At 60.4% G+C, this 54,476-nt stretch carries 57 protein-coding genes, 1 tRNA gene, 1 pseudogene and 1 riboswitch (2 of these 60 running past the window's edge); of the genes and pseudogenes, 26 read left to right on the top strand and 33 right to left on the bottom strand.

The window, feature by feature from the left end; all coding sequences use genetic code 11:
* The 3 genes from AC1DUP_RS28135 to AC1DUP_RS28125 all read right to left on the bottom strand — a co-directional run.
* Positions 1 to 679: the 5' portion of a peptidoglycan DD-metalloendopeptidase family protein gene (locus AC1DUP_RS28135; protein WP_477835985.1), read on the bottom strand. The gene continues 644 nt to the left of window position 1, outside the view; 679 of the gene's 1,323 nt are visible here — the first part of the coding sequence; the start codon lies at positions 677 to 679; its stop codon lies off the left edge, out of view.
* 106 nt (positions 680 to 785) lie between these two features.
* A complete protein-coding gene (locus AC1DUP_RS28130; RefSeq protein ID WP_113310657.1) occupies positions 786 to 1,604 on the bottom strand; it encodes a ferritin-like domain-containing protein in 819 nt (272 codons plus the stop codon).
* Positions 1,601 to 2,074 carry a peroxiredoxin gene (locus tag AC1DUP_RS28125; RefSeq protein ID WP_477835983.1) on the bottom strand — a complete coding sequence of 158 codons (474 nt, stop codon included), beginning with the start codon at positions 2,072 to 2,074 and terminating at the stop codon, positions 1,601 to 1,603. The genes AC1DUP_RS28130 and AC1DUP_RS28125 overlap by 4 nt, the downstream gene beginning before the upstream one ends.
* Positions 2,075 to 2,193: 119 nt before the next feature.
* On the opposite strand from AC1DUP_RS28125, the gene AC1DUP_RS28120 reads away from it, so the two are divergent.
* Positions 2,194 to 5,586: a hypothetical protein gene (locus AC1DUP_RS28120; protein WP_477835981.1), complete on the top strand. Its 3,393-nt coding sequence runs from the start codon at positions 2,194 to 2,196 to the stop codon at positions 5,584 to 5,586.
* A 216-nt stretch (positions 5,587 to 5,802) separates the two neighbouring features.
* On the opposite strand, the gene tyrS is transcribed toward AC1DUP_RS28120, so the two are convergent.
* Positions 5,803 to 7,059 (bottom strand): tyrosine--tRNA ligase, encoded by a 1,257-nt coding sequence (gene tyrS / locus AC1DUP_RS28115; protein WP_477835979.1) that lies wholly within the window; start codon positions 7,057 to 7,059, stop codon positions 5,803 to 5,805.
* A 120-nt stretch (positions 7,060 to 7,179) separates the two neighbouring features.
* Here tyrS and AC1DUP_RS28110 point away from each other — a divergent pair, with 120 nt between their 5' ends.
* Both AC1DUP_RS28110 and AC1DUP_RS28105 read left to right on the top strand, forming a co-directional pair.
* The gene (locus AC1DUP_RS28110) at positions 7,180 to 8,304 is read left to right on the top strand and encodes an anhydro-N-acetylmuramic acid kinase (protein WP_477835977.1); all 1,125 of its coding nucleotides are present in this window, start codon (positions 7,180 to 7,182) and stop codon (positions 8,302 to 8,304) included.
* Positions 8,301 to 8,828, top strand: coding sequence for a GNAT family N-acetyltransferase (locus AC1DUP_RS28105; protein WP_477835975.1), 528 nt, complete (start codon positions 8,301 to 8,303; stop codon positions 8,826 to 8,828). Before AC1DUP_RS28110 ends, AC1DUP_RS28105 begins: the two co-directional genes overlap by 4 nt.
* Here the strand turns inward: AC1DUP_RS28105 and AC1DUP_RS28100 are convergent.
* The gene (locus tag AC1DUP_RS28100) at positions 8,821 to 9,498 is read right to left on the bottom strand and encodes an alpha/beta hydrolase (protein ID WP_025668882.1); all 678 of its coding nucleotides are present in this window, start codon (positions 9,496 to 9,498) and stop codon (positions 8,821 to 8,823) included. The two genes, AC1DUP_RS28105 and AC1DUP_RS28100, sit on opposite strands and share 8 nt — an antisense overlap.
* 216 nt (positions 9,499 to 9,714) lie before the next feature.
* Between AC1DUP_RS28100 and AC1DUP_RS28095 the strand changes: the two genes are divergently transcribed.
* From AC1DUP_RS28095 to AC1DUP_RS28055, 9 genes are all read left to right on the top strand, one after another.
* Entirely contained in the window at positions 9,715 to 10,881 is a 1,167-nt protein-coding gene (locus tag AC1DUP_RS28095; protein WP_477835973.1) for a cysteine desulfurase family protein, read from the top strand.
* Positions 10,882 to 11,025: 144 nt separating this feature from the next.
* A complete protein-coding gene (sufB, locus tag AC1DUP_RS28090) occupies positions 11,026 to 12,495 on the top strand; it encodes a Fe-S cluster assembly protein SufB (RefSeq protein ID WP_113299414.1) in 1,470 nt (489 codons plus the stop codon).
* A 1-nt stretch (position 12,496) separates the two neighbouring features.
* Entirely contained in the window at positions 12,497 to 12,742 is a 246-nt protein-coding gene (locus AC1DUP_RS28085) for a hypothetical protein (protein ID WP_113299413.1), read from the top strand.
* Positions 12,743 to 12,822: 80 nt separating this feature from the next.
* Complete coding sequence (sufC, locus tag AC1DUP_RS28080; RefSeq protein WP_477835970.1) at positions 12,823 to 13,578, top strand: Fe-S cluster assembly ATPase SufC; 756 nt, start codon at positions 12,823 to 12,825, stop codon at positions 13,576 to 13,578.
* A 23-nt stretch (positions 13,579 to 13,601) separates the two neighbouring features.
* Positions 13,602 to 14,876, top strand: a complete 1,275-nt coding sequence (gene sufD / locus AC1DUP_RS28075; RefSeq protein WP_113299412.1) for a Fe-S cluster assembly protein SufD — start codon at positions 13,602 to 13,604, stop codon at positions 14,874 to 14,876.
* A 12-nt stretch (positions 14,877 to 14,888) separates the two neighbouring features.
* Positions 14,889 to 16,130, top strand: coding sequence for a cysteine desulfurase (locus tag AC1DUP_RS28070; protein WP_113310648.1), 1,242 nt, complete (start codon positions 14,889 to 14,891; stop codon positions 16,128 to 16,130).
* Positions 16,131 to 16,140: 10 nt separating this feature from the next.
* Entirely contained in the window at positions 16,141 to 16,515 is a 375-nt protein-coding gene (locus AC1DUP_RS28065) for an SUF system Fe-S cluster assembly protein (protein ID WP_113310647.1), read from the top strand.
* A gap of 90 nt (positions 16,516 to 16,605) precedes the next feature.
* Positions 16,606 to 17,001: a Fe-S cluster assembly scaffold SufA gene (gene sufA / locus AC1DUP_RS28060; RefSeq protein WP_113310646.1), complete on the top strand. Its 396-nt coding sequence runs from the start codon at positions 16,606 to 16,608 to the stop codon at positions 16,999 to 17,001.
* Between the two features lie 106 nt (positions 17,002 to 17,107).
* A complete protein-coding gene (locus AC1DUP_RS28055) occupies positions 17,108 to 17,728 on the top strand; it encodes a LysE family transporter (RefSeq protein ID WP_113310645.1) in 621 nt (206 codons plus the stop codon).
* Positions 17,729 to 17,743: 15 nt separating this feature from the next.
* On the opposite strand, the gene AC1DUP_RS28050 is transcribed toward AC1DUP_RS28055, so the two are convergent.
* Both AC1DUP_RS28050 and AC1DUP_RS28045 read right to left on the bottom strand, forming a co-directional pair.
* Complete coding sequence (locus AC1DUP_RS28050; RefSeq protein ID WP_113310644.1) at positions 17,744 to 18,049, bottom strand: flagellar basal body protein; 306 nt, start codon at positions 18,047 to 18,049, stop codon at positions 17,744 to 17,746.
* Between the two features lie 124 nt (positions 18,050 to 18,173).
* Positions 18,174 to 18,758 carry a TetR/AcrR family transcriptional regulator gene (locus AC1DUP_RS28045; protein ID WP_113310643.1) on the bottom strand — a complete coding sequence of 195 codons (585 nt, stop codon included), beginning with the start codon at positions 18,756 to 18,758 and terminating at the stop codon, positions 18,174 to 18,176.
* A 135-nt stretch (positions 18,759 to 18,893) separates the two neighbouring features.
* On the opposite strand from AC1DUP_RS28045, the gene AC1DUP_RS28040 reads away from it, so the two are divergent.
* Positions 18,894 to 19,862, top strand: coding sequence for an SDR family NAD(P)-dependent oxidoreductase (locus AC1DUP_RS28040; RefSeq protein ID WP_113310642.1), 969 nt, complete (start codon positions 18,894 to 18,896; stop codon positions 19,860 to 19,862).
* A gap of 275 nt (positions 19,863 to 20,137) precedes the next feature.
* On the opposite strand, the gene AC1DUP_RS28035 is transcribed toward AC1DUP_RS28040, so the two are convergent.
* The 4 genes from AC1DUP_RS28035 to gcvT all read right to left on the bottom strand — a co-directional run bounded on the left by AC1DUP_RS28035 (position 20,138) and on the right by gcvT (position 24,909).
* Positions 20,138 to 20,383 (bottom strand): DUF982 domain-containing protein, encoded by a 246-nt coding sequence (locus AC1DUP_RS28035; RefSeq protein ID WP_477836044.1) that lies wholly within the window; start codon positions 20,381 to 20,383, stop codon positions 20,138 to 20,140.
* 138 nt (positions 20,384 to 20,521) lie between these two features.
* Positions 20,522 to 23,386, bottom strand: coding sequence for an aminomethyl-transferring glycine dehydrogenase (gcvP, locus tag AC1DUP_RS28030; protein ID WP_113310641.1), 2,865 nt, complete (start codon positions 23,384 to 23,386; stop codon positions 20,522 to 20,524).
* Complete coding sequence (gene gcvH / locus AC1DUP_RS28025) at positions 23,386 to 23,748, bottom strand: glycine cleavage system protein GcvH (protein WP_113310640.1); 363 nt, start codon at positions 23,746 to 23,748, stop codon at positions 23,386 to 23,388. The genes gcvP and gcvH overlap by 1 nt, the downstream gene beginning before the upstream one ends.
* A 24-nt stretch (positions 23,749 to 23,772) precedes the next feature.
* Positions 23,773 to 24,909 (bottom strand): glycine cleavage system aminomethyltransferase GcvT, encoded by a 1,137-nt coding sequence (gcvT, locus tag AC1DUP_RS28020; protein WP_113310639.1) that lies wholly within the window; start codon positions 24,907 to 24,909, stop codon positions 23,773 to 23,775.
* Positions 24,910 to 25,064: 155 nt separating this feature from the next.
* Positions 25,065 to 25,156, bottom strand: a riboswitch (glycine riboswitch).
* 231 nt (positions 25,157 to 25,387) lie between these two features.
* On the opposite strand from gcvT, the pseudogene AC1DUP_RS28015 reads away from it, so the two are divergent.
* Positions 25,388 to 25,843 (top strand): annotated as a pseudogene (locus tag AC1DUP_RS28015) (copper chaperone PCu(A)C); the annotation flags it as partial.
* Between the two features lie 65 nt (positions 25,844 to 25,908).
* Here the strand turns inward: AC1DUP_RS28015 and AC1DUP_RS28010 are convergent.
* Complete coding sequence (locus AC1DUP_RS28010) at positions 25,909 to 26,172, bottom strand: hypothetical protein (RefSeq protein WP_113310638.1); 264 nt, start codon at positions 26,170 to 26,172, stop codon at positions 25,909 to 25,911.
* 120 nt (positions 26,173 to 26,292) lie between these two features.
* Between AC1DUP_RS28010 and crcB the strand changes: the two genes are divergently transcribed.
* From crcB to AC1DUP_RS27975, 7 genes are all read left to right on the top strand, one after another.
* Complete coding sequence (crcB, locus tag AC1DUP_RS28005) at positions 26,293 to 26,670, top strand: fluoride efflux transporter CrcB (RefSeq protein WP_113310637.1); 378 nt, start codon at positions 26,293 to 26,295, stop codon at positions 26,668 to 26,670.
* A 96-nt stretch (positions 26,671 to 26,766) separates the two neighbouring features.
* Positions 26,767 to 27,756, top strand: a complete 990-nt coding sequence (locus tag AC1DUP_RS28000) for an RluA family pseudouridine synthase (protein ID WP_113299397.1) — start codon at positions 26,767 to 26,769, stop codon at positions 27,754 to 27,756.
* Positions 27,753 to 28,400 carry an HAD-IA family hydrolase gene (locus tag AC1DUP_RS27995; protein WP_113310636.1) on the top strand — a complete coding sequence of 216 codons (648 nt, stop codon included), beginning with the start codon at positions 27,753 to 27,755 and terminating at the stop codon, positions 28,398 to 28,400. The genes AC1DUP_RS28000 and AC1DUP_RS27995 overlap by 4 nt, the downstream gene beginning before the upstream one ends.
* Before the next feature lie 9 nt (positions 28,401 to 28,409).
* Positions 28,410 to 29,195, top strand: coding sequence for an ATP12 family chaperone protein (locus AC1DUP_RS27990; RefSeq protein ID WP_113310635.1), 786 nt, complete (start codon positions 28,410 to 28,412; stop codon positions 29,193 to 29,195).
* Between the two features lie 68 nt (positions 29,196 to 29,263).
* Entirely contained in the window at positions 29,264 to 29,716 is a 453-nt protein-coding gene (locus tag AC1DUP_RS27985) for a calponin homology domain-containing protein (protein ID WP_113310634.1), read from the top strand.
* Positions 29,717 to 29,806: 90 nt separating this feature from the next.
* Positions 29,807 to 31,339 carry an acyl-CoA carboxylase subunit beta gene (locus AC1DUP_RS27980; RefSeq protein WP_477835963.1) on the top strand — a complete coding sequence of 511 codons (1,533 nt, stop codon included), beginning with the start codon at positions 29,807 to 29,809 and terminating at the stop codon, positions 31,337 to 31,339.
* 128 nt (positions 31,340 to 31,467) lie between these two features.
* Positions 31,468 to 31,863 carry a DoxX family protein gene (locus AC1DUP_RS27975; protein WP_113299392.1) on the top strand — a complete coding sequence of 132 codons (396 nt, stop codon included), beginning with the start codon at positions 31,468 to 31,470 and terminating at the stop codon, positions 31,861 to 31,863.
* 61 nt (positions 31,864 to 31,924) lie between these two features.
* Here AC1DUP_RS27975 and sugE read toward each other — a convergent pair whose 3' ends face one another.
* From sugE to AC1DUP_RS27930, 9 genes are all read right to left on the bottom strand, one after another.
* Complete coding sequence (gene sugE, locus AC1DUP_RS27970; protein ID WP_477835961.1) at positions 31,925 to 32,239, bottom strand: quaternary ammonium compound efflux SMR transporter SugE; 315 nt, start codon at positions 32,237 to 32,239, stop codon at positions 31,925 to 31,927.
* 171 nt (positions 32,240 to 32,410) lie between these two features.
* On the bottom strand, positions 32,411 to 32,854 hold the full coding sequence (locus AC1DUP_RS27965) for a YaiI/YqxD family protein (protein WP_183804710.1): 444 nt from the start codon (positions 32,852 to 32,854) through the stop codon (positions 32,411 to 32,413).
* Positions 32,855 to 32,864: 10 nt separating this feature from the next.
* The gene (locus tag AC1DUP_RS27960) at positions 32,865 to 33,338 is read right to left on the bottom strand and encodes a GNAT family N-acetyltransferase (protein WP_113310631.1); all 474 of its coding nucleotides are present in this window, start codon (positions 33,336 to 33,338) and stop codon (positions 32,865 to 32,867) included.
* A complete protein-coding gene (locus AC1DUP_RS27955; RefSeq protein ID WP_113335418.1) occupies positions 33,338 to 34,465 on the bottom strand; it encodes an S-(hydroxymethyl)glutathione dehydrogenase/class III alcohol dehydrogenase in 1,128 nt (375 codons plus the stop codon). Before AC1DUP_RS27955 ends, AC1DUP_RS27960 begins: the two co-directional genes overlap by 1 nt.
* 205 nt (positions 34,466 to 34,670) lie before the next feature.
* Entirely contained in the window at positions 34,671 to 36,680 is a 2,010-nt protein-coding gene (locus AC1DUP_RS27950; RefSeq protein ID WP_477835958.1) for an acetyl-CoA carboxylase biotin carboxylase subunit, read from the bottom strand.
* A 101-nt stretch (positions 36,681 to 36,781) separates the two neighbouring features.
* The gene (locus tag AC1DUP_RS27945; RefSeq protein WP_113310628.1) at positions 36,782 to 37,486 is read right to left on the bottom strand and encodes a hypothetical protein; all 705 of its coding nucleotides are present in this window, start codon (positions 37,484 to 37,486) and stop codon (positions 36,782 to 36,784) included.
* 97 nt (positions 37,487 to 37,583) lie between these two features.
* Positions 37,584 to 38,510: a DMT family transporter gene (locus AC1DUP_RS27940; protein ID WP_113509262.1), complete on the bottom strand. Its 927-nt coding sequence runs from the start codon at positions 38,508 to 38,510 to the stop codon at positions 37,584 to 37,586.
* A 78-nt stretch (positions 38,511 to 38,588) separates the two neighbouring features.
* The gene (gene lipB / locus AC1DUP_RS27935) at positions 38,589 to 39,314 is read right to left on the bottom strand and encodes a lipoyl(octanoyl) transferase LipB (protein ID WP_113509261.1); all 726 of its coding nucleotides are present in this window, start codon (positions 39,312 to 39,314) and stop codon (positions 38,589 to 38,591) included.
* Between the two features lie 123 nt (positions 39,315 to 39,437).
* Positions 39,438 to 39,548 (bottom strand): glutathionylspermidine synthase family protein, encoded by a 111-nt coding sequence (locus AC1DUP_RS27930; protein WP_477835955.1) that lies wholly within the window; start codon positions 39,546 to 39,548, stop codon positions 39,438 to 39,440.
* A 125-nt stretch (positions 39,549 to 39,673) separates the two neighbouring features.
* Between AC1DUP_RS27930 and AC1DUP_RS27925 the strand changes: the two genes are divergently transcribed.
* Positions 39,674 to 40,360, top strand: a complete 687-nt coding sequence (locus AC1DUP_RS27925) for a dimethylsulfonioproprionate lyase family protein (RefSeq protein WP_113310625.1) — start codon at positions 39,674 to 39,676, stop codon at positions 40,358 to 40,360.
* 347 nt (positions 40,361 to 40,707) lie between these two features.
* Here the strand turns inward: AC1DUP_RS27925 and AC1DUP_RS27920 are convergent.
* The 4 genes from AC1DUP_RS27920 to AC1DUP_RS27905 all read right to left on the bottom strand — a co-directional run bounded on the left by AC1DUP_RS27920 (position 40,708) and on the right by AC1DUP_RS27905 (position 42,734).
* Positions 40,708 to 40,792: transfer RNA gene (locus AC1DUP_RS27920), tRNA-Leu, on the bottom strand.
* Positions 40,793 to 40,965: 173 nt separating this feature from the next.
* Entirely contained in the window at positions 40,966 to 41,337 is a 372-nt protein-coding gene (locus AC1DUP_RS27915; RefSeq protein WP_113509260.1) for a hypothetical protein, read from the bottom strand.
* Between the two features lie 326 nt (positions 41,338 to 41,663).
* Positions 41,664 to 42,161, bottom strand: coding sequence for a BON domain-containing protein (locus AC1DUP_RS27910; RefSeq protein WP_477835951.1), 498 nt, complete (start codon positions 42,159 to 42,161; stop codon positions 41,664 to 41,666).
* A 78-nt stretch (positions 42,162 to 42,239) separates the two neighbouring features.
* Complete coding sequence (locus AC1DUP_RS27905) at positions 42,240 to 42,734, bottom strand: peptide deformylase (RefSeq protein ID WP_477835949.1); 495 nt, start codon at positions 42,732 to 42,734, stop codon at positions 42,240 to 42,242.
* Between the two features lie 237 nt (positions 42,735 to 42,971).
* Between AC1DUP_RS27905 and mgtE the strand changes: the two genes are divergently transcribed.
* Positions 42,972 to 44,384, top strand: a complete 1,413-nt coding sequence (mgtE, locus tag AC1DUP_RS27900) for a magnesium transporter (RefSeq protein WP_113295468.1) — start codon at positions 42,972 to 42,974, stop codon at positions 44,382 to 44,384.
* A gap of 64 nt (positions 44,385 to 44,448) precedes the next feature.
* A complete protein-coding gene (locus AC1DUP_RS27895) occupies positions 44,449 to 44,841 on the top strand; it encodes a MerR family transcriptional regulator (RefSeq protein ID WP_113295469.1) in 393 nt (130 codons plus the stop codon).
* Here AC1DUP_RS27895 and AC1DUP_RS27890 read toward each other — a convergent pair whose 3' ends face one another.
* Together AC1DUP_RS27890 and AC1DUP_RS27885 are read right to left on the bottom strand one after the other, a co-directional pair.
* Entirely contained in the window at positions 44,842 to 45,861 is a 1,020-nt protein-coding gene (locus AC1DUP_RS27890; protein ID WP_115035042.1) for a heparan-alpha-glucosaminide N-acetyltransferase, read from the bottom strand. It lies immediately after the preceding gene.
* Positions 45,862 to 46,629, bottom strand: a complete 768-nt coding sequence (locus AC1DUP_RS27885) for a DUF599 domain-containing protein (RefSeq protein WP_113295728.1) — start codon at positions 46,627 to 46,629, stop codon at positions 45,862 to 45,864.
* A 212-nt stretch (positions 46,630 to 46,841) separates the two neighbouring features.
* On the opposite strand from AC1DUP_RS27885, the gene AC1DUP_RS27880 reads away from it, so the two are divergent.
* Together AC1DUP_RS27880 and AC1DUP_RS27875 are read left to right on the top strand one after the other, a co-directional pair.
* Positions 46,842 to 48,248 (top strand): L-serine ammonia-lyase, encoded by a 1,407-nt coding sequence (locus AC1DUP_RS27880; protein WP_113295471.1) that lies wholly within the window; start codon positions 46,842 to 46,844, stop codon positions 48,246 to 48,248.
* Positions 48,249 to 48,400: 152 nt separating this feature from the next.
* Positions 48,401 to 48,838: a DUF1489 family protein gene (locus AC1DUP_RS27875; protein ID WP_113310620.1), complete on the top strand. Its 438-nt coding sequence runs from the start codon at positions 48,401 to 48,403 to the stop codon at positions 48,836 to 48,838.
* 6 nt (positions 48,839 to 48,844) lie between these two features.
* Here the strand turns inward: AC1DUP_RS27875 and AC1DUP_RS27870 are convergent, their stop codons facing one another.
* The 6 genes from AC1DUP_RS27870 to AC1DUP_RS27845 all read right to left on the bottom strand — a co-directional run.
* Positions 48,845 to 49,120: a hypothetical protein gene (locus AC1DUP_RS27870; RefSeq protein WP_113295473.1), complete on the bottom strand. Its 276-nt coding sequence runs from the start codon at positions 49,118 to 49,120 to the stop codon at positions 48,845 to 48,847.
* 112 nt (positions 49,121 to 49,232) lie between these two features.
* Positions 49,233 to 50,825: a serine hydrolase gene (locus tag AC1DUP_RS27865; protein WP_477835945.1), complete on the bottom strand. Its 1,593-nt coding sequence runs from the start codon at positions 50,823 to 50,825 to the stop codon at positions 49,233 to 49,235.
* Between the two features lie 119 nt (positions 50,826 to 50,944).
* Positions 50,945 to 51,691 carry a hypothetical protein gene (locus AC1DUP_RS27860; RefSeq protein ID WP_477835944.1) on the bottom strand — a complete coding sequence of 249 codons (747 nt, stop codon included), beginning with the start codon at positions 51,689 to 51,691 and terminating at the stop codon, positions 50,945 to 50,947.
* 217 nt (positions 51,692 to 51,908) lie between these two features.
* On the bottom strand, positions 51,909 to 52,514 hold the full coding sequence (locus AC1DUP_RS27855) for a transglutaminase-like cysteine peptidase (protein ID WP_113295476.1): 606 nt from the start codon (positions 52,512 to 52,514) through the stop codon (positions 51,909 to 51,911).
* A 382-nt stretch (positions 52,515 to 52,896) separates the two neighbouring features.
* Complete coding sequence (gene pip / locus AC1DUP_RS27850) at positions 52,897 to 53,856, bottom strand: prolyl aminopeptidase (protein ID WP_477835942.1); 960 nt, start codon at positions 53,854 to 53,856, stop codon at positions 52,897 to 52,899.
* Positions 53,857 to 54,093: 237 nt separating this feature from the next.
* A protein-coding gene (locus AC1DUP_RS27845) for a PilZ domain-containing protein (protein ID WP_115035045.1) crosses the window boundary here: on the bottom strand, positions 54,094 to 54,476 show its 3' portion. Its footprint extends 229 nt past the window's final position; 383 of the gene's 612 nt are visible here — the last part of the coding sequence; its start codon lies off the right edge, out of view; the stop codon is at positions 54,094 to 54,096.

Genomic DNA, 54,476 nt, shown 5'->3' with positions numbered 1-54,476 from the left:
CGATGCGGCTCTTCTGGTCCTGCTCGACGGTCTTCAGCGAGAGCGTGACCTTGGAAAAGACACGGTCGGCGCGATCGCCGACGGTTTCCTCCGATGGAACATAGGCGAGGGTGGAATTATCGGGTGCCCCGGCATCGGCTGGCTGATTATCGCCCGCCAGAAGCTTTTCAATTGCTTGCGCGCCGCCGGTCAGCGAAGCGCGCTTGTCCTTGATATCAGGCGCATAGGATTGTGCAGGCACGTCCGCGGCGGGCGCATCCTTGCCAGTCAGGCCGGAGCTTTCAGCACGGTCGAGCAAGTTGTCGAGCTTTCCGTGACGCGAGGTCAGCGCCATCTGCTGCTCCATCAGCTTGTCGACCTTGTCCTCGACGACCTGCTGGTCGAGAAGCTGGCGGGAGGTGATGCGGTCGACCTGTGCGCGGAGCGCTGCGATGCGGTCTTCATAATCATGCTGCATGCGGGCCTGGCGGGCCATGGTCGCGCCAATCAGATCGTCGCGCAGCACGAGGTAGGAGGTGGCAAGCAAATAGCCTATGGAAAAGACACCGACGAAGCAGAAGGCGACGGCAGCCATCCACGGCTTCACCGTCATGTGGCGCACTCTGTCGCCACTTGCGAGAATGAGGATGTGTTCCTGTGCCCTCTTGCCGAATACCCGACTGTGATGTCCGCTCGTCACGGAGGGCCCCCCAAAGATGCGCGGTTCCAGCGCCCGCGTCATTGGGATTAATTACATATAGTTATGGTTAATAAGTGGTTTACGCAACGTTAGGGAACTTTGCCGTTCAGCTTTGGCTCGTCGATGTCAGCGCGCGATAAAAGGAGGGCGTCAGCCCGGCTTCGGCGCGCGCCACATCGTTGAACGGCGCCTTCAGCGGACCGCGGAAATTAGCCCGCACCAGCTCCTGAAACGTCCTTGCCGGATCGCGCTTTTCCCGGGCGCAGAGGAAGCGGAACCATTTTGCGCCGACGGCGACATGACCTTTCTCGTCGTTGTAGATGACGTCGAGAACGGCAGCACTTTCGAGGTCGCCGGTCTCGCGCATCTTGGCCTGCAGCGCAGGCGTAACATCAAGACCGCGCGCTTCGAGAATCAGGGGCACGACGGCAAGCCGGGCCGTCAGGTCGTTGCGGGTCGAATGTGCCGCCTGCCAGAGACCGTCATGGGCGGGAAGATCGCCATAATCGGCGCCGAGATCATTCAGCCGCTTGCGCACCAAGCGAAAGTGCTTGGCCTCTTCGAAGGCCACCTGCATCCAGCCATCGAAGAAGGAGTTCGGCACATGTGCCGAGGCGAATCGCGCAACGATATCGAGCGCCAGATCGACAGCGTTGAGTTCGATATGGGCGATCGCGTGCAACAGGGCGACGCGGCCATGCACGGTATGGAGCGAGCGTTTTCCAACCTGGGTCGGCGGCACCAGCAGCGGCTTTTCCGGCCGGCCGGGACGTTCCGGAAGGGGTGCGTCCAGCGGCGAGCGCAGCGAGATGCGCCGCGCAAACCACCTGTTAGCGCTTTCCTGCGCTAGATCCGTCTTGCGATCGAGATCGGCGGAGCGGATCGCATCGATCGCGCCGCCGCGCAGCGAAGTGATGGTCGTCACGCGGCAAGATTCCTGACGGCTGCCAGCACCGTTTCGGCATGGCCCGCGACCTTCACCTTCTGCCAGATGGTGGCGATGGTGCCGTCCCTGCGGATCAGGAAGGTCGTACGCTCGACGCCCATGAAGGTGCGGCCATACATCTTCTTTTCCTTCCACACACCATAGGCCTGCAGCGTCGTCCTGTCCTCGTCGGAGGCAAGGGCAACCGTCAGCTTGTGCTTCTTGATGAAGCGGTCATGGCAGGTCGCCGAATCGGGCGACATGCCGACGACGATAACTCCGGCAGCCGCGAACTCATCGGCAAGTGCTGTGAAATCCAGTGATTCGGTGGTGCAGCCCGTGGTGTCATCCTTGGGGTAGAAGAACAGGACCACCGGCTTTCCCTGAAAATCCGAGAGTGAAATGCGGCCGCCGCCATCGCGCGGGAGGCTGAAATCGGGAGCAGCAGAACCAATACCGGGAGCAGTCATTCTCAAAACTTTCTTTTGCCGGGTTTAGGAGAGATACTATATCAGACGGGTTATATAGTGGACGAAACGGTGTCCCGCCCAGAGTGATTCAAATCAGATCCAGGAGTTTCCCAAGGCGCATGTCAGCCATCCGCGGCGAAAAAGTCACGTTTCGCAAGAAGGATATCGTCGCCTTGCACAACCTGCCTTCCGCGCAAGCGGAGGATCCCCTCATCGTGCATTGCCCGCCGCCGCGCTCACGCATGCGCGGCACCGCAAAAGCCGCCAGCGGCTTCTGCGCAGTGATCCTGTTCATCCTGGCGGCGATCGTTTTCACCATCGAAAGCGGAATTATCGACGCGCCGCTGTCACAGCAGGCGCAATCGGCGCTGAACGGTGCACTGGGGCCGCGCTACCGGGCCGAAGTCGGCTCCACCGTCATCCGCTTCACCTCCGGCCTGCGGTTGGCGCTCGAAGCGCGCGACGTCAACATGATCGACCAGCAGAGCGGCCAGCATCTTTCCACCACATCGTCGATGCGCATGGCGCTGGATCCGCTGCAGCTCTTCCGCGGCCGCATCGCCGTGACGTCGGTCGAGGCGGACGATATCGCGCTCGACACCTCACTGCTTCCCTCGGGTGATCCGGTAAAGCTCGACAATCTGCGTGTGGATGCGATTCCGGCGGCAATGGAGGCGATCTTTTCGCATCTCGACATGTTCCGGACCTTCGTCGAGCGCGGCGGCACGGACTCGGTGCGCATCTCGGGTATCGACATAAAGCTCGCAGACACGGCAAACGGGCCGGTCTCGCTGGTGGTCGACAACCTCGCCTTTGAACATGCCGGGCCGAGCTCGCTGCAGCTGAGCGGACAGATCTCGATCAATGGCGAGACCGCCGATCTCAACGTCATCACCGAGGAGGCGGGCGGCCATGCATCGCGGCTCGTCGCCACGCTGACGCATGTCGACCTGGCGCCTTTTGCGCTGAAGCGCAACGAGCAGGGGGATATCCGCCAGGGCCTCAACTCATTCGGCAACCTCACTCTGTCCGCCGTGCGGGCCGCCGATGGCGTCAAGCCGACGCTCAATGCAGCGCTCAATCTCGACCCCGGCCTGATCTATGTCGATGGCGATTCGCAGGAACTGACGGACGGCCAGTTCAATCTTGCCTATGACTTCGACAAGCAGACACTGGAGATCGCCAAGTCGCGGTTGCATCTCGGCCCGACCGTGCTGCCGATCAGCGGTGCAGTGATCGACCTCGACAAGCTCGATCCCAATGCAGGCAAGGGGTTCGGCATCGATGCGCTTATCAGTGGCGGCACGGCGGCGCCAAACTCCGGCGAGCAACCGCTGTCCTTCGACCTGCAGGCGACCGGGCGCTATCTCGTCGCCGGCCGCGAGTTCCAGTTTTCCAACATGGTGGCTTCCTCGCCGCTCGGTTCGCTCTACGGCGCTCTGCATCTTCGGCTGAACGACAAATCGCCCGAAATCAGCTTTGTCGGCCAGTCGCAGCAGATGCAGACGACGGCGATCAAACAGCTCTGGCCCTATTGGATGGCGTCCAAAGCGCGGGTATGGGTGCTTGCAAACCTCTTCGGCGGCGTGGTGACCGACGCTTCCATTTCCGTCTTCATTCCGCCGGGCCGGCTGGATGAGGCTGCGAGAGGACGCGGCCTGCGGCTCGACGAAAACCAGCTCCGCATCGCCTTCGATATCGCCGGGACGCGCATGAATGTCGCCGGCGAGATCCCCCCGATACGCGATACGGCCGCGCATTTCGACCTGACAGGCGGACGGGCGGCGATCTCGCTAAAGAGCGGCACCTCCTATTTCCCGTCCGGGCGTTCAGTAACGGTGCAGCCGGGCACCTTCGTACTGCCGTCGGTCTATGACAAGCCGCTGATGGCCGTTGCGGACATTTCCGTTTCAGGTTCTGCCGATGCGGTGGGCGAGCTTCTGACCTACAAGCCGATCAAGGTGCTGCAGCGGGCGGGCTTCGTGCCCGACGACCTCAAGGGCAATATCGACGCGCATGTGCAGGCGCAGTTCGGGCTTCTGTCCTCGCAGAATCCGCCGCCGCCTGAGTGGACGGCGCAGATGAAGCTCACCGACATTGCGCTTGCCAAACCGTTCTCGGGACGCATCATCACCAATCTCGACGGTACGCTCGACGCCGATCCGCAGCAGGTGAAGGTCAAGGGCAAGGCCGACATCGACGGCGTATCCGCCGATATCGATATGCTGGAGCCCGTCGACAAATCTTCCGGCATCGAGCCGCAGCGCGTGATTACGGCAACACTGAACGGCGACCAGCGCGACAGGCTGTTGCCTGGCCTGTCCGGCATCCTTGGCGGCAGCGTCAAGCTGGTCCTGACGCGCCTCGACGAGGATCGTCAGGACGTGCAGCTCGATCTCGGCAAGGCATCGCTCGAACTGCCCTGGATCGGCTGGTCGAAGGGCAGCGGCATTCCCGCCAATGCCGAATTCGAGGTTTCCGGCCCGCCTGACAATACGCAAGTCAGGAATTTCCGCCTGAAGGGTGATGGCTTCGGCGCAACGGGCGCACTCGTGATCGGCAAAAGCGGCCTGATGTCGGCGGATTTCGACAGCGTGAAGCTTTCCTCCGTCGATGATTTCGCGCTGTCGCTGAAGCGCGGGAAGGGCAGCTACGATATCTCCATCTCCGGCGCCAGCGCCGACGTGCGGCCGATCATCGACCGGCTGAAATCGGATTCCGGGGACGATGGTGACGGCGGCGATGCCACTGGCGTGAGCGTGCGGGCGAAGCTGCAGAACATCATCGGCTTCAACGACGAGAAAATCAGTAATTTCCAGGCGCAGATCGGCTTGAGCGGCAGCAGGCTGCAATCATTGAATTTCTCCGGGATCACCGACAGCGGCGAGGCTGTCGTCAGCCAGATGCAGGGCGGCGGCGTCATCAACGTCACCAGCGGCGATGCCGGCTCGGTGTCGCGCTTTGCCGATCTCTATCAGCATATGCAGGGCGGCCTGCTCAATCTGGCGGTCCGCCTCAATGCAGGCGGCGGCTGGGATGGTTCGGTCGATGTACGCCGTTTCTCGATCGTCAACGAGCAGCGCCTGCGCTCGATCGTTTCCACACCTGTCGGTTCGGACCAGCGCACGCTGAACGAAGCCGTCAAACGCGATATCGATACCTCCTCGCAGCGCTTCCAGCGCGGCTTTGCCCGTGTCGTCTCGCGCGGCGGGGCGATCTCCATCGAAAACGGCGTGCTGCGCGGCGACCAGATCGGCGCGACCTTCCAGGGCGTGGTGCGCAATGCCAAGGGCAACATGGACATGACCGGCACCTTCATGCCGGCCTATGGTCTCAACCGTCTCTTTGCCGAGCTGCCGCTGATCGGCATCATCCTCGGCAACGGCTCGGACCGCGGCCTGATCGGCATTACCTTCAAGCTGACCGGCAAGTTCGACCAGCCGAACCTGCAGATTAACCCACTGTCGGTGATTGCCCCCGGCGTCTTCCGCCAGATCTTCGAATTCCAGTAAGGAATTGGAAAGCCGAGACAGGCGCCCGCTTCAAACTGCTGACAAGATCGGCCAACTCCTCTTTTGTCATGGTCGGGCTTGTCCCGAGCATCTGCAGTCAACGCAGCAGATCCTCGGCACAAGGCCGAGCATGACGCCGAAGAAAAAGACGAAGTTTGTCTGCAAAGAAAAAGCCGGCGCGAAGGCCGGCTTTTGGGATCCTATCGCTTGCGCGGTTTACGCTGCACGGCGGATCAGGATGTGCTTCTTCTTGCCGAGCGACAGCTTGATGACGCCATCGGCGGTGATTTCCCCGCTGCCGATCATCCGGCGCTCGTCGCTGACCGCCTGATCGTTGATGCGCACAGCGCCGCCTTGGACGTGACGGCGGGCTTCGCCGTTGGACGCGGCAAGGCCGGCGCGCACGATCAACGACAGAAGGCCGATGCCGGCGTCGAGCTCGGAGGCGGGAACCTCGACGGACGGCAGGTTGTCGGAGAGGCCGCCTTCCTCGAAGGTCTTGCGTGCCGTCTCGGCTGCCTGTTCGGCAGCTTCGCGGCCGTGCAGGATCGCGGTGACTTCGGTCGCGAGGATCTTCTTGACCTCGTTGATTTCGGAGCCGGCGAGTGCCGAGAGGCGGGCGATCTCATCCATAGGCAGCGTGGTGTAGAGCTTCAGGAAGCGCTGGACGTCGGCATCCTCGGTGTTGCGCCAGTACTGCCAGAAATCATAGGTCGAGAGCATATCGGCATTCAGCCAGACAGCACCGGTCGCCGACTTGCCCATCTTGGCGCCCGAGGAGGTCGTCAGCAGCGGTGATGTCAGCGCGTAGAGCTGCTTCGTCCCCATGCGGTGACCGAGGTCGATGCCGTTGACGATGTTGCCCCACTGGTCCGAACCGCCCATCTGCAGGCGGCAATCGTATCGCTTGGCAAGCTCGACGAAGTCATAGGCCTGGAGGATCATGTAGTTGAATTCCAGGAAGGACAGCGACTGCTCACGGTCGAGGCGGGTCTTGACGCTGTCGAAGGCCAGCATGCGGTTGACCGAGAAATGCCTGCCGACATCGCGCAGGAACTCGAGGTAGTTCAGCGAGCGCAGCCATTCGGCATTGTTGATCATCAGCGCGTCCTTCGGACCGTCGCCGTAATTCAGGTAGTTCGAGAAGACGCGCTTGATGGAGGCGATGTTGCCTTCGATCGTATCGACGGTCATCAGCTGGCGGGCCTCTTCCTTGAAGGAGGGGTCGCCGACCATGCCGGTGCCGCCGCCCATCAGCGAGATGGCGCGATGGCCGGTCTTCTGCATCCAGTGCAGCATCATGATCTGGATGAGCGATCCGGCGTGCAGGCTGGGTGCGGTCGGATCGAAGCCGATATAGGCCGTCACGGTTTCCTTGGCGAAGAGATCGTCGAGGCCGCTTTCATCGGAAATCTGATGAATGAAGCCGCGCTCTTGCAGCGTGCGGAGGAAATCGGACTTGAACTCGGGCATGGGCTTCGTCTCTTGAACGTCGAACGGGAATGGGATTGACGCTTGTTGAACCGTCGCGGCGCGTTTAGCACTGTTTTTCCAAAAGTGCATCCGGGAATCGCATGAAAGGCGCGCGGCGCAATGGATATCGTCAGGACTGCAATCGGCCTGATGAGCGGCACCTCGATGGACGGCATCGATGTGGCACTGCTCAGAACCGACGGGCGAGGCTTCATCGAGCGCGGTCCGTTCCTGGGTGTGGCCTATGATGCCGGTTTTCGCGAGCGGCTGAAGCGTGCGCTCGACTTGGCGCGGCAGCTGAGCGATCGCAGCACACGGCCCAATGAACTTCGTGAGATCGAAATTGAACTCACCCAACGTCATGAAGATGCCGTTACGGCATTTCTCCAGAAATTCGGGCTCGCTAGCGGCGATATCGACGTGCTCGGCTTCCACGGCCAGACCGTGCTGCACCGACCAGACGATGCGCTGACGATCCAGATCGGCGATGGAGAGTTGCTGGCGGAACGCACCGGCATTCCCGTCGTCTACGACATGCGCGCCAACGACATGGCCCATGGCGGGCAGGGTGCGCCGCTGGTGCCGGCCTATCATGCAGCCCTTGCCGGCCGCTTCCAGCAAGAGGGACAGACGGTCTGCTTCGTCAATATCGGCGGCATTTCGAACCTCACCTATATCGGCGTGGACGGGCGCATCGCGGCCTTCGACAGCGGCCCCGGCAATGCGCTGATCGACCAGTGGGTAGAGATGCAAACCGGCAAGACTTACGATCCCGGCGGAGAGATCGCCGAGCGCGGGCAGGTAGTGGCTGATATCGCCGCTCGCTATCTCGGCAGCCCTTTCTTCCAAGGCAATATCCGCCGCTCGCTCGACCGTGGCGATTTCAAGCCACTTGTCGATGGCGAGGCGAGCCTTGAGGACGGCGCGCGCACGCTTGCGCATGTCGCCGCCGCCTCGATCGTCAAATCGGCCGGCTATCTGCCGGAAAGCCCCTCCGTCTATATCGTCTGCGGCGGCGGCCGGCTGAACGGCACGATCATGGCAGAATTCGCCGACATGGCCGGCAAGAGGGGCTCGGCAGTCATGAGCGCCGAACAGGCGGGTTTCGATGGCGATGCGATGGAGGCAGAGGCGTGGGCTTATCTGGCGGTACGCTCGCTGGAGGGGCTACCGCTCACCTATCCCGGCACGACGGGCGTCAGCCAGCCAGTGACCGGCGGCGTGTTGGCGGAGCCGGCGAGATGACGGACGGGATTATCTTCGAAACGCCGCGCCTCATCGCGAAAATGTGGGACGACGGTGATGCGGGCCTGATTTTCGACCTGCATTCGACGATCGAAACGACGCGATACATGTCTGGCGCCGCCCCTTGGTCGCGAGAAAAATGCGAAGAGCGGTTGGCGACATATCTTGCCGAGCAGGGGCGCGACGGCACGACGAAATACAAGATCGTCAGCCGCGAGGATGGCCGCTTCATCGGCCGTGCCGGGATCTCGCTCTACCACACCGGCGAATATGAGATGGGCTATGCCCTTTACGCCAGCGAATGGGGCAAGGGATATGCGACGGAAATTGCCGGAAGCCTTGCCGACTGGTTCTTTTCCAGGGATTTTGCGCCGCATTTCATCGCCTTCACGCACCCGGACAATCTCGCCTCGCAGCACGTATTGAAAAAGATCGGCATGCGGGTGCGCGGGCCGATCTTTATCGAAGGTATCAAGGGCGTTGAATTCGAGATGACGGCCGCCGTGCGGCAGACCGTTACCTGATCCGCTTGGCTGCCGGTTCCGGCACCAGCTCGCCGTTGAGGCGACGGTCGAGATAATCCTCGCACTCGGCCATCAGCGTGTCGACCTGACCGTTGAAGAAGTGGTTGGCGCCCGGCACAGTGCGGTGGGTGATGAGAATACCCTTCTGGGTCTTGAGCTTCTCGACGAGACCGTTGACGTCCTTTTCCGGTGCCACCTTGTCCGCCTCGCCATTGATGATCAGGCCGGAGGACGGGCAGGGGGCAAGGAAAGAGAAGTCGTAGGTGTTCGGCTGCGGCGCGATCGACATGAAGCCTTCGATTTCCGGGCGGCGCATCAGAAGCTGCATGCCGATCCAGGAGCCGAAGGAGTAACCAGCGACCCAACAGGTCTTCGAATCGGGATGGAGGCTCTGCACCCAGTCGAGCGCGGAAGCCGCATCCGAAAGCTCACCCGCGCCATGGTCGAATTCGCCCTGGCTGCGGCCGATGCCCCGGAAATTGAAGCGCAGTGTCGTGAAACCGCGCTTCTGGAACATGTAGAAGAGCTGGTAGACGATCTGGTTGTTCATCGTGCCACCAAACTGCGGATGCGGGTGCAGAATGACGGCGATCGGTGCGCTTTTTTCCTTGGAGGGCTGGTAGCGGCCTTCAAGACGGCCGGCTGGGCCGTTGAAAATAACTTCGGGCATCGGTACTCCGGGTTTTATTTCGCGTTCACGCTACGTTTGGTGACAACATGACTTGACGATTGTTGTCAGCTTTTCTAAAACGCAGTTTAGAACAATTCGAAACTTGCATGGCGATCCACGCAGCGTGGAATGTGTCATAAGGCAAGCCCGGCGGAAATTTCAAGAAAAATGCGCCGCCGCGCCTGAGCAAGCTCGTCAAGCGCAGGACCGAAGACAATGGCGCCGCCACGCCTTTATCTCGATTGGAACGCAACATCGCCGATGCACCCTGCAGCGCGTGAAGCGATCATGCGCGCCATGGACATCTTCGGCAATCCTAATTCCGTTCACGGCGAAGGCCGTGCTGCCCGTGCGGCCATCGAGGGCGCGCGCCGCAAGATCGCACTGCTGACCGGTGCCGATCCCTCCAATGTTATCTTTACCAGTGGCGCCACGGAAGCTGCCAATATGGTACTGACGCCGGAATTCAGCATGGGCCGCACGCCGATGAAGCTTGGCCGTCTGTATCATTCCGCCGTCGAGCATCTGGCGGTCCGCGAGGGCGGCCGCTTCCCGAAAGACAAGACGACCGAGATCCCGGTGACCGATGCCGGTATCGTCGATCTGAAGGCGCTCTCCGAACTTCTCGATGCCCACGACAAGGCGACGGGCCTGCCGATGGTGGCGATCATGTTCGTCAACAACGAGACGGGCATCGTCCAGCCAGTCGAAGAGGCGGGCAGGATCGTGCGCGCCCATGGCGGGCTCTTCGTCGTCGATGCCGTCCAGGCGGCCGGCCGCCTGCCGACCGAGATCGATCGGATCGGCGCGGATTTCCTGATCATTTCGTCACACAAGATCGGTGGGCCGAAGGGTGCGGGCGCATTGATTGCCCGTGGCGAAGCGCTGATGCCGAAGGCGCTGATCCGCGGCGGCGGCCAAGAGAAGGGTCACCGCTCGGGGACACAGAACTCGCTGGCACTGATCGGCTTCGGGGCGGCGGCGGAAGCCGTGCTGCAGAATCTTGAGGAACGCAATGCCGGCATTGCCGTGCTGCGCGACAGGCTGGAAGCCGGCATGCGCGTTGCGGCGCCCGATGTCATCATCCACGGCGCCGGTGGCCCACGCGTCGCCAATACCATCTTCTTCACCCTGCCTTGCATGAAGGCGGAGACCGGGCAGATCGCCTTCGATCTCGAAGGCGTGGCACTTTCAGCGGGCTCGGCCTGTTCTTCAGGCCGGGTCGGTGAAAGCCATGTGCTGACGGCGATGGGCCGTGATCCGAAGCTCGGCGCTCTGCGCATCTCGCTCGGGTTTTCGACGACGGCTGATGACGTGGACAGGGCGATTGCCACCTTTACGAAAATTGCCTCCCGGCGAAAGCTGGCGGGCGAGGCGGCCTGACCGCCTCACAAACTTGCGGAAACGCAAATTTCTACTTGCCAACAGGGCTGAAAAGTCCCTTTTGGCCGCTTATATCAGGGGCAAAAGAAAATTGCCCGCACGACAAGCTGCCGGACCTTTTCTCCGGCAAGATTGGAGAACGACATGCCTGCTGTCCAGGAAACCGTCGATCGCGTCCGCCAGATCGACGTGGACCAGTATAAATACGGCTTCGAAACCGTCATCGAGATGGACAAGGCACCCAAGGGCCTTTCCGAAGACACCATTCGCCTGATCTCTGCCAAGAAGCAGGAGCCGGAATGGATGCTCGAATGGCGCCTGGAAGCCTACAAGCGCTGGCTGACGATGGAAGAGCCCACCTGGGCGCGCGTCGATTATCCGAAGATCGATTTCAACGAGATCCACTTTTACGCTGCGCCGAAGAGCTCGCCCGGCCCGAAGTCGATCGAAGACGTCGATCCTGAAATCCTCAAGGTCTACGAGAAGCTCGGCATTCCGCTGAAGGAGCAGGAAATCCTGGCCGGCGTGCAGAAGCCGAAGATCGCGGTCGATGCGGTGTTCGACTCCGTCTCCGTCGTCACGACCTTCAAGGAAGAGCTGAAGAAGGCCGGCGTGATCTTCATGTCGATCTCGGAAGCCATCCGCGAGCAGCCGGACCTCGTGCGCAAGTATCTCGGCTCCGTCGTTCCGACGACCGACAACTACTACGCGACGCTGAATTCGGCCGTCTTCACCGACGGCTCCTTCGTCTTCGTGCCGAAGGGCGTGCGTTGCCCGATGGAGCTTTCCACCTATTTCCGCATCAACGAGAAGAACACCGGCCAGTTCGAGCGCACGCTGATCATCGCTGAGGAAGGCGCTTACGTCTCCTACCTCGAGGGCTGCACCGCCCCGCAGCGCGATGAAAACCAGCTGCATGCCGCCGTGGTCGAACTCGTTGCGCTCGACGATGCCGAGATCAAGTATTCCACCGTCCAGAACTGGTATCCGGGCGACAAGAACGGCAAGGGCGGCATCTACAACTTCGTCACCAAGCGTGGCGATTGCCGCGGCGACCGTTCGAAGATCTCCTGGACGCAGGTCGAAACCGGCTCTGCCATCACCTGGAAGTATCCGTCCTGCATCCTGCGCGGCGATGACAGCCGTGGTGAGTTCTATTCGATCGCCGTTTCCAACGGCCATCAGCAGATCGACAGCGGCACCAAGATGATCCATCTCGGCAAGAACACGTCGAGCCGCATCGTCTCCAAGGGCATTGCCGCCGGCGTTTCGCAGAACACCTATCGTGGCCAGGTCTCGGCCCACCGCAAGGCGTCCAACGCCCGCAACTTCACGCAGTGCGACTCGCTGCTGATCGGCGACAAGTGCGGCGCCCATACGGTGCCTTACATCGAAGCGAAGAATTCGACGGCGCAGTTTGAACACGAAGCGACCACCTCGAAGATTTCCGAAGACCAGCTGTTCTACTGCCTGCAGCGTGGCATTCCGACCGAGGCGGCGATCGCGCTGATCGTCAACGGCTTCGTCAAGGAAGTGCTGCAGGAGCTGCCGATGGAATTCGCCGTCGAGGCGCAGAAGCTGATCAGCATCTCGCTGGAAGGCTCAGTCGGCTGACATGAGCGAGGCGGACAAGAAGCGAATTCTTGAACGCCTGACGAATATGCGCGGAGAGATCCTGTCGAAGATAGGCCCCCGCGAGCAAAGATACGAGACGGAGATGCCGCCGGAGCAGCCCTATGTGTTTCTCCGGCAGCGCATGGAAAAATCGGCAAAGATGTTTCCGGATATCCCGGAATTTCTCAAATGGCCTTGGCTCATCGTGGTCGCGTTTGTCCGTGTCATTCGTTTCTTCTGGCCATAGCGCAGAGCACAACGTGTCAATGCCCTTAGAAATTACGCGAGGCTCCGATGAGCTACGCAGAGAAAACGCAGGAACCAAAGATGCTTGAAATCAAGAACCTTCATGCCCGCATCGCCGAAGACGGCACCGAAATCATCCGTGGTCTGAACCTCACCGTGAAGGCTGGCGAAGTTGCCGCCATCATGGGCCCGAACGGCTCTGGCAAGTCGACGCTCTCTTACGTCCTTTCTGGCCGCAGCGATTACGAAGTGACCGAGGGCGATATTCTGTACAACGGCGAAAGCATCCTCGAGCTCGATCCCGCCGAGCGCGCCGCCAAGGGTATCTTCCTGGCCTTCCAGTATCCGGTCGAAATTCCCGGTGTCGCCACCATGCAGTTCTTGAAGGTGGCGATGAACGAGCAGCGCAAGGCACGCGGCGAAGCCGAACTGACGACGCCTGATTTCATGCGCCGCGTCAAGGAAGCCGCCGGCAAGCTGCAGATCAACACCGAGATGCTGAAGCGCCCGCTGAACGTCGGTTTCTCCGGCGGCGAAAAGAAGCGCGCCGAAATCCTGCAGATGGCGCTGCTCGAGCCGAAGCTCTGCGTGCTCGACGAAACCGATTCCGGCCTCGACATCGATGCGCTGAAGGTCGTGGCCGATGGCGTCAACGCGCTGCGGTCGCCCGATCGTGCCGTCGTCGTCATCACCCATTACCAGCGCCTGCTCGATTACATCGTGCCGGATACGGTCCACGTTCTCTACAAGGGCCAGGTGATCAAGTCCGGCGACAAGACGCTCGCCCATGAGCTGGAAGCCAACGGTTACGCCGATATCATCGGCGCCGCAGCCTGAGCGTGGCGGAAAGGACGACGTCCATGAACATGCAAACGACGAGCCGCCTGACCGCGGCCGAATCGGCGCTGATTGAAGCGTTCAACCACCAGATCGGCGAATTGCCGGGCAATGGCGCGGTCACCGCGTTGCGCGACCGGCTGCTCGACGACCTGAAGAAGGAAGGCCTGCCGACGCGCCGCGTCGAAGCCTGGCACTATACCGATCTCAAGAACCTGCTGCGCAGCGTTCCGGCGCAGGCGGGTGACGCCGGCTCGGAAGCGCTGGCGCCGCTGGTTGAGGGTTCTCCGGTGCTTGCCGTCATTCAGGGCAGGGCCGCCAACAAAGCCTCAGTCGGCGATCTCTCGGTTTCGGTCTATTCCGAAAAGCTGACCGACGGTTCGGCCGCCGCCAATCTCGATGCACTCGGACGCGACGATGCCGTCGGTCGCATCAACGGCAGTTTCGTCAAGGACGGCTATGTGGTCGACGTGCCTGACGGCACCGAGCTCGAAGAGCCGCTGGAAATCCAGTTCGTGCATGCCGGCGGCGACATTCATACCCGTCTGCCGGTCAGCTTCGGTGCCAATGTGAAGGGTGTCGTCATCGAGCGTCACCATTCGGTGACCGGCGATGCAGCGCTCGTGTCGCATGTCAGTGACATCACGGTCGGGCAGGGCACCGAGCTTACCTGGATCATCCTGCAGCAGCAGGGTGGCGAAGACACGCATCTCGGCCAAATCCGCATCGATCTTGGCGCTGACGCCAAGCTGAAGCTCTTCGTCATCAATGCCGGCGGCAAGCTGGTCCGTCAGGAACTGAACATCAAGGTGAGCGGCGAGGGCGCCGACCTGACACTGCGCGGCATCAACCTGCTCGGCGGCGATACACATACCGACGTGACGATGGTGCTTGGCCACGACGTGCCGAATACCGGCTCGACGGAAGTGATCCGCAATGTCGTCTTCGATCGCGCCAAGGGCGTCTTCCAGGGCATGATCCGGGTCGCGCCCGATGCCCAGAAGACTGATGCCAAAATGGCCTGCAACACGCTGCTGATGTCCGACGACGCCGAATTCTCGGTCAAGCCCGAGCTCGAAATCTTCGCCGACGACGTGCAATGCGGCCATGGCGCGACGGTGGCCGATATCGACCACAACCATCTCTATTACCTGATGGCTCGCGGCATTCCGGAGAACAAGGCGCGCGCCATGCTCGTCAACGCCTTCGTTGCCGAGATCGTTGAGGAAATGGAAGACGAAGCCCTGGTCGAGGCGCTGGAAGGCGTCATTTCGGCCTGGCTGGAAAAGCACGCCTGATCGGATAGCGCCATGGACAAGATCGTGCCGGCAACCACCTATGATGTCGAAGCCATCCGCAGGGATTTCCCGATCCTTGCGGAGAAGGTGCATGGTAAGCCGCTGGTCTATCTGGACAACGGCGCCTCCGCCCAGAAGCCGCAAGCGGTGATCGACGCGATCTCGCATGCCTACAGCCATGAATATGCCAATGTGCATCGCGGCCTTCACTACCTCTCCAATGCGGCCACGGAAGCCTATGAAGCGTCGCGCGAAAAGGTTCGCCGTTTCCTGAACGCACCTTCGGTTGATGATATCGTCTTCACCAAGAATTCCACCGAGGCGATCAACACAGTTGCCTACGGTTGGGGCATGCCCAAGATCGGCGAAGGCGACGAGATCGTGCTGACGATCATGGAGCATCACTCCAATATCGTGCCCTGGCATTTCATTCGCGAGAGACAGGGTGCCAAGCTTGTCTGGGTGCCCGTCGATGACGAAGGCGCCTTCCATATCGAGGATTTCGAAAAGAGCCTGACCGACAAGACCAAGCTCGTCGCCATCACCCATATGTCGAATGCGCTCGGCACCATCGTTCCGGTCAAGGAAGTCTGCCGCATCGCCCATGAGCGCGGCATTCCCGTTCTGATCGACGGTTCGCAGGGTGCCGTGCATCTGCCCGTCGACGTGCAGGATATCGATTGCGACTGGTACGTCATGACCGGTCACAAACTCTATGGCCCGTCGGGCATCGGCGTGCTCTACGGCAAGAAGGACCGGCTGAAGGAGATGCGGCCGTTCCAGGGCGGTGGCGAGATGATCTTCGAGGTGAGCGAGGATATCGTCACCTATAATGATCCGCCACATCGTTTCGAGGCCGGCACGCCGCCGATCGTGCAGGCGATCGGGCTCGGTTATGCGCTCGACTATATGGACAAGATCGGCCGCGAGAATATCGCAGCCCATGAGGCGGATCTGACGGCTTACGCAGAAGAGCGGCTGAAGGCGGTCAATTCGCTGCGCGTCTTCGGCAATGCTCCCGGCAAGGGCGCCATCTTCTCCTTCGAATTGGCCGGTATTCACGCCCATGACGTCTCGATGGTGATCGATCGCCAGGGCGTTGCCGTGCGGGCCGGCACGCATTGCGCCATGCCGCTCTTGAAACGCTTCGGCGTGACCTCCACATGCCGTGCATCCTTCGGCATGTATAATACCCGCGCCGAGGTGGATGCGCTTGCAGATGCGCTCGACTATGCGCGCAAGTTCTTTGCTTGAGGAAGAAGCCATGAGCCTGAATGAAGAGAAGATCGACGTGCGCGAAGGCATCGTGCATTCCAGCATTCCCCAAGAGGAGCTGGCGCGTCTCAGCGACGACGTGATCGGCGCTCTCAAGACCGTCTACGATCCGGAGATTCCGGCTGACATCTTCGAGCTCGGCCTCATCTACAAGATCGATATCGAAGACGACCGGATGGTAAAGATCATGATGACGCTGACCGCACCCGGCTGCCCGGTTGCCGGCGAAATGCCGGGCTGGGTGGAAAATGCCGTCGGCGCTGTCGAAGGCGTTTTGGGCGTCGAGGTTTCAATGACCTTCGATCCGCCGTGGACGCCGGAACGTATGTCCGAGGAGGCGCAGGTCGCAGTTGGCTGGTACTGACCGGCTGGTATTGATCGATTAAGGTGATCACCTTACATTGATTCATGAAGCGCCGGATCTTGACCCCGGTTGTGGAAGGAGATTGAGCCCATGGGCTTTGCAGTAATGAGCATGACGGAAGCCGCCGCAGAGCGCGTGAAGGCGCTCGTCAGCAACGGCGGCCCGGATGCCAAGGGCATTCGCGTCGGCATCAAGAAGGGTGGTTGCGCCGGGATGGAATATACCATCGACATGGTGACGGAGCCCAATGCCAAGGACGACCTGATGGAGCGCGACGGCGCGAAAGTCTGGATTGAGCCATCGGCCGTTCTCTACCTGCTCGGCACCGAACTCGGCTTCGAGACAACGACACTTCGCTCCGGCTTCATTTTCACCAATCCGAACCAGACTTCATCCTGCGGCTGCGGTGAGTCTGTCGAGCTGAAGCCTGCCGATCTGGCAGCGCTGGCCGCGCGCGGCGATGCCGTGGTGCCGGCACAGCACTAACCGCTTTTCGTTGAATATGCCTGATGGCCGCCATAGTTGGCGGCCTTTTGATTTAGACGAGCCTGTCCAAAGACCGACAAGCGACCAAGAAGAAGAAAAGCGGACAATGCTCCTTCTGTTCCTGAAAGGCGCCCTGCTGGGCGTCATCATCACAGCGCCGCTTGGGCCTATCGGAACGCTCTGCATCAACAGAAGTCTCGAGAAGGGCTTCTGGTTCGGCTTTTCCGGCGGGCTGGGGACGGCATTGGGAGACGCGAGTTATGCACTGGTCGCAGTGACGGGGATTGCGGTCTTCTCCGAAACCATGTCGATGGCCACCATTCCGCTGGCACTTGGCGGCGGGCTGATGTTGTTGTGGCTCGGCTTTCGGGGACTGAAGAACAAAGGGAAGATGAAGGCGGCGAAGATCGATGCGGCCGACTTCCTGCACACGACCGTCTCGACCTTTCTGCTGACCATTTCCAATCCGGCGACAATCCTCTCCTTCGGGGCGCTGTTTGCCGGGCTTGGCCTGACCGAGGAGACACGGCGCTTCAGCTCGGCTGCCATCGTGTCGGGCGTTTTCATGGGATCGCTGCTCTGGTGGTTCTGCTTGAGCGGTGCCGTCAGTCTCGCGAGGGAGCGGCTGTCGGCCGATTTCGCGGCCAAGGTCGGCCGCGCGACGAGCTATATGCTGATCGCCTTCGGCGCGGTGGCGCTCGGTTCGGTGGCTTATTCGATCGTTTGAAAAGGTGAGGTGCGATCAGTCGCGCTTGATGCTCATCAGCACGTCCCAGAGATCGGCACCGGTCTCGAAGACCGCGGCATTCGCCTTGTAGCTCTGTTCGGTCTCGATCAGGTCGGTGAGCTCGGTCGCAAAATCCACGCCCTGATCCGTCGCGCTAACGCTTGCCCGAACGCCCGAGGGTTCGACGGACTGAAAGCTGGTGTTCAGGCGGCCATAGCCCGGCGTGCTTGCATTGGCGACGTTGTTGGCGATCGCGCTTGCGCGCGTCGTCTGCGCCAGCATTCCCGAAAGAGCCGTATGCGTGACTGCAGAAATGCTCATCGACCGTTTCCCTGTTTCCGGACCTCCACGGTTTTACCGGCAAGGGTTTAGGGAAAGCTGAACGGTTTCGGTTAGCGAAAGGCGAGGGGGCCTGCGGCGGCTGTACCGGAACGGCACGTATGCCTCATCGACCGGGCCTCATACCTGCAATCAGGATATCGATAAGCTGCCGTGCCGCAACCCGCCAAGCCGGGCCACAGCTGATGCTCGCGCCACCGGCAAGTGCCCGCAGAAGATCGAGCGGGTCCATCGTCAGGCGGATTTCGCCGGCTGATGTAGCGCGGTCGATAAGCAGATGGATGGCGTCGGTGATCGGGGTAACAGAATCAGCATAGAGCTCGGACGTGCCTCCAACAAGCGAATCCAGCAGCTCGGACATGCCGTGTTTCGTCACGACATAATCAACGAACTGCACCAGCCACAGGCGGAGCGCTTCAACAGGTGGATGCGTTTCAGACAGGCTCCTGGCCGCAGCGGCAAGCTGCGTCGTCTCGTTGCGATAGACGGCGGAAACCAGCGCATCGCGCGTCGGAAAGTGGCGATAAAGCGTTCCGATGCCAACGCCGGCTGCGCGGGCAATTTCCTCCAGACTGGCGCCGGAACCCTTGCCGGCAAACACGGTCTTTGCGGTTTCCATCAGCAAAAGACGATTGCGTTCGGCATCCGCACGCGGCTTTCGGACGGTGGACCCGTCACTTTTTCCGGCCATTTCCGAGAAGTCCCCTTGATAAACGGAGGTGCCCTCCGTATTTATCTGGAGGCATCCTCCTTTTATTCCATTAGAGGCCGGTGGGCAATGGTCCACCAGCCCGGAGCGGTGCGTCCATTGATCTAGGAGATAATCATGAGTGGAGTTTTTGGCGCGAAATCGACTACGGATGAGGTGCTCGCCGGCGTCGATCTCAAGGGCAAGCGTGTTCTGGTAACCGGTGTTTCGGCCGGCCTCGGCGTCGAGACCGCGCGGGTACTGGCAGCCCACGGAGCACAGGTGGTGGGGACGGCCCGCGACCTCGAAAAGGCGAGGGCGGCCACGGATGTCGTGCGTGCCGATGCGGCCGATGGCGGCAGCCTTGATATCATCGAGCTCGATCTTGCTTCGCTCGCAAGCGTGCGGGCCTGTGCCGATGCGCTTATCAAGGACGGCCGTCCATTCGATGTCGTCATTGCCAATGCCGGCGTGATGGCGGCCCCCTTCGGCCGTACCGCCGACGGTTTCGAAACGCAGTTCGGCACCAACCATCTCGGCCATTTCGTGCTGGTCAACCGCATCGCACCGCTCGTCAAATCGGGCGGCCGTGTTGTGATCGTTGCATCGTCAGGCCATCGCATGGCGCCCTTCAGCCTCGACGACCTCAATTTCGAGAACAGGGCTTATGAACCCTGGGCGGCCTATGCGCAGTCGAAGACGGCTAACATTCTTTTTGCTGTGGAACTCGACCGGCGTCTCGGCGAGCGCGGCATCCGTGCTGTGGCGCTGCATCCCGGCGGCATCAGCACCGAACTCGGACGTCACCTTGACCCCGGCATGATCGAAGGCATGATGGCGCAGATCAATGCAGCACTCGCCGCCGAGGGCAAGCCGCCCTTCCAGTGGAAGACGATCCCGCAGGGTGCGGCTACCTCCGTCTGGGCAGGTTTCGTCGCTCCGGCTGATGTGGTCGGCGGCAGATATTGCGAGAATTGCCACGTTTCCGAAGTGACGGATGCCGCGATCAGCCCGATTTCCGAAGGCGTGCGTTCCTACGCGCTCGATCTCGAGACGGCCAGGGCATTGTGGGCCAAAAGCGAGGATATGGTCGGCGAGCGCTTCTAAAGCATGTCGCGCCAGGAGCGTCTTTTCCCTATGCCGGATATGACGTTCGCAAACTCGTTGCTATGAGACTGACAAAGGAGAAGGGCGCCCGGTACAGGGGCAGGCAACCCTTCTCCTGCTGGTTTTGCAGTATCCAGCAAAGATGATTACGCAGCGAACCGAAATTGGTTCACCGTTCCCAATGAAAATTCCGAAAAGTCTGGCGGCTTTCTTTCATCGTCGGGAATGCGTCGTCGCGTATTATCCATCTGCGGCTCTCGGCCAACAGCCGCAATTCACGCCTTGATATCGAGGCCCGCTTCGACTGCAGCGGCGATGAATGCCTTGCGCGCATCCTCACCGGTACGCTTGCCCTTGATGACATCGGCGCAGACCAGCAGTGCCTGGTCGAGTGCGGCACCATCTTCCGTCGGCCAGTCCTCGATCATCGCCCAGGAAGCCGCCTGGGTATTGTCGATGGTCTCATATTGGCCGGGCTCTTCGAGGGCGACGAGCACAGGCTTCGACCAGGGCGCCTGCATTCTTGCTTCGCTTTGATCCTGAGACATGGTGTGACCTCCTTCGTGTATTTCTATCAGAATTAGGAAAGCCCCTCCCGTGAAGGAAGGGGCTTTGATTGTCCAGCCCTTTGCTTGCGCTTCGGGCGTCCGGCCTGAGCTTTACTCAGCAGCCTCGGCGTAAGCCTCGACCGGCGGGCAAGTGCAGATCAGGTTGCGATCGCCATAGACGTTGTCGACGCGGTTGACCGGGGACCAGTACTTGTCCACGCGGAAGGCGCCGGGCGGGAAGCAGGCCTGTTCGCGCGAATAGGGGCGATCCCATTCGCCGACGAGGTCTTCCACCGTATGCGGGGCGTTCTTCAGCGGGTTGTTGAGCTTGTCCGAACGTCCCTCTTCGATGTCGCGGGCTTCCTGACGAATCGCCAGCATCGCTTCGCAGAAGCGGTCGAGTTCGGCCTTGGTCTCGGATTCCGTCGGCTCGATCATCAGCGTGCCGGCAACCGGCCAGCTCATGGTCGGCGCGTGGAAGCCGCAGTCGATGAGGCGCTTGGCAACGTCATCGACGGTCACGCCGCAGCTGTCGACCAGCGGACGGGTATCGATAATGCATTCATGCGCCACGCGGCCGGCAGCCGACTTATAGAGCACGTCGTAAGCGCCCTTCAGGCGAGCCGCGATATAGTTGGCGTTGAGGATCGCCACCTTGGTTGCCTGCGTCAGGCCTTCGCCGCCCATCATCAGGCAGTAGCTCCAGGAGATCGGCAGGATGGAGGCCGAACCGAAGGCTGCTGCCGAAACCGCGCCCGAACGACCGTCCGTTTCCGGATGACCCGGCAGGTGGGGCGCCAGATGAGACTTGACGCCGATCGGGCCCATACCGGGACCGCCGCCGCCATGCGGGATGCAGAAGGTCTTGTGCAGGTTGAGGTGCGAGACGTCAGAGCCAATGTCACCGGGACGGGACAGGCCGACCATGGCGTTCATGTTGGCGCCGTCAAGATAGACCTGGCCGCCATGCTGATGCACGAGATCGCAGATTTCCTTGACGGTTTCCTCGAACACGCCGTGCGTCGACGGATAGGTGATCATGCAGCAGGACAGATTGTCCGCATACTGCTCGGCCTTGGCGCGGAAATCGTCGAGGTCGATATCGCCGTTTTCGCGAACCTTGACGACGACCACCTTCATGCCGACCATCTGGGCCGAGGCCGGGTTGGTGCCATGCGCCGAGGTCGGGATAAGGCAGACGTCGCGGTGACCCTGGCTGTTCGCGATGTGGTAATTGCGGATGGTCAGCAAGCCTGCATATTCGCCCTGTGCGCCGGAATTCGGCTGCATGGAGAAAGCGTCGTAGCCGGTGACGGCGCAGAGCTTTTCCGTCAGGTCATCGATCATTTCGCGGTAGCCCAGCGCCTGGTCGGCCGGCACGAAAGGATGGATGTCGGAAAATTCCGGCCAGGTGATCGGCAGCATTTCCGCTGTCGCATTCAGCTTCATCGTGCAGGAGCCGAGCGGGATCATCGAGCGGTCCAACGCCAGATCGCGGTCGGAGAGCCGGCGGATGTAGCGGGTCATTTCGCTCTCGGCGCGGTTCATGTGGAAGATCGGATGCGTCAGGTATTCGCTCGTGCGCAGCAGATCTTTCGGCAGGCGATAGGACGGCTCGAAATCGGCGATCTGGAAATTGCCGCCGAAGGCACGCCAGACAGCCTCAAGCGTTGCCGGACGCGTGCGCTCGTCGAGCGACATGCCGATCTTCGTCTGGCCGACCTTGCGCAGGTTGACGCCTTCGGCGACGGCCGCGCGCAGGATGAGGCCCTGCATGTGGCCGACATCGACGGTGATCGTGTCGAAGAAGGTTTCCGGTTCAACCTTGTAGCCGAGCTTTTCCAGACCCTTGGCCATCAGCACGGCCTTCTGATGGACCTGCTGGGCAATTGCCTTGATGCCCTTCGGGCCGTGGAAGACGGCGTACATCGAGGCCATGACGGCGAGCAGAACCTGCGCGGTGCAGATGTTCGACGTCGCCTTTTCACGGCGGATATGCTGTTCGCGTGTCTGCAGCGACAGGCGGTAGGCGCGGTTGCCGCGGGCATCGACGGACACGCCGACGAGACGGCCGGGCATGGAGCGCTTGATGGCATCCTTGACCGACATGTAGGCGGCATGCGGGCCGCCGTAACCGACCGGAACGCCGAAGCGCTGCGAGGAGCCGATGGCGATATCGGCACCCATTTCACCCGGTGACTTCAGAAGCGTCAGCGACAGGATATCGGCGGCGACGACGGCGATGGCGCCCGTCTGGTGCAAGCGGGAGATCAGGCCGGTGAAATCGCGCACATGACCATGGGTGCCCGGATACTGGAAGATCGCGCCGAAGACATCGACAGGATCGAGATCCTTGAAGGGGTCGCCGACGATGACGCTCCAGCCGAGCGGCTCAGCACGGGTCTTGATCAGCTCGATCGTCTGCGGGTGGCAGTCGGCATCGACGAAGAATGCCTTGGCCTTCGACTTGGAGACGCGTTCGGCCATGGCCATGCCTTCGGCAGCAGCCGTCGCTTCGTCGAGCAACGAAGCGTTGGCGACATCGAGGCCGGTCAGGTCGCAGATCATCGTCTGGTAGTTCAGGAGCGCTTCGAGGCGGCCTTGCGAGATTTCCGGCTGGTATGGCGTGTAAGCCGTGTACCAGGCCGGGTTTTCCAGGATGTTGCGCTGGATGACCGGCGGCGTGATGGTGCCGTAATAGCCCTGGCCGATCAGCGAGGTCAGAACCTTGTTCTTGTTGGCGGTTTCGCGCAGCTTGTCGAGCGCCTCGCGCTCCGTCATCGGTGCGCCCCAGAGGAGCGGCGCCTTCTGGCGGATGGCGGGCGGCACGGTTGCGTCGATCAGCGCATCGAGGCTCTTGTAGCCGATGACGCCGAGCATATCCGACATTTCAGACGGCGAGGGGCCGATATGACGACGGTTGGCGAAGTCATAAGGCTGATAGTCGGTGAACTGGAATTCGGTAGGCGTCGTCATTACGCAGTCAGCTCCTTATAGGCTGCTTCGTCGAGCAGGCCATCGGCATCGGAGAGGTTCTTGAGCTTGAGCTTGAAGAACCAGCCAGACCCTTGAGGATCGGAATTGACGAGCGACGGGTCGGCGACAATGGCCGGATTGACTTCGACGATCTCGCCATCGAGCGGACAATAGACATCCGAAGCAGCCTTGACGGATTCGACTGTCGCAGCATTGCCATCCTTGGAGAAGGTAGCGCCGACTTCAGGCAATTCCACGAAAACGAGGTCGCCGAGCTGCTCGACAGCATAGGTGGTGATGCCAACGGTCGCGACATCGCCTTCGAGCTTCAGCCATTCATGTTCAGCAGTAAATTTCAGCATGGAAAAATCCTCTCGCAATAAGGGTCAGCGTTTGTAGGTCGGCGTGATGAAGGGAAGGGCAGAGACTGTGACGGGCAGGTACTTGCCGCGCACTTCGGCATAGACCTGCGTGCCCGCTGCAGCGTGGGAAACCGGCAGGTAGCCCATGGCGACGGGGCCTTCGACGGAAGGGCCGAAACCACCCGAGGTGACTTCGCCGATCTCGGTCTTGCCTTCGGCATCGGCATAGAGCTTGGCATGGCCGCGCACAGGCGCCTTGCCCTCGGGCTTCAGGCCGACGCGCTTGCGGGAAACGCCATTGTCGAGTTCGCCGAGAATGCGCTCAGCACCGGGGAAACCGCCGGCGCGGGCGCCGCCCGTACGGCGAGCCTTCTGCATTCCCCACTCGATGGCGGCTTCGACAGGCGACGTGGTCGTGTCGATATCGTTGCCATAGAGGCAGAGGCCGGCTTCGAGGCGCAGGCTGTCGCGCGCTCCAAGGCCGATCAGCTCGACATCGGGATGCTCGAGCAACCGGTTGGTGACATCCTCGGCCTTGTCGGCGGGAATGGAGATTTCGAAACCGTCCTCGCCGGAATAGCCCGAGCGCGAGACGAGACAGGAAACGTCGTGCAGGCGGCAGTGGCGTACGTCCATGAATTTCATGGCGGCGACATCGGCCCAGAGTTCGGCGAGCACGTCGACGGCGCGTGGGCCCTGCAGGGCGATCAAGGCGCGGTCGAGGACGGTGATCTCGCAGGTATCGGAGAGATGCTTCTGCAGGTGCGCGAGATCGGCTTCCTTACAGGCAGCGTTGACGACGACGAAGAGGTGGTCGTCGAGATGTGTAATCATCAGGTCGTCGAGGATGCCGCCGTTCTCATCGGTGAAGAAGCCGTAACGCTGGCGTCCCTCGGCGAGGCCGAGGATATCGACGGGCACGAGGCTTTCGAGCGCAAGCGCCGCATCCTCATACGTGCCGGACTTCGCCTTGATGATGACCTGGCCCATGTGAGAGACATCGAAGAGGCCGGCGGCAGTACGGGTCTGCAGATGCTCCTTCATGACGCCGGCAGTATATTGCACCGGCATGTCATAACCTGCGAAGGGCACCATGCGGGCGCCGAGCGACAGGTGCAGCGCGTGAAGCGGGGTTTTCTTAAGGGCAGCAGTATCGTCCAAACGACGCCTCCGGGGTTTGCGCCGGATATTCCGGGCGCGGGCTCAAAACTGAAGGCGCGGTTGCGCCTTGTCTCCTTGAGCCCCCTCTGTCCCTGTGCCTGAGATTGTTATCCCTTCGGCGGGCGTTTCGAGAACGCCTCTCTCCAGAGTTCCGTCTGCCCCTTGTGGTCCTTTTGCCTGAGAGTTTCCGGGGCGGTTGCTCCTTCGGCACCGGCATCACGTACCGGCTTCTCCCAACAAGGTTGCGGCAATTATCCGGGGGCGGCGGGCCTTGGCAAGCGAAATGTCGTAGCTGCACAAATTTTTGTCGCGGCTCAAAGAAGCCGGTTGCGATGCGTGGCAAATGGGCTTTTGCATTTGCGGGCAAAATTGGCTAACGCGACGCAAAGCGAGGAGATATTCGATGAACATTGTCAGGACGTTTGGTTTTACAGCTTTCCTTTGCGCTTGCGGCTTCGCCGGATCAGCACTCGCACAGGATCATCATGACATGAAGGGCATGGATATGGGCAGCATGGGCTCCATGAGCATGTCTACAGGTGGTGACGTGGTGAAGGCTGGCGATCTCGAAGTCTCCGGCGGTTTTGCCAAGGCGATGCTGCCCGGCCAGCCTGTCGGCGGCGGCTTCTTCACCGTGAAGAATAATGGCTCTGCCGATGACCGTCTCGTCTCGGTCACGTCGCCCAATGCCGGCGAGGTGCAGCTTCACGAGATGGCCATGAAAGACAATGTCATGAGGATGCGTGAACTGAAGGACGGAATCGCCATTCCCGCCGGCCAGACCGTCGAGCTTGCGCCCGGCAACCTGCATCTAATGTTCCAGAAGGTGAAGACGCCCTTCAGGCAGGGCGACAAAGTGCCTGTTACCCTGACCTTCGAAAAGGCCGGCAAGGTCGACCTGGTGCTGAACGTGCTGTCGGCACAGGGCAAATAAGCGGTGAAAAACAAAAAAGCCCGCGACAATGCGCGGGCTTTGCTCCTCCCAGCAAAACTTAAATCTCAGACATCCTCATAAGACTGCAGGGCCTGCTGCAAGCCGGCCTGCGGCTGGCGATACCCCTTGGTCATCAGATCGAGCGCAACTTCGGTATTCTGGATGATATTGGTAGATTCTTCCCGATCGTCGCCGCTCGGACTGAGCTGGCGTTCCGCAATCTTGCGAGCTTCGCGCGCGGCCGTGCCCGTCGCCACTCGCTGCGGGATGCGCAGGGAATCGAAAGCGAAGGCAGCGGTGTTCGCGGATATGGAAACAAGCTGTGTCATGCGCCTGTCATACCGGGACGATCTTCGCGTTCGGCTTAAGAAAATCATTCGCATTTTACCGGATGGTAAGAATTCTGCAGATGCGATTGGAATCAGGACGGAATCGCAATAAACCGGGGCATGTTCCAGGCTCTGCTCGTCGCCGTCGGCGGCGCAATCGGTTCACTTCTGAGATATTATGTCGGCCTGGGCTCCCTGCGGCTCATGGGGCCTGGCTTTCCCTGGGGAACGCTTGTCGTGAACGTCGTCGGCTGCTTCATCATCGGTGTCTTTGCCGAGATGATTGCGCGCCGTTTCAACGCATCGGTGGAGCTGCGTCTCCTGCTGATCACGGGCTTCCTCGGCGGCTTCACCACGTTCTCCGCCTTCTCGCTGGATGCGATCTCCCTCTTCGAGCGCGGCGAGGTTTTTGCCGGCGGCATCTATATCGCAGCAAGCGTCGGGCTTTCGATGATGGCCGTCATGGCCGGCCTCGGCCTGATGCGCGTACTGCTCTGATTTCGATTCCGATTTCCGTTTTGTGAAAAATGCTCTAAAGGCAGCGGCAAGAGAGGCGCCGGCTTCGATCGCGCCCGTATTTTCCGAAAGATATCCATGGCAGGCATAGAACACATCAAGGTGGAGCCCGATGAAGCGGGCATGCGGCTCGACCGCTGGTTCAAGATCCATTATCCGGGGCTTGGCTTCGGCCCACTGCAGAAGCTGCTGCGCTCCGGCCAGGTGCGCGTCGACGGCGGCCGCGTCAAATCGGATGCCCGTGTGCAGCCCGGCCAGATGGTGCGCATCCCGCCGCTCGATGTCGATGCCAAGCTGAAGGGGCCGATCGCCGGCAAGGATCTCAAGCATTCGAGCGATTTCGAGCTTTTATCCCGCATGGTGCTACATGAGGACGAGAAGGTCATCGTCCTCAACAAGCCGCCAGGGCTTGCGGTGCAGGGCGGCTCGGGTGTTGCAAGACATATCGACCAGATGCTCGAAGCCTGGACCAGCCCGAAGGGCGAGAAGCCGCGCCTCGTGCATCGCCTCGACCGCGATACATCAGGCGTGCTCGTCATTGCCCGCACGCGGGGTGCTGCCCAGAAGCTGACCGCCGCCTTCCGCGAACGCGACACCAAGAAGACCTACTGGGCGCTGGTCAAGGGTGTACCGCGCAAGCACGAGGACAGAATCTCGACCTGGCTCGTCAAGGAGCCGACGGCCGACGGCGACCGCATGCGCATCGCCAAGCACGGCGAAGACGGCGCCGATCATGCGATTTCCTTCTACCGCGTGCTGGAGACGGCGGCGCAGAATCTCGCATGGCTGGAGATGGAACCCTATACGGGGCGTACTCACCAGTTGCGCGTCCATGCGCTGCATATCGGCCATCCGATCATCGGCGATCCGAAATATTTCGACGACGATATAAACTGGCCTTTCCCCGGAGGCATCCAGAAGAAGCTGCATCTGCACGCACGCCATATCGATATCCCGCATCCCGCCGGCGGGCGCCTGCGCGTCAGCGCACCGCTGCCGCCGCATATGGTGCAGACCTGGAACCTTCTCGGTCTCGACCTTGCCGGCGCTGAGAGAGACGACGAATGAAACTCGCGCTTTTTGATTGCGACGGCACGCTGGTCGACAGCGCCGGGCTGATCCACGAAACCATGCGCCGCACCTTCGAAAAATTCGGCAAGGCAGAGCCGCGCTTTGAGGATACCAAGGCGATTATCGGCCTGTCGCTGGATATCGCCATTGCCCGCATGCAGGGCAAGCAGCATGTCGAGCAGCAAGACATCGACATGACGGCGCATTACAAATCGCTGTTCTCGGTGGTGCGGCAGGATCTCGACTACCGGGAGCCGCTGTTTGCCGGCATTCGAGAGATGATCGATGCGATCAGTGGGCGCGAGGATCTGCTGATCGGCGCCGTCACCGGCAAGTCCCGGCGCGGGCTAAAGCTTGTGGCGGAAACGCATGGTTTCAACTTCATCGTATCGCGCACCGCCGACGATTGCCCCTCCAAGCCGCATCCGGCCATGGTGAGCGAATGCTGCGATGAAACCGGCATCGTTGCCGCCGACACCATTGTCATCGGTGATGCGATTTACGATATGCAGATGGCAAAGGCTGCCGGCGCCAAGGCGATCGGTGTTGCCTGGGGCTATGCCAGCGTGGATGAACTGATCGCCAATGGCGCCGATGCGATCGCCTATCATCCGAATGAGATTTTGCGCCATTTTTCCTGAGGTGAGCCCATGCGCGACCTGCTGAACGACCTTTCCGAAGACCTGAGCCATCCCGATCCGATCCGCCGTGCGCAGATCCAGATGAAGAAGCCGCTGCCGAAGCGCTTCTATCAGGCGGTTTCCACTGCACCACACGAAGATGGTTTCGCGATCGAGCTGGACGGCAAACTCGTGCGCACGCCGGCCCGCCAGATACTGGCAGTGCCGAGCGAAGCGCTGGCAAAGCTCGTCGCTGCCGAATGGGACGCACAGAGTGAGGTCATCGATCCCTCGCTGATGCCGATGACGCGTCTTGTCAACACGGCGATCGACGGCGTTGCGACCGACACGCAGGCCGTCTTCGAGGATATTCTGCGCTTTTCATCGAGCGACCTGCTCTGCTACCGCGCCGACGACCCGCAAAAGCTGGTCGAGCGACAGACGGAGCGCTGGGATCCGGTGCTCGACTGGGCAGCCGCCGAATTCGGTGCGCGCTTCATCCTCGTCGAAGGTGTGATGCATCACGAGCAGCCGCGCGAGGCGATCGCCGCCTTCGGTTCGGCGCTGCGCCGGCATGACAGCGCACTCACGCTCGCCGCTCTCCACACGATGACGACGCTAACCGGTTCGGCGCTTCTGGCGCTTGCGATTGCCGAAGAGCGGATCACGCCAGACGAAGCCTGGTCGCTCGCCCATCTCGATGAGGACTGGACCATCGAGCATTGGGGAAGCGACGAAGAAGCCGAGCAGCGCAGGGCCAAGCGTTTCGAGGATTTCAAGGCCGCAACGGATGTTTTTTTCGCGCTAAGGGCCTGAATCATATTGCCTTGACGGGCTTTATGACCAAATCTGCGACTCCAGACGGGGATATGCGGGAATTTGGAATGAATTGGCAGACGTGGAAATTTTGCCTGATAGCGCTTGTTTGCATCGCGCTGACGGCCTGCGCCAGCCTCATGCCGAAGAAGGAGGAAAAGCCCGTCTACGACGTGCGAAGCGCCGTCGTGCTTTCGAGCACGACCCTGTCGGCGGAACTGCTTTCCGGCATCAGCGACCGCGTCAACTCCGCCATCCGCGCGACGGTCCGCACGAGCGAATTGCCGCGCGTGGTGCTGACGATCCGCATCGTTTCCGTCACAAAGGGCCTCGGTTTCCAGAAGGACCGCAATGTCGCGAAGGTGAGGATCGATGCGGCCTCCGTGGAAGACGGCTCCGTGATCGCCGTAACCTCCTTCGAAGTTACAAGCCTGACCGCCGATCCTGACCTTGCCGACGACATTCTGGCGGAAGATATCGCTGCACGCGTGCGCTCCGCCTTTTCACTGAGCGGACGCTAGGGCATTTCTGTTTCTAAGCAATTCCGGACACAAAACCGCGCATACTTTGCTGAAATGCTGCATAACCGCTGAAAGCGGCGAGGGGGGATCATGAAGGATATTCTGGAAGAGCTCGAACGCCGCCGCAAAATTGCCCGTCTCGGCGGCGGCAAGGTGCGCATCGACGCGCAGCATCAGCGCGGCAAGCTGACGGCGCGTGAGCGCATCGACCTCTTCCTCGACGAAGGCTCCTTCGAGGAGTTCGACATGTTCGTCGAGCACCGCTCTACCGATTTCGGCATGGACAAGAGCCGCATCGCCGGCGACGGCGTGGTGACCGGCTGGGGCACGGTCAACGGCCGCACCGTCTTCGTCTTCGCCAAGGATTTCACCGTCTTCGGCGGTTCGCTGTCGGAAGCCCATGCCGAGAAGATCATCAAGGTGCAGGATATGGCGCTGAAGAACCGCGCGCCAATCATCGGCATCTATGATGCGGGCGGCGCGCGCATCCAGGAGGGTGTGGCAGCCCTTGGCGGTTATGCCGAGGTCTTCCAGCGCAATGTGCTCGCGTCGGGCGTCATTCCGCAGATCTCCGTCATCATGGGGCCATGCGCCGGCGGCGACGTCTATTCGCCAGCCATGACCGACTTCATCTTCATGGTGCGCGATACGTCCTACATGTTCGTGACCGGTCCCGATGTCGTGAAGACCGTCACCAACGAGACGGTGACATCGGAAGAACTCGGTGGCGCGAGCGTGCATACGACGCGCTCCTCGATAGCCGATGGCGCCTATGACAATGATGTCGATACGCTCTTGCAGGTCCGCCGCCTCATTGATTTCCTGCCGCAGTCGAACACATCGCCGGTGCCGGAAATCGAATCTTATCAGTCGGTGACCGATGCCGACAATTCGCTGGATACGTTGATCCCGGCCAATGCCAACAAGCCCTACGACATCAAGGAATTGATGCAGAAGGTGGCGGACGAGGGGGATTTCTTCGAGATCCAGGCGAGCTTTGCCAAAAATATCGTCTGCGGCTTCGGGCGCATCGAGGGCTCGACTGTCGGCTTCGTCGCCAATCAGCCGATGGTGCTTGCCGGCGTGCTTGACAGCGACGCCTCACGCAAGGCGGCGCGCTTCGTGCGCTTCTGCGACTGCTTCAACATTCCGATCGTCACCTTCGTCGACGTGCCGGGCTTCCTACCGGGCACGGCGCAGGAATATGGCGGGCTCATCAAGCATGGCGCCAAGCTGCTCTTTGCCTATGCGGAAGCGACGGTGCCGAAGCTGACGGTCATTACCCGCAAGGCCTTCGGCGGCGCCTATGACGTGATGGCGTCGAAACATCTGCGGGGCGATTTGAACTATGCCTGGCCGACGGCCCAGATCGCCGTCATGGGCGCCAAGGGCGCCGTCGAGATCATCTTCCGCAAGGATATCGCCGATCCCGAAAAGATTGCGGCGCACACGAAAATGTATGAGGATCGCTTCCTGTCACCCTTCGTGGCGGCCGAGCGGGGCTATGTTGACGAGGTGATCATGCCGCATTCGACACGGCGCCGGCTGGCTCGCGGCCTGAAGATGCTGCGGAACAAGGATCTCAGCAATCCCTGGAAGAAGCACGACAACATCCCGTTGTGAACGAATAAAGGAGCCTCTTCAGGTGTTTATCCACTGTCGAAGTTGTGAACGCCTGTCAGCAAACTGTGTCTTCAATCACCGTTAGAGACACGGTAACGCTCGGCAGTACACCCTTAAGGAGAGTCTTTATGTCAACTTTCGAGCGTCTATCCGCCTACCGCCCCTATGGTCTGGCCGCTCTCAGAATCATGACCGCGCTTCTGTTCATCGAGCACGGAACGATGAAGCTTTTCGGCTTCCCGGCAGCGCAGGGCGACGGCCCGCTATCCACTTTGTTCCTGATTGCGGCACTGCTGGAAACCTTTGGCGGTATCCTCATTCTCATCGGCTTCGCAACACGGCCGGTTGCCTTCCTGTTGGCGGGCGAAATGGCGATCGCCTATTTCATGGCGCATATGCCGCACAGCTTCTTCCCGGCTCTCAACCAGGGCGATGGCGCGATCCTGTTCTGCTTCGTCTTCCTCTACCTGTTCTTTGCCGGCGCCGGTGCATGGTCCGTCGATAACAGAAACGCGGCTGCCTAACAGAAGAGGCTGCGGGTGCTTCATCGCCCGCAGCCTCTTCTTCATTTCAGATATTTCTTTTTCAGGCCGTCAGCTTGAGGCCGGCAATGCCGGCGACGATCAGCGCAATGCAGATCAGGCGCGAGGCGCTTGCCGCATCCCCCAGAAGCCAGATACCGAGCAGGACGGTACCAACAGTGCCTATACCGGTCCAGATCGCGTAAGCCGTGCCGATGGGCAGGGTTTTGACGGCAAGACCGAGCAGGATGACGCTCACCACCATGCAAATGACTGTGAGGATCGTCGGCATCAGACGGGTGAAGCCGTCGGTATATTTCAGACCGATTGCCCAACCGCATTCAAAAAGGCCAGCGAGAAAAAGCAGGAACCAGGCCATCATACTCTCCTTGTCAAGAGCGAGGCCGTCCCCGCGACTTTTGCGCCTCGAGCAGACCCGAGCGCCGCAGTCGTCTGCGTCACGCTTGATATGGACGAGGGAACGGCTGACTTCAAGTTAGGAATTGGCATAGCTGCCATGCCACCCGATTCCAGCGGGCAGGCCTGGCAATCAGGCGTTCTTCGCGCGGCGGCAGAGACGATCGAAGGTCTCGAGGAAACGCGAACGATCCTTGGGGCTGAAAGCGGCATTGTAGCCCTTGCTTTCGCCGGTCTCTCGCAGATGAGCGCCGAGATCGCGCATGGCGCTCGCCATGCCGATGTTGGTCTCATCAAAGACACGTCCTGTCGGGCCTGTCACGAAGGAGCCCTTGGCGACGCACCGAACCGCAAGCGGCACGTCGGCAGTCACCACGACATCCGTCGGGCCGGTATTGTCGGCGATCCAGTTGTCGGCGGCGTCAAAGGCATTCGAAACAATGACGTTGCGGACCATAGGGTCGCGGGATGGGCGCAGACCGGAATTGGCGACGAAGGTCACCTCCATGCCGAGGCGTTCGGCCACTTTCAGGATTTCCGGTTTGACGGGGCAGGCATCGGCATCGACATAGATCATGGGAAAACCCTCATGCCGGCTCTCCGGCCAGCTGGCGGACCATATCGATATGGGGAATGCCGTCTTCCAGATATTCCTCCGAGGTCTTCACGAAACCGAAGGATTCGTAGAAGCGACGCAGATGGGCCTGCGCCGAAAGCGCGATGGGATTTTCGGGAAAGAGCCTTTCACAGACGATGATCGATTCCTTCATCACCGCATCGCCGAGCCGCCTGCCGCGATGGGCGGGCGAGACGACGACGCGGCCGATCTTTGCCGGATCCTGTGCATTATAGGGCTTCAGGAGCCGCGTGGAGGCAATGAGTTCAGTGCCCTCCAGCAGCCGCAGGTGCAGGGCATCGATATCCTTGCCGTCGAGTTCCGGATAGGGGCAATTCTGCTCGACGACGAAGACATCCACACGCATTCTCAAGAGGTCGTAAAGCTCCCGCGCGGAGAGCTCATCGAGGCCCTTCAGATCGACGCTGTAGGCAATAGCAGTCATCAATAGACCACGACGCCGCGGATGCTTTCACCCTTATGCATGAGATCGAAGCCCTTGTTGATGTCTTCGAGCGGCATTGTGTGGGTGATCATCGGGTCGATCTGGATCTTGCCCTCCATGTACCAGTCGACGATCTTCGGCACATCGGTGCGACCGCGGGCGCCACCGAAGGCCGTGCCCATCCAGTTGCGGCCAGTGACCAGCTGGAAGGGACGCGTCGAGATCTCCTGGCCGGCGCCGGCGACGCCAATGATGACGGACTTGCCCCAGCCACGGTGGCTGGCTTCCAGCGCCTGACGCATGACCTTGGTGTTGCCGGTGCAGTCGAAGGTGTAATCGGCGCCGCCGATCAGGTCGCCATGGCGCTTCGTCATGTTGACGAGATAGGGCACGATGTCGTCGCCGACTTCCTTCGGGTTGACGAAATGCGTCATGCCGAACTTCTCGCCCCATGCCTTACGGTCAGGGTTGATATCGACGCCGATGATCATGTCGGCGCCGGCAAGGCGCAGACCCTGTAGAACGTTGAGGCCGATGCCGCCGAGACCGAAGACGATGGCGGTCGAGCCGATCTCGACCTTGGCGGTATTGATGACGGCGCCGATACCTGTCGTGACACCGCAGCCGATATAGCAGACCTTGTCGAAGGGGGCGTCGGGGTTGATCTTGGCAAGCGCGATCTCCGGCAGAACGGTGAAGTTCGCGAAGGTCGAGCAGCCCATATAGTGGTGGATCTTGTCCTTGCCGATCGAGAACCGCGAGGTGCCGTCGGGCATCACGCCCTGACCCTGGGTCGCGCGGATCGAGGTGCAGAGATTGGTCTTGCGCGAGGTGCACGAATAGCATTCGCGGCATTCCGGCGTGTAGAGCGGAATCACGTGATCGCCCTTTTTCACGGACGTGACGCCGGGGCCGACATCGACGACGATGCCGGCGCCTTCATGGCCAAGGATCGCCGGGAAAAGACCTTCCGGATCGGCACCGGAAAGCGTGAAATCGTCGGTATGGCAAATGCCGGTCGCCTTGACCTCGATCAGCACTTCGCCGGCCTTCGGGCCTTCGAGCTGAACGGTCATGACCTCAAGGGGTTTTCCTGCCTGAACGGCAACGGCGGCGCGAACATCCATCTTCGATCTCCTCTGATTTGCGTGGCGGACTCTTGCACGCTCGGCGAGGATGGCTCAAGCACAAAAAGGGCTTAGAACGCCATTCGAAAATCGGCTTCGCCTAGGTGAATTCCATATCGGCTTCGCCTAGGTGAATTCCATATCGGCTTCGCCTGGGTGAATTCCATATCGGCTTCGCCTGGTTGAACTCCATATCGGCTTCGCCTCAGGCAAATTCCATGATGATGGCATCGACCGCGAGGCTTTCGCCAGGAGCGGCCGTGATCTTGCCGACGACGAGATCGCGCTCGGCACGCAGCACGTTTTCCATCTTCATCGCTTCGACGACAGCGAGCGTTTCGCCTGCCTTGACCTCCTGGCCTTCGGAGACGGCGATCGAGACGACGAGGCCGGGCATGGGGCAGAGCAGGAGCTTGGAGGTATCCGGCGGCAACTTGACGGGCATCAGGCGATCCAACTCGGCATGACGCGGCGTAAAGACACGCGCCTTGACCGAAAGACCCTGCCAGTCGATTCGCAGGCCATTCAGGATCGGACGGATCTGCGCCGTCACCGGCCGGCTGGCAATCCTGCCATGCCAGACAGGATCGCCCGGTCTCCAATCGGTGACAACGGTTTCGGTGCGGCCACCGACCTCCATTTCCATCTCGAAGGGAATCGTGACGAGGCCATCGATCAGTTTGACAGGCACATAGGTGCTGCCAAGCTTGACGGCCCATTCGTCACGCAAGGAGCCGCTCGCCTGGCGCAAGCGGTCGGCAAAGTCCTCGCGGCGGCCGGACTCGATCAAGGAAACGGAAAGCGCGATGGCGGCAAGCGCTGCCTCTTCCGCTGCGTCAGGCGCCATCGGGGCGAAGCCTTCAGGATATTCCTCAGCGATGAAGCCGGTGGAAAGGCGGCCTTCGCGCCAGCGCGGATGCTTCATGAGCGCCGAGAGGAAGGGAACATTGTGTTCGATGCCATCGACCACGAACGCGTCGAGCGCCTGGCCCATGGCTTCCACCGCCTGCAGGCGGCTCGGCGCCCAGGTGCAGAGCTTGGCGATCATCGGGTCGTAATACATGGAGATTTCGGCGCCTTCGAAGACACCGGTATCGTTGCGAATGATCAGATCGCCAGTCCGGCCCTCTGCCGGTGGCCGGTAACGCGTCAGGCGGCCGATTGAGGGCAGGAAGTTGCGGTAGGGATCTTCGGCATAGAGACGGCTTTCCACCGCCCAGCCATTCAACCTGATGTCCTTCTGGGCGAAGGGCAGCTTCTCGCCTGATGCAACGCGGATCATCTGCTCGACGAGATCGATGCCGGTCACGAGTTCCGTTACCGGATGCTCAACCTGCAGGCGGGTATTCATTTCGAGGAAATAGAAATTGCGGTCGCGGTCGACAATGAACTCCACCGTGCCGGCGCTCTGATAGTCGACAGCCTTTGCGAGCGCCACCGACTGCGCGCCCATGGCGGCACGGGTCTTCTCATCGAGGAAAGGCGAGGGCGCTTCTTCGGCGACCTTCTGGTTCCGTCGCTGGATGGAGCATTCGCGCTCGCCGAGATAGACGACATTACCATGCGCATCCGCCAGCACCTGGATTTCGATATGGCGCGGATCGACCACATATTTCTCGATGAAGACGCGGTCGTCGCCGAAGGAACTCTTGGCTTCCGAGCGGGCGCGGTCGAAGCCGTCGCGCACCTCCGCCTGATTCCAGGCAATGCGCATACCCTTGCCGCCGCCGCCGGCTGATGCCTTGATCATCACGGGATAGCCGATCTCAGCGGCGATCTTTTCGGCATGCGCCACGTCATCGATCACCCCGAGATAACCGGGTACGGTCGAGACCTTGGCGGCATTGGCGAATTTCTTCGATTCGATCTTGTCGCCCATCGCCATGATCGCCCTGGGCTTCGGGCCTATGAAGATGATGCCTTCCTTCTCCAGCGCCTCGCAGAAGGAAGCGCGCTCCGACAGGAAGCCATAGCCGGGGTGCACGGCTTCGGCACCGGTCTCTTTGCAGGCAGCGATTATCTTTTCGGCAACGAGATAGCTTTCGGCAGCCGGGGCAGGGCCAATGTGGACGGCCTCATCGGCCATTTCGACATGCAGGGCATCCCGATCCGCATCCGAATAGACCGCAACGGTGGCAATGCCCATGCGGCGCGCGGTTTTGATCACGCGGCAGGCAATCTCGCCGCGATTCGCGATCAGGATTTTCTTGAACATCGAGACTCCACCCAGGAAATGCGTTCCGGAGTTTTACGCATAAAAAGCCGGAACGTACAATTGGGCTGAAGAATCAGGGCGGGCTGAGATATTACAGACGATCAGGCAACCGCAGCAGCGACGACCGGCTCTTCGTCGATGATGCGCAGCCAACGGCTGCGTTTCGGCTCGGCATAATCTCTGATTTCGACCGCAGCCATGATCTCGCCCCAGCGCTGATGATTCGCGCCTGGTAGCGTTGCCGCCTCGATGCGCTGCAGAACGCCATATTCGACCGGCGAAACGCCGATGACGCCGCCTTCGCTGACGCTTCTCAAAACGCGCATGACGTAGTCGACATCCTGGCGTGCGATGCTCTTGCGGTCGATAGCGCGGGTCAGTTTGTAGCCGCCGATATCCTCTGATAGCGCCAGGCGGAGCTGATCGAGCGCGAGCGCCCGCAGCTCATCGGGCACATGGGCGCTGAGTTCCATGACGTGCAGGACGAGCTCAAGCTCGAGCGCGGAATTGACAACGCCGTCGGTCGTGAACATGCGCATGATCCATGCGACATTTATTTCGTCCAGTGAGCCCTGCGGATAGGTATAATCGACGATGAAGCCTGCCAGCTGTTCCACGAAGAACGCGTTCCATTCCGAGCATTTTTCGGGGCAGGAATTATTGAGCGCCAACATCACCACGACATCATCGGATGTCCGGATTCCCTCCGGAAAGGTATGTTTGCGCAGCAGCACAATGTCCTCGGCCGTCAGCCGATGCTTACCGGCGATGACACACGCCGGAAAAGCGAGACGGAACTCACTCATCTTTTATCTCCAGACTTCATCATGAAGTCGGAAGTGGTTTTATCGATACCGAATTGAAGATCCCTCAAGAAGGAGGGTTAACCTTGGATTGGCCGTTTCATTCGGATTTTAACGACCGTGCCTGCAAACGCTCGCGCCAGATGATAAAAAGACCCGATGCAACTATAATGGCGATGCCGATCCATTTGGAAACATTCGGAAAATCGCCGAAGAGGGCGTAACCGAGCACGGTCGCCGAAATGATCTCGAAATATTGGAACGGCGCAAGCAGCGACAGCGGCGCCAGGCGGAAAGCCTTAACAACCAGCATGTGCGCATAGCCCGAGATCGTGCCGAGAATGACCAGCAGCGCGAGGCCGAGCCAGGAGGCGGGCAGGGAGGGGGTGAAGTCGGCATTGCCGATGCTGCTTCCGACAAACATTGCGCCCGCCATGAAGATCGTACCGCCGATACCCGACATCGTTTGCATCGTCAGCGGCGAATCCGCCTCGCCGATCGCACGGTTGAGGAAGAGATAAAGCGAGAAGAGGAAGGCGCAGAAAACCGGCAGCAGTGCCTTCAGGCCAAAGATCTCATAGCTTGGCTGGATGACGATCATCGCGCCGCCGAAACCGACGACGATTGCCATCCAGCGGCGCCAGCCGACCTTGTCTCCCAGAAACAGTGCCGAGAGCGTCGTCAGCATGAAGGGCTCGACGAAGTAGATGGCGAAGACATCGGCGAGCGGCATGTATTTGACCGCGACGAAGAAAAGCAGGCTGGCTGCGCCATGCAGCGCACCGCGCAGGAGGTTCATCCACGGGCGCTTGGCGGACAGCGCCTGCATGCCGAACATGGCAAAGAGGATCGGCAGAGTGCAGACCAGCTGGAAGAAGAAGCGGTAGAAGGTTACCTGTCCAGGCGACATGCCCTCGAAGGTCGCCATGTATTTGGCGATCGCGTCCATCGTCGGCAGGATGGCCATGGCGCCAGCCATGATAGCCATGCCCTGGAGCGGATTCTGTGCGGAGGGAGATTGGGACATGAGGGCTGCTTCTTGCGGATGACGTCATCAACCACAGGAAGGTCATTCAATCAAGGACTGGCAATCAAGGACTGGCAATCAAGGACAGTGCCCCGTATCGTTGACGGTTTCGCCGAAGATCTCTTCGAAGGCAGCACGCAGGCGGATATCGGCATCGGCCATCATCACCGGCAGGCCGAGATCGACGAGGCTGGTAACGCCGAAGGCCGAGATGCCGCAGGGCACGATGCCGGTGAAATGATCGAGATCGGGATCGACGTTCAGCGACAGGCCGTGGAAAGTCACCCATTTGCGCAGGCGGATGCCAAGTGCGGCGATCTTGTCTTCCGCCATGGTGCCGTCAGGCAATAGCGGCCTCTCCGGCCGGCGGACCCAGACACCGACACGATCCTCGCGCCGTTCACCGCGCACGTTCATCGAATCGAGCGTTCGGATGATGACTTCTTCCAGTGCTGCGACGAAGGCGCGGACATCCTGCCGGCGGCGCTTGAGATCAAGCATGACATAGGCAACACGCTGGCCGGGACCGTGATAGGTATATTCACCGCCGCGGCCGGTGGCGAAGACCGGGAAGCGATCCGGCTCGACGAGATCCTTGGCATCGGCACTGGTGCCGGCCGTATAGAGCGACGGATGCTCCAGCAGCCAGACAAGCTCGTCGCCGCCTTCGGCAATATCAGCTACCTCCCGCTCCATCGTCTCTACCGCTTCCACATAGGGCACGAGCTCATCCGAGATGCGCCAGCGAACGGGGCGCGAACCAAGTTTCGGGAGCATAGAGAAATCGAGATCGGTGCGTAGCATGACAGTCCTTGGCGCGCCATCACGCAAAGAGAGGCGCGGCGCGGGCTTCTATATGGACTCGGGCGAAGAGCGATTCAATTGTTCTTTGCTGCAGGCGGCTTTTCAGCATGGAGCGTCTACGCGCTACCGGTCTATCATGAAATGCGGAACGAAGCGGGAGACGTTCCGGGTGATCGGCGATTTGTCCGCGCGGATGCCGTCGCAAGTCTCTCCCGCCACGACCCAGGAACCCACGACGGCATGAGGCCGATACTGTGGCTGAACGTTATGCCGCCGATCGTGGCCTGGCGGCAAATCGATCAGAGTCCTTGCAGGAGCTGGACCCGGCACTGTAGGGAAGGTCCTGCACGGAGAAGGTAATGGGCAGGATAATCAAGCGGGCAGCAGATCTACTCATCACCGATGAGAATGAGCCGGTAAAAAGCAGGCTTCGCGAACGCGGCGCAGCGCAGCGCCCAGCGATGCTCGACAACTTCCTGAACTTGCTGGTCCGGGCGATGCTGAATCCCTCGGCTTCGACGATGGCGAGCTTTGTCGCGGGTAAGGTCTTTCAAAAGCTCGAGCGTACAGGAACGCTGCGCGACACGCGGCTCCAGGATACCGGAACCCCTTCAGGCCTTGAGGCGGCACTTCAAAACGCAATCGCGACTGGCGACTTATACTCCGAGATAGCGCAGTGCGTTTGGCGCCTTGCCGAATCGCTCGTGTGGATCAGAGGCAGAAGTGGACCATTTGCCAGCCTCAACTTTGAGAAGGCCCATGCCCATAGCGTGATTGTTGGGCCAGGTGGCCTGGAGGACCGGACGGATATCCGGGTTGGCCTTACATATATGGAACCCTACAGCCGTTTCCCGGATCACGTCCAACGGTTTTCACGGGCCTTCCTGCTGCTTTCCCCATGCGAACTTTCAATAGCCGGAGAGAACTGGTTTTCGACCGGAATAGGCGGTGTCTTCGCTGCTGAAGCCGGACAGTCGTTTGCCATGCGTTGCACCACTACTCCGCTTCTCGCGGTCTGGTGTCACGTTGAAGAGGCGGGAAGATAAAGTGCCAGGACCGCGCCGATTCCGGTGACGGGCGATATGGGATGAGTCGCGTATCAGTGATGCTCAAAGAGGCAGCACAGTCTCTGTGTCAGATCGGAGATTCGAGGGGCGTTTGAAAAGCAAACCGTCACGCCGAGGACTCAGTCTTGGAGGGATTGAACTGAGATGATCACGGGAGCTGCTTAAGAGAGGTGCGAACGTTGAACATCGATCAAATCGGTTGCTTTTTTCGCGACCACACAAACAGAACCAATAAAAGTATGGTTCTGGCGTAACTAAAATCGCGCGGAGAAATATTCGCACTCGTCCAAAAAAACATAATCAAAATAATACCCCTGAGAGGGGAATGGTGCGGTCGAGAAGACTCGAACTTCCACGGGTTGCCCCACAGCGACCTCAACGCTGCGCGTCTACCAATTCCGCCACGACCGCATCGTGGTAGGCCGATTTGCGTCGGCGAGGCAGCATGTAGCAAAAGCCTCAGAGGTACACAAGCGCGATGTGACAGTTTTTTTTAAAAGCTTGCCCGAGGTGTGGATTACGCCGCAGGAGACATTGAAATTACAAAAGAAAAGGGCCGGAAACCGGCCCTTTCTCGGATTATGTCAGTGCATTGCGCGGCATGCTTCGGTGCGGCTTGCTCCGCTATCGGCGCCTTTCTGGTGGGAGCCCTTCGGGCCGACCATGCTGTGGCAGTCCGGCAGCGGCTTGATGCTGGCGGTCGTGGTGTTGTCGACTTTCGCCGGCTTCGTCATTGCTGTCGGCGAGAAGCCATCGCTGTCATTCGTGTAGTCGCTGGAATAGGCAGGGGCGGCCGCATGGGTCGGGTAGTGCATGGGCTTGGCCGGTGCGACCGGGGTCTGGTAGAGGCCGTCGCCATCGTTGGAATAGTCGTCGTTGTACTTCGTCTGAGCGAAGGCTGCACTGGCCAGGCTGACGGCAAACAGGGTGGCGGCGGCGGCGATTTTCATGCGCATGGGTCATCTCCTCAATCTCTTGTTGCAAGCAACAACACAAAACCAACCCTCGGCAAGCTCAGTTCGCTCCCCAATTCGGGCAAATTTGTGAGAAAGATGACGGCCATGTTGCGACGTTTTGTCCAAATGAAATCACATATTTGTCAATGTTTTTGAGGGGTACGTTACCTTAGCCGGCACAGTTAATTGCCTGAGATGTCAACGCTTTCATCCGAAGGGCAATTTTGCAATCTTTAATTGATTAACTATTTGTAATTTTAGAGACGGAAAAACCGGAAAGCAGCAAGCTTTCCGGTCCTGAAATGTGGCGATTTCGTGTTTTGGCCTTAGTCTTCGTTCGGGATGTGGGCATCGACACCTGTCATCTGCAGCCGGTTACGCACATGGTGGACACCGTCCACCGACAGAGCGCCGAGCTCGACCTTGCGGGCGATGCCGATCGTTTCGACCGACCCGTCCAGCGTCACGGTATGCCCGTCGGCGTGAACCTCGACGCTGTCGATATCTACCTCGGGGATATTTTCCAGATTTTCGGTCACGCGGGCCTCGAGATCGTCGCTCTCGTCGCGGTCGATGGTATCAGGCTCGAGCGAATCCTTCAGACGATTTTCATTGCCCTCCTCGTCCGTGCCGTCGATGCGGAAGCCGCCGTTGCGGTCACGGTCGAAATTGGCCGAGGTTTCGCCATAGGCACGGTTTTCGGTTGCTGCGGCTTTCGCACCGCTGCCGTCGGCATAAGGCCAGCCGTCGTCCAGATTGCGCTCCTCGAAGTCGCGATAATCCTCTTCGCGGGAAAGCGAGGTCTTGTCAGTGATCTTTGGCATTTCCGTCTCCTTCCGGTTCCATTCTGCAAGGCAAACGCCGGAAGGGCGCTGTTGGTTCGACCGATTGCGGCGCTACCCTCAGCTTTTCATTCTATCCCACTTTTTGACCAGCCGGTCACGCTTCAGCCGCGACAGGCGCTGCAGCCAGAAAATGCCGTCGAGCTGATCGATCTCGTGCTGGACGCAGATGGCGAGGAAGTCCGATGCCTCTTCTTCGTGGTGATGGCCCTGGAGATCCTGATAGTGAAAGCGGATCGCCTTCGGGCGTGTGACCTCGTCCGTCGCGCCCGGCATCGAGACGCTGCCCTCCATATGGATCATCGTCTCGTCCGAAAACCAGGTGATGTCGGGATTGACATAGATGCGCACGCCGTCGGCCTTGTCGAGTTCCAGCACCGTCAGCCGCTCAAAGACGCCGATATGGGCAGCGGTGATGCCGACACCGGGTGCCGCCCGCATCGTCTGCAACAGGTCGTCGGCAAGCCCTGACAGGGCCGAATCGAACGACATTACCGGGGCGCAGACCGTCTTCAGGCCGGGATGCGGATAGCGGAGAATCGGGCGGATCGGCACAGCTAAGCTTCCTTTCGGCAAATGGCAGCGGAAACTATAGCCGACCACAGGCATTGTCATCAGAAAGCATGTGTTTGAGCTTTACGGCAGAAATGCTTTGGGCTAGCAGGTCGATAAGGAATCCCGCGGCCGCAAGGGCAGGGCGGAATTCGCTTATCCGCTTGTTGACAATGCATTTTCAGCCGACATTTTCCAATGCGGCTCGATAGTCTTTGAAATCAGATGCGAGGGCGGCATATGACGACGACCGATACCGAAGACCGCCGCAAGCGTCCGACCGACGAAGAAGTCGATATCTATAATGAAGATGGCAATGTGCGCAGCGATTTCCTGGCGCGCCTGGGTGCAGCCATCGCCGATCGCGATACGCTGTTTCTTCGCCAGAACGTCGCGCGCCTGCACGAATCGGAAATAGGCGACCTCCTGGAATCGATCCAGCCGGATCAGCGCCTAGCGCTGGTGCGCCTGCTCGGCGACGATTTCGACATGACGGCGCTGACCGAAGTGGACGAGACGATCCGCCGCGAGATCGTCGACCAGCTGCCGAACGAGCAGATCGCCGCGGCCATCGGCGAACTGGATTCGGACGACGCGGTCTACATTCTCGAAGACCTCGACAAGGAAGACCGGGAAGAGATCCTCGCGCAGCTGCCGTTTACGGAGCGGGTGCGCCTTCGCCGCGCGCTCGATTATCCCGAAAGCTCGGCCGGCCGCCGCATGCAGACGGAATTCGTCGCCGTGCCGCCGTTCTGGACCGTCGGACAGACGATCGACTACATGCGCGACGAGGAGGATCTGCCCTATTCCTTCTCGCAGATCTTCGTCATCGACCCGACCTTCAAGTTGCTCGGGGCCGTCGATCTCGATCAGATCCTGCGCACCAAGCGGCAGAACAAGATCGAAGCCATCATGCGGGAAACGAACCATCCGATCCCCGCCGAGATGGACCAGGAAGAGGCCGCCCAGCTCTTCGAACAGTACGACCTCCTGTCTGCGGCTGTCGTCGATGAGAACGAACGGCTCGTCGGCGTGCTCACCATCGACGACGTGGTCGACGTCATCCACGAAGAGGCGGACGAGGACATCAAGCGTCTCGGCGGTGTGGGCGACGAAGAACTGTCCGACAACGTGATCTCGACCGTGCGCTCGCGCTTCCTCTGGCTCTTGATCAACTTGGGCACGGCGATGCTGTCTGCAAGCGTCATCGGCCTCTTCGACGGCTCGATCGAGAAGATGATTGCGCTTGCGGTGCTGATGCCTATCGTCGCCTCCATGGGCGGCAATGCCGGCACGCAGACCATGACCGTGACCGTGCGTGCACTCGCAACCCGTGACCTCGATATCTACAATGCCGGCCGCATCATCCGCAGAGAGGCGGGCGTCGGCATCCTGAACGGAATGCTCTTCGCCTTGCTGCTGGGCTTGATCGCCGGCACCTGGTTCCACAATTACCAGCTTGGCGCCGTCATCGGGGCGGCGATGATCATCAATCTGATTGCAGCAGCCCTTGCCGGCATCCTGTTGCCGCTGCTGCTCGACAAGATGGGAGCGGACCCTGCGATCGCCTCGTCCGTCTTCGTCACGACCGTCACCGACTGTACCGGCTTTTTCGCCTTCCTCGGCTTAGCGACATGGTGGTTCGGCATCTGAACAGATGCCTAAATTGACTATTACGTAAAAGTCAATATTATGTCAGGCGGATGACGGGGATGCCATGCTGGTGAACAAGTACTATACCATAACGGAGCTGACGCGCGAATTCGGAGTATCGACTCGCACGCTTCGCTTCTATGAAGACGAAGGTTTGATCCAACCGGAACGTCGCGGACGCACGCGGCTGTTCCGTCCTGCCGACAGGCGGCTCATTCAGGAAATCCTGCGTGGCCGGCGCATCGGCTTCACCATCGCCGAAATCCGCGAGATCATTCAGGTATACAAGGAGCCGCCGGGCGAGCTCGGCCAGCTCAAGCTGTTGATGAAGCGCGTGGACGAAAAGCGCGAAGACCTGCGCCAGAAGCGCAAGGATATCGACGAAACGATCACCGAGCTCGACAATATCGAGGAGTCCTGCCTTGGCCGCCTCGCCGAGATCGGCGTCACCACCTGATCACTGTTGGGGCTCGGGCTGCGACTGCGGCGCGGGCTCTATTTCGGCGCTGCACTGGGTGGCAAGCGCCATAATTCTCTCATCATCCGCCTTGACCGCGCCTGTCTGGAACGGCGTCAAGAGCTGCTGTGCCTGCAGCTGATCGAGCGTGCACTGGCAAAAGCTGCGGCAGAGCGCTTCGCCCTGTTCGACCGTGCAGGACGTATTGCACTGGCGCAGATATGTCGCTGCCGGATCGGGTTTTGGCGGCGCGATGATGAAGGTCAGGCCATAAGCGATGGCGATCAATACCGGCTGATGAATGAGGTAGAAGGCGAGGCTGTGGCGGCCGAGGCGCGCAAGCCACGTTCCACCCGTGCCCAATGATGCCAGTCGCTGGGGCAGGTTCGTGCGGAAGGAAAGACGGGCGAGGCTCATGCCGAGAAAGAAGGGCGTCGCCCAGGGAAAGAGCGGCACAAAATCGTTCGACCGGTCTGGGGTGGCCGCAAAGCCGAGCCAGGCCAGATATTTCGGGTCGAAAAGGTGCGAATCCAGCACGCCGGGCATGATGAAGGCGTCGACAATCCAGGCGACGAACAGCGCCAGCGTGACGAGCAGCGTCACGGGCAAGGGCAGGCGCAGAAAAATCACGCCGATGAGGCTCAGAGCCGCGATGGAATGCAGGATGCCGAAATAGATCCATTCGCCGGGCACGAAGTAACGTGTCGCGGCGGATATGACCACGGCTGCGCCGGCGACCATGGCGAAACGCTTCCAGAAGGAAGGCCAGCGGATTTCAGGCCGGCTTGATAACACCAGGCTGATGCCGACGATGAAGAGGAAGGTGGTGGCGATCGCGCGGGCATAGATCTTCAGCCAGCCGGTCTCGGCGGTCCCGGGCTGGAGATAGCCCATGAATTCCAGATCCCAGCTGAAATGGTAGGTGGCCATGGCAATAAGCGCGGCGCCGCGCGCCGTATCCACAAGGCCGATGCGCGGTGATTTCTGCGGGGCCGTCGCTTCCGTTGCCGACACTATCATTCACAATCCCTCGGACAGCTCATCACCGTCACTCGCTGACGGCTTGTTGCGCTGAACAGGAGAAAGGTGGAGATTTGGTGGCGGGTTCGCGTCCATGATGGCGAGGCGCGCTTCCGAAAAGAACTGCCGGCGCGTGAGGACCACAATGACCATCGCCGTCGTGCCCATGAAAACATAGGGGTTGATGAACCAGCCGAGATAACCGATCGACAGGAAGATCGCCCTGAGACCCTCGTTGAAATGGCCGCCGGCGATGACATTCATGCGGATGACACGCTCCGCGGCGCGCTCGGCGGCGATCATGTCCTTCTCCGAGTCATGCACCATCGGAATGCCGCCGAAGAGAATGGTGCAATAGTTGAAGAGGCGATAGGACCAGCCGAACTTGAAGAAGGCGTAGCCGAAGAGGGCAGCAAGGCCGCCGACCTTCATTTCAAAGACGGCATGTCCGCTGTGGAAGACGAAGGGCAGGTCGGCGAAGACGGCATCCACCTTTTCCGTGGCGCCGAGCAGCGCAAAGCAGCTGCCGACCGCGAAGATGGATGTCGAGGCGAAAAAGGCCGTGCCGTTCTGCAGCCCTGCCATGATCTGGGTGTCGATCATCTTCAAATCGCGACGCAGGGAGTTATATATCCATTCACGCCGCCGCTCCGCCATGGCGTGGGTCAGGCTGGTGCGCCCGAAGAAGGTCTGACCGTGCAGCAGCCAGGAATAGCCCATCCAGATAAAGATAAAGAAGGCAAGCGCGATATAATCCGCCGTCGTCATCATCAGCGAGTCAGTTCCCATATAAATGCGGCCACTCTATAGATGCATTCGAATGCTGCAATGACCGGCAAGATGAGAATTGCTGGCAAGATGGTCTGCTTTTAACTAGTGTCCGGCCGGATGTCGCACCGGTTCAAGGCGATGTCGGTCCGTCACGCGGATACCGAGCCTGGCTCGCATAGTCTGCATCGTGAATTTTAGAAGGCGCCCCCATGTTTCTTTCGGTATTCGATGTATTCAAGATCGGGGTGGGGCCGTCGAGTTCGCACACGATGGGGCCGATGACGGCTGCCAATCGGTTCCTTGACCTCATCCTGTCCAACGAATGGCCGCGTCCTTCCATTGGCGCGCAGGTGACTGCCATCAAGGTCAGCCTGCATGGTTCGCTCGCCCATACGGGGATCGGCCACGGAACGGGCAGGGCGGTCATCCTCGGGCTGATGGGCGAAGCGCCCGACAAAGTCGATCCCGATCACATGGATGCCATCATCGATGGGGTTGAAAAGAGCGGCCGGATCACGCCGGAGGGGCATCCGGCCTATCAGTTCCAGCCGAAGACGGACCTGATCTTCGACAAGAAGCAGCCGCTGCCGGGCCATGCGAATGGCATGACCTTTTCCGCCTATGACAAGGACGGACGGCTTCTCGTCAAGCGCATCTATTATTCCGTCGGCGGTGGCTTCGTCGTCACCGATACGGAGCTGGAGCAGATGCGGGCGCGCAAGAAAGCATCGCAGGGTAATTACAAGGTGCCCTATCCCTTCGCCAGCGCCAAGCAGATGCTGGAAATGGCCGAACGTTCCGGCCTGTCAATCGCACAGATGAAACGCGCCAATGAGGAAAGCCAGCGCAGCCGCGAGGAGCTGGATTCCGGCCTCGACCGTATCTGGGAAGCGATGCGCTCCTGTATCGAGCGCGGACTGAAGGTAGAAGGCATCATGCCCGGCGGTCTGAACGTCAGGCGCCGCGCAAAGCATATTCACGACAAGCTGCAGGAGGAGTGGCGCAGCAACCGCGTCAACCCGCTGCTCGCCAATGACTGGCTGAGCGTCTACGCGATGGCGGTCAACGAGGAGAATGCTGCCGGCGGGCGTGTCGTGACGGCGCCGACCAATGGCGCGGCAGGCGTCATTCCCGCCACGATCCGCTATTACGAGCATTTCCACGAAGACTGGGACCAGAAGGGCATCCACGACTATCTGCTGACCGCAGCGGCGATCGGCGGCATCATCAAGCACAATGCGTCGATCTCGGGCGCGGAGGTCGGCTGTCAGGGCGAGGTCGGCTCGGCCGCCGCCATGGCAGCCGCCGGCCTCGCAGCCGTCATGGGCGGCACGCCGGCTCAGATCGAAAATGCCGCGGAAATCGCGCTCGAACACCATCTCGGCATGACCTGCGATCCGATCGCCGGTCTGGTGCAGGTTCCCTGCATCGAACGCAATGCGCTGGGTGCGGTAAAGGCGGTCACGGCCGCATCGCTCGCAGTGAAGGGCGACGGCCAGCATTTCGTCCCGCTCGACGCCTGCATCGAGACCATGCGCCAGACCGGCTACGACATGAGTGAGAAATATAAGGAAACCTCGACCGGAGGTCTGGCCGTCAATGTCGTCGAATGCTGAGTTGCGGACGGCTGATGTTAAAGCGCGTCGCGATCTTTCAGATTCGCGCTTTAGCTCTTTGCCTCGTGTCGCTATCGCAAAACCGCTGCACACTTTTGCGAGACATGCTTTAGCCGCTTGACGCTGCCGGTCAAAAGGATTTCAACGGCAGCATGGCACTAAATCTCATCAAGCTCTGCGTCGGCTGCGACTCGATCGAAGACCTGCGTGAATGGGTGGCCGAGCGCTCGTTGCGCGCCATGGCTGCCGGACTGGAACCACACTCAGTCCACACGACCCGCATGGTGCCGAAGCGCGTGGAAGAACTGATCGACGGTGGTTCGCTCTATTGGGTGATCAAGGGTCAGGTCCAGGCGCGCCAGAAGATCCTCGACATCCAGACGTTTACCGATGGAGAAGGGATCGGCCGCTGCCATCTGATACTCGGTCCGGAGGTGATCGAAACCTCGGTTCAGCCGAAGCGAGCCTTCCAGGGCTGGCGTTATTATCCGACCGAAGATGTGCCGCGCGATCTCGACAGCCTCGGCGTCGGCATTGCAGAACTGCCCGCGGATCTTCGCCGCGAGCTTTCGGAACTCGGCCTACTCTAAAATACTTCAGCGCAGGCGCAGCACGACCGGCGAATGGCCGTCAGGCGAAGTGATGTGCAGATGAATATACGCCTCAGGCTGCGAATAGCGCCAGGCGCGCGCACCATGGCACAGCAACAGGTTGATCAGATCACGGGTTTTCGGCGACTTCGCCTTCGGGCGCTGCAGGCCGATTTCGGCAAGCCGGAGCGCTGCTTCGTGCAGCGGATGCAGACCGGAGCGCCCTTTGTTGACCGCCCGGCGCCCCGCAGGCGCATTTGGAACATTCTCGTTGATCGACATCATCTTCCTCGTACGCAATACAAATCGAACTAGGATCGACTGCCGGCAGCGCGAACACCGCAGCCGGCAGGCAGGTACGCCGCCAAATCAGTCATAGGCAGCGCTGGATATCTCATTGGGCAGCCGCCCAGCACTTCACACCGGCCTTCTTGAGAGCCTTGCAGGCATTGACTGCATCACGCTGGCCATCGAAACCGCCAAAGCGGGCGCGATAGATCTGATCGCCGTCATTGGCATAGGCAACAGCGAAGGGCTTGGCGGAGTTCAGTGCCCTCCCGCCCTTGGCCTTGGCGTTTGCCAGAAGGTCCATCGCCAATTCACGGCTTGACGAGACGCCAATCTGGACAACCCATCCCGCCGGCTGCGGCACTTCCTTCGCGGCAACCTCCTTGGCCGGCGTCGCCTTGGTGGAAGCAGTCGTCAGATCGTCGACGGAAGTATCGCCCTGTTCCGGCGGGACATAGGCGGGAGCCGGTGTCGGCACGGCGACCGATGCCTGTTCCTGCTGCTTGACCGTGGCCGTCTTGATCGCGACCGTCTTGACCTTGGTCGGGGACGGCATCGGCTGCGTCAGCAATGGATTGTCGGTCTTAGGTGCTGCGGTTTCCGCATAGGCGACCTCGGTGCTTGCCTGCTGATAGCGGCTGTCCGGAAGCGGTCCCTTATGCGGCAGGCCGAGGTCGGCTGCCGCCGCCGTAACCGGCACCTGATCTGCGGTAATCGTCTTCTTCTGCGCCACCTGAGCAACCTTGGCAGGAGAAACCGGAGCAGGCGTCTCAATCATCTCGGGTACCGGCTTCGACTGCGCGACGAGAGCGCCGCTCATGGAAGCCTTCGGCATGTAGGTGGCGAGCAGCTTGCGCATCTGCGAGTCGCGGGCAGGAGTGGATGCACCGCCGAGAACCACGCCGACGATCGACTTGCCGTCGACCTGCAGCGAACTGACCAGATTGAAGCCGGCAGCGCGGGTGTAACCGGTCTTGATGCCATCGACGCCGCGGACGGAGCCGACGAGGCGGTTATGGCTGCGGATCACACGATTGCCGAACTTGAAGGCGCGCGCAGAGAAATAACCGTAATATTGCGGGAAATGCTGGCGAAGGGCGATGCCCAGGCGGGCCTGGTCGCGCGCCGTCGTCATCTGCGCGGTATTCGGAAGGCCGTTGGCGTTGCGATACGTCGTGCGCGTCATGCCGAGCGCATGGGCCTTGGCCGTCATCATCTGGCCGAAACGGTCTTCCGTGCCGCCGAGCATTTCGCCGAGCGCGGTCGCAGCATCATTGGCAGACAACGTCACAAGGCCGAGGATACCCTGCTCGACAGTAATCGTACTGCCGGCGCGCACGCCAAGCTTGGTCGGCGCCTGGGCTGCCGCATGAGCGGAGAAGGGGACAGGCGTGTCGAGGCGGATGCGGCCCTGCTCAAGGGCCTCGAAGGTCATGTAGAGCGTCATCATCTTCGTGAGCGATGCCGGGTACTGAAGACGGTCGGCATTCTCGCTGTAGAGAACATTTCCCGTCCGGGCGTCGACGACGATACCCGCATATTTAGGATTTGCAGCTTCCGCTTCGGCATTGACCGAGTCGACCGCGACGATCGCGATAGCCATCGAAAGGATCGTCAGCACCTTTGCGAGGAAACCGGCAGACCGCGGCGATGATACGGAGGAGATTGACCTTGACACTATTCCACTCTTCGCTTGCATTTCTGATGTTTGGCGGGCCACGCACCCCCTGCTGCGCAACCGGCCGTCTTCGAAGACTACCGGTTCAGCGTTACCAATCCGTTTATGATGAATCGTTTCTTCAGACATTGGAGGGGATTTTAGTGAGCTGTTGCAGTCCGGCTCACCAGCCGGGTCTCGACAAAACTCCTGATCGCGGCATCAATGTGGTCCCAGTCAGCCAAATGACGACTCGAGAACCGGTAAAGCACACTTAAATCCTTGCCGACCTTGATATCGCGCTGGCAATCTCCGCTGGTCGCCGTTTCCGCAGACGAGGGCAGGACGCAGCGAACGACATAATCGGCGGCGCCTTCGCGCGGCGCAGCCAACAGCACTTCGCCGTTGTAACCGGCATCGGCACGCAGGCGGTGCAGTGTCAGGCCATGCGCAAAGGCTTCCGGCGCGCCGTCCATCAGATGCGAATAGATCGGCTCCAGCCGGCCCGACATGTCCCGCGACATCGTTCCTTGGGTGATCTGCAGGAAAATCAAGCCCGAAGATTGGACGACATCATCGAAACGCTGGCGCGTTTCCTTGCTGTAGCCCTGCATTTCCGGCCAGGTAAGGTAAAGATCAGCCCGTTCGGCCGCGCCGTCATGACGTTCACTGGGGAAGCGAATCGTATTGGCGGGCAGGCCGATCGTATCGCGGCCGATTGTCAGGGTAATGCCTGTGGTGCCTTCCGTATTGCCGGCAAGAGAGATGTGACGGCCGAACCAGCGGCCGGCAACGCTGATGGCAACCGTCAGCAGCGCCAGAACCGCAATCGTCGCGGTGACACGGACCAGGAAGCGGGTCGAAAGAAGGGGTTGCTCACCAGGATGGCCCGCGGCGGAATGGCTCATCATCGTCCTCGGATATCGGGCCGCCGCAGGAAGAACGCGAGTCGTCGGGTGCCGGTTGTGAATCTCTCCATGATGATGAGATGACGGGGTTAACGAGGCGTTAACCCTATCGAGCAGAACAGCCACAAAAGAAGCGAGCCGTTCCCGGGACAGCGGGAACGGCTCTGGGCGCCGGTCGGGACGGGGATGCGGGGACTGACCGGGGCCGGTATGCCTGTTACTTCACGCTGCCGACCGCGACGGCGCGGCCATCCTGCAGCTTCGTCCAGCGGGCCGGATCGTCGGCGGACTGGCGCTTCAGGTAGGTGTATTCGGTATCCGACCACAGCAGCACCTTGTTGCGCATGTTGTCGAGAACGAAGTCGCCGTGATCGGTGCGAACCGTAAGCACCGCATGGCCTTCGCCATTCGGCTGCAGCACGACAGTCATCAGCGTGTCTGATGGAGAGAAGCCGGCATCGATCAGCATCTTGCGCTTCAGCAACGCGAAATCCTCACAGTCGCCCACGGTGCGCGGATAGGCCCAGCGCTCTTCGACACCGTAGATCTCTTTGTCCGTCATCGGCTGGATGGTGGAGTTGACCGTGTAGTTGACCTTGAGAATCTCCTTCCAGCGATCCTCGGTCAGGATTGCCGGGCCGGCATCGCCGCCGGCATAGGCGCATTCGCTCGGATTGGCCTGACAGAATTCATAGTGCCCGATCGGCGGGCTTGCATTGCCTGCAAGTGTCATGCTGGCGGGTGATGCCTGTCCTGCGCCCGCCATTGCCACTGTCATGCCAACGGCCAGAAGGCCGCGTTTCAGTAGATTTCGAATTGACATTATCGTCTCCCCGTTATGAGGATGACAATGACACGGACGTTTTTATCTCACGCAAAATTACGCAATAGAATTAAAGGCTTACTTGAATCAAATGCGCGTCGAACTTGATTCAAATTCAGCTCGAATACGCCTAAAATTAAAGACGCATTCGTCTCGAATTCGATTAAAATTGAAGGATTGGGAAAAACGCTTTCGAACCGAAAATGGCCGGAAACCGGACAGGGCGTTAACGATTTTCGACAGGCCGGGTAAATTTCTGCGACGAGTTGCACCGGAAACTGCGGCTGGCGGCAATCCTGTTGAAGCGCACAAACAGGCGTCGTCGCCGCCCTAAAGGCGATTCCGCCTCACCTCCCGATCTTCAACCGAAAAAATAATTTCGTCAGAGATCGCGAAATCTGTTCGTCGCAGCGACGATTGCGGCGGCAATATCGGCATTTGCAGTGGAATGGGCCGCTTTCGGCAGCACAATGAGCTCGGCGCCGGGCCATGCGCGGGCAAGTTCCCAGGCGGTGACAAGCGGTGCTTCTATATCGAAACGTCCGTGGATGAGGAGCCCGGGAATGCCCGCGAGGCGACCGGCATTTTCCAGGAGTGTGCCGTCTTCCAACCACGCACCCTCACGGAAATAGTGGGTGATGATGCGGGCGCGCGTCAGAAGATAGCGCGGATCGGACCAGCGCCGGGGCAGGCCGGCGGGATCGGCAAGCAGGATCGTCGCCGCCTCCCATTCGTGCCAGTCGTGCGCCGCCTTCAGCCGCACCTGCTCTTCGGGAGCGTTGAGCAGTCTGTGATAGGCGCTCACCCGGTCGATGCTGCGGAGTGCCGGCGGCAGCGCCTCACCGAACCGGTGCCATTCCTCCGGAAAGAGCGGCGCCATGCCGCGATAAAGCCAGTCGATCTCGGAACGCCGTGTCGTGGTGACCCCGGCAATGACGATGCCACCGACATGGTCGGGATGGGATTGCGCATAGGCGAGCGCCAGCGTCGAGCCCCAGGAATTTCCGAAGATGATCCACCGGTCTACGCCGAAGAGGCTGCGCAGCCTCTCGATATCCCCGATGAGGTGGGCGGTCGTATTGCGGGAGAGGTCGGTTGCTGCGTCAGCGGCATTCGGCAGGCTGCGCCCGCAATTGCGCTGATCGAAGAGGATGATGCGGTAGGCGGACGGATCGAAATAGCGCCGTGCAGCGGTGGAGCAGCCGGAACCCGGTCCGCCATGCAGGACGAGTGCTGTCTTGCCCGCCGGATTGCCGCAGGCCTCCCAATAGACGAGGTTGCCGTCGCCCGTGTCGAGCAAGCCGTGTTCATAAGGTTCGATTTCGGGAAACAGGATTGACATGACCGCGCCACTCGTTGAGGCGCGCTGTATCCTTCAATTCTGTGACGGATAGATGACGAAGCTGCATAGGCCCGAAAACCGGACGCAAAGACGCAAAACCGCTGATCACTTTTGCTGGAATTGCTTCTTGCTTTGCGCAATTCCGGACGCAAAACCGCTGATCACTTTTGCTGGAATTGCTTCTTGCTTTGCGCAATTCCGGACGCAAAACCGCTGATCACTTTTGCTGGAATTGCTTTAGAGAAATTCGCGCAGTGTTTCGCGCGACTGGACCGACAGGAACTCGATCGCAACACCTTCCGAGAAGTGGCGAACGACGCGGCCGCGCATGTTGCCGAGACGAACAGGCGTGCCGAGCGGCGGGCGCACTTCGCAATCGACGGCAGCGCCCGAAAGTGAAAGGTCCATGATACGGCAGGTATAGCGCGTGCCGTCATCAAGGGTGAGATCGGTCTTGGTTTCGCGCGGGGTCAGACGATCATGACGGCGATCTTCCGGCAGGCCGAGCTCGTGTTTGTTGGCGAGCCAGGTGAGCTGAGCCGCGAGCTTCTCGCGCTTGCGCTCGGTGGCGTTGATCGACATGGTGAAACCACGCATATCGACCGTCTGCACATGGCCTT

It is taken from the genome of Rhizobium sp. 01L419 (assembly GCF_056400025.1).
Note: the sequence above shows the minus strand (reverse complement) of the source record. Positions and strands in the feature narration are given on the sequence as shown.

What these genes read in the sequence shown, in the direction of transcription:
- sufC (WP_477835970.1), top strand. Translation starts at nt 12,823, where the DNA reads ATGCTTGAAATCAAGAACCTTCATGCCCGCATCGCCGAAGACGGCACC.
- AC1DUP_RS27855 (WP_113295476.1), bottom strand. Translation starts at nt 52,514, where the DNA reads ATGTCAATTCGAAATCTACTGAAACGCGGCCTTCTGGCCGTTGGCATG.
- AC1DUP_RS27965 (WP_183804710.1), bottom strand. Translation starts at nt 32,854, where the DNA reads ATGATCTATGTCGATGCCGATGCCTGCCCCGTCAAACCGGAAATCCTG.
- AC1DUP_RS27975 (WP_113299392.1), top strand. Translation starts at nt 31,468, where the DNA reads ATGTCAACTTTCGAGCGTCTATCCGCCTACCGCCCCTATGGTCTGGCC.
- AC1DUP_RS27885 (WP_113295728.1), bottom strand. Translation starts at nt 46,629, where the DNA reads ATGACGACGGCGGATTATATCGCGCTTGCCTTCTTTATCTTTATCTGG.
- AC1DUP_RS27955 (WP_113335418.1), bottom strand. Translation starts at nt 34,465, where the DNA reads ATGGATGTTCGCGCCGCCGTTGCCGTTCAGGCAGGAAAACCCCTTGAG.
- AC1DUP_RS28085 (WP_113299413.1), top strand. Translation starts at nt 12,497, where the DNA reads ATGAGCGAGGCGGACAAGAAGCGAATTCTTGAACGCCTGACGAATATG.
- sufD (WP_113299412.1), top strand. Translation starts at nt 13,602, where the DNA reads ATGAACATGCAAACGACGAGCCGCCTGACCGCGGCCGAATCGGCGCTG.
- crcB (WP_113310637.1), top strand. Translation starts at nt 26,293, where the DNA reads ATGTTCCAGGCTCTGCTCGTCGCCGTCGGCGGCGCAATCGGTTCACTT.
- sufA (WP_113310646.1), top strand. Translation starts at nt 16,606, where the DNA reads ATGGGCTTTGCAGTAATGAGCATGACGGAAGCCGCCGCAGAGCGCGTG.
- AC1DUP_RS28045 (WP_113310643.1), bottom strand. Translation starts at nt 18,758, where the DNA reads ATGGCCGGAAAAAGTGACGGGTCCACCGTCCGAAAGCCGCGTGCGGAT.
- AC1DUP_RS28055 (WP_113310645.1), top strand. Translation starts at nt 17,108, where the DNA reads ATGCTCCTTCTGTTCCTGAAAGGCGCCCTGCTGGGCGTCATCATCACA.
- AC1DUP_RS28125 (WP_477835983.1), bottom strand. Translation starts at nt 2,074, where the DNA reads ATGACTGCTCCCGGTATTGGTTCTGCTGCTCCCGATTTCAGCCTCCCG.
- AC1DUP_RS27990 (WP_113310635.1), top strand. Translation starts at nt 28,410, where the DNA reads ATGCGCGACCTGCTGAACGACCTTTCCGAAGACCTGAGCCATCCCGAT.
- AC1DUP_RS27880 (WP_113295471.1), top strand. Translation starts at nt 46,842, where the DNA reads ATGTTTCTTTCGGTATTCGATGTATTCAAGATCGGGGTGGGGCCGTCG.
- AC1DUP_RS27960 (WP_113310631.1), bottom strand. Translation starts at nt 33,338, where the DNA reads ATGACTGCTATTGCCTACAGCGTCGATCTGAAGGGCCTCGATGAGCTC.
- AC1DUP_RS28100 (WP_025668882.1), bottom strand. Translation starts at nt 9,498, where the DNA reads ATGCCCGAAGTTATTTTCAACGGCCCAGCCGGCCGTCTTGAAGGCCGC.
- AC1DUP_RS27915 (WP_113509260.1), bottom strand. Translation starts at nt 41,337, where the DNA reads ATGCGCATGAAAATCGCCGCCGCCGCCACCCTGTTTGCCGTCAGCCTG.
- AC1DUP_RS28095 (WP_477835973.1), top strand. Translation starts at nt 9,715, where the DNA reads ATGGCGCCGCCACGCCTTTATCTCGATTGGAACGCAACATCGCCGATG.
- AC1DUP_RS27865 (WP_477835945.1), bottom strand. Translation starts at nt 50,825, where the DNA reads ATGCAAGCGAAGAGTGGAATAGTGTCAAGGTCAATCTCCTCCGTATCA.
- AC1DUP_RS28010 (WP_113310638.1), bottom strand. Translation starts at nt 26,172, where the DNA reads ATGACACAGCTTGTTTCCATATCCGCGAACACCGCTGCCTTCGCTTTC.
- AC1DUP_RS27895 (WP_113295469.1), top strand. Translation starts at nt 44,449, where the DNA reads ATGCTGGTGAACAAGTACTATACCATAACGGAGCTGACGCGCGAATTC.
- AC1DUP_RS27940 (WP_113509262.1), bottom strand. Translation starts at nt 38,510, where the DNA reads ATGTCCCAATCTCCCTCCGCACAGAATCCGCTCCAGGGCATGGCTATC.
- AC1DUP_RS28000 (WP_113299397.1), top strand. Translation starts at nt 26,767, where the DNA reads ATGGCAGGCATAGAACACATCAAGGTGGAGCCCGATGAAGCGGGCATG.
- AC1DUP_RS27870 (WP_113295473.1), bottom strand. Translation starts at nt 49,120, where the DNA reads ATGTCGATCAACGAGAATGTTCCAAATGCGCCTGCGGGGCGCCGGGCG.
- mgtE (WP_113295468.1), top strand. Translation starts at nt 42,972, where the DNA reads ATGACGACGACCGATACCGAAGACCGCCGCAAGCGTCCGACCGACGAA.
- sugE (WP_477835961.1), bottom strand. Translation starts at nt 32,239, where the DNA reads ATGGCCTGGTTCCTGCTTTTTCTCGCTGGCCTTTTTGAATGCGGTTGG.
- AC1DUP_RS28040 (WP_113310642.1), top strand. Translation starts at nt 18,894, where the DNA reads ATGAGTGGAGTTTTTGGCGCGAAATCGACTACGGATGAGGTGCTCGCC.
- AC1DUP_RS27875 (WP_113310620.1), top strand. Translation starts at nt 48,401, where the DNA reads ATGGCACTAAATCTCATCAAGCTCTGCGTCGGCTGCGACTCGATCGAA.
- gcvH (WP_113310640.1), bottom strand. Translation starts at nt 23,748, where the DNA reads ATGCTGAAATTTACTGCTGAACATGAATGGCTGAAGCTCGAAGGCGAT.
- AC1DUP_RS28110 (WP_477835977.1), top strand. Translation starts at nt 7,180, where the DNA reads ATGGATATCGTCAGGACTGCAATCGGCCTGATGAGCGGCACCTCGATG.
- AC1DUP_RS27945 (WP_113310628.1), bottom strand. Translation starts at nt 37,486, where the DNA reads ATGAGTGAGTTCCGTCTCGCTTTTCCGGCGTGTGTCATCGCCGGTAAG.
- AC1DUP_RS27890 (WP_115035042.1), bottom strand. Translation starts at nt 45,861, where the DNA reads ATGATAGTGTCGGCAACGGAAGCGACGGCCCCGCAGAAATCACCGCGC.
- tyrS (WP_477835979.1), bottom strand. Translation starts at nt 7,059, where the DNA reads ATGCCCGAGTTCAAGTCCGATTTCCTCCGCACGCTGCAAGAGCGCGGC.
- AC1DUP_RS28070 (WP_113310648.1), top strand. Translation starts at nt 14,889, where the DNA reads ATGGACAAGATCGTGCCGGCAACCACCTATGATGTCGAAGCCATCCGC.
- AC1DUP_RS27980 (WP_477835963.1), top strand. Translation starts at nt 29,807, where the DNA reads ATGAAGGATATTCTGGAAGAGCTCGAACGCCGCCGCAAAATTGCCCGT.
- AC1DUP_RS27995 (WP_113310636.1), top strand. Translation starts at nt 27,753, where the DNA reads ATGAAACTCGCGCTTTTTGATTGCGACGGCACGCTGGTCGACAGCGCC.
- AC1DUP_RS27950 (WP_477835958.1), bottom strand. Translation starts at nt 36,680, where the DNA reads ATGTTCAAGAAAATCCTGATCGCGAATCGCGGCGAGATTGCCTGCCGC.
- AC1DUP_RS28120 (WP_477835981.1), top strand. Translation starts at nt 2,194, where the DNA reads ATGTCAGCCATCCGCGGCGAAAAAGTCACGTTTCGCAAGAAGGATATC.
- sufB (WP_113299414.1), top strand. Translation starts at nt 11,026, where the DNA reads ATGCCTGCTGTCCAGGAAACCGTCGATCGCGTCCGCCAGATCGACGTG.
- lipB (WP_113509261.1), bottom strand. Translation starts at nt 39,314, where the DNA reads ATGCTACGCACCGATCTCGATTTCTCTATGCTCCCGAAACTTGGTTCG.
- AC1DUP_RS28105 (WP_477835975.1), top strand. Translation starts at nt 8,301, where the DNA reads ATGACGGACGGGATTATCTTCGAAACGCCGCGCCTCATCGCGAAAATG.
- gcvP (WP_113310641.1), bottom strand. Translation starts at nt 23,386, where the DNA reads ATGACGACGCCTACCGAATTCCAGTTCACCGACTATCAGCCTTATGAC.
- AC1DUP_RS28050 (WP_113310644.1), bottom strand. Translation starts at nt 18,049, where the DNA reads ATGAGCATTTCTGCAGTCACGCATACGGCTCTTTCGGGAATGCTGGCG.
- AC1DUP_RS28035 (WP_477836044.1), bottom strand. Translation starts at nt 20,383, where the DNA reads ATGCAGGCGCCCTGGTCGAAGCCTGTGCTCGTCGCCCTCGAAGAGCCC.
- AC1DUP_RS27925 (WP_113310625.1), top strand. Translation starts at nt 39,674, where the DNA reads ATGGGCAGGATAATCAAGCGGGCAGCAGATCTACTCATCACCGATGAG.
- AC1DUP_RS27985 (WP_113310634.1), top strand. Translation starts at nt 29,264, where the DNA reads ATGAATTGGCAGACGTGGAAATTTTGCCTGATAGCGCTTGTTTGCATC.
- AC1DUP_RS27910 (WP_477835951.1), bottom strand. Translation starts at nt 42,161, where the DNA reads ATGCCAAAGATCACTGACAAGACCTCGCTTTCCCGCGAAGAGGATTAT.
- AC1DUP_RS28065 (WP_113310647.1), top strand. Translation starts at nt 16,141, where the DNA reads ATGAGCCTGAATGAAGAGAAGATCGACGTGCGCGAAGGCATCGTGCAT.
- AC1DUP_RS27860 (WP_477835944.1), bottom strand. Translation starts at nt 51,691, where the DNA reads ATGAGCCATTCCGCCGCGGGCCATCCTGGTGAGCAACCCCTTCTTTCG.
- pip (WP_477835942.1), bottom strand. Translation starts at nt 53,856, where the DNA reads ATGTCAATCCTGTTTCCCGAAATCGAACCTTATGAACACGGCTTGCTC.